A 57,671-nucleotide genomic window follows, 5' to 3' on the forward strand; every position below is an offset into this window, starting at 1 on the left:
GCCCTCTCAGGCCACCACGCCCACCACCCTCAAACCGTGATCAACGCCAGCCCTTAAGTTCCTGGCATTGACCCTGAAGGTAGGGAAGGAGGCCTTCACGGACTTACGGATCGCCACGTTCGCACCAGACGCACCAGCCGTACCACTCACGAGACCGAAGCGGCGCGTCAGCCAGTCGCGGGTGGCGACCAGGTCAACCGCGGGTCCGTCTGCACGAAACTCCCCAGCAGCTGATCGATCCGCGTCAGCGCGTCGAGGTCCAGCACCACTCCGGACGCCTTCGCGTTCTCGGTGACCTGGGCGGCGGTGCTCGCCCCGGTCACCACCGACGCGACGGTGTTGTGCTGCAACGTCCACGCGAGCGCCAGCTGGGCCATGGTCAGCCCGGCCTCGTCGGCGACACCGCGCAGCATCCCGACGCGTTCGAGGAGGTCCGGCAGGAGCAGCGGCCGGGCGTCGCCCGCCTTCGCGGCCCGCGAGTCCGGCGGGATCTCGCCCGGCCGGTACTTGCCGGTCAGGACGCCCTGTGCGAGGGGGACCGAGGCGAACTGGCCGATCCCGGCGCGTTCGCAGACCGGCATCACCTGGGCCTCGGCGACCCGCCACAGCATCGAGTAGTGCGGCTGGTTCGCGACGAGCGGGACGCCGTGCCGGTCGGCGATCGGCCGGGCCTCCAGCAACTGCTCCGCCGTCCATTCCGCGGTCCCCGCGTAGAGGATCTTCCCCTGTCGTACCAGATCCGACAGCGCGAGGAACGTCTCCTCCAGCGGGGTGCGGTAGTCGAACCGCAGCAACTGGTAGACGTCGACGTAGTCGGTGCGCAGGCGCCGCAGCGATCCGTGCAGTGACGTGGTCAGGTGCTTGAGGCTGAGGCCGGCGTCGTTGACACCGGGGCCTTCGGGCCAGAACACGCCGGTGCACAGGACGAGATCGTCGCGGCGCGCGTGGCTCAGCGCCGCGGCGAGGTTCTCTTCGGCGGCGCCGCCGTCCCAGGCCGCGGCGGTGTGGAAGGTCGTGATGCCCGCGTCGAGCGCGGCCTGGACGCATTCCGCGCCGTCGGGGTGCGTGAGCCAGTTGCCGTAGGAGATCTCGCTGACGGACAGCCCGCTCGCGCCGAGCCTGCGATAGTCCATGCTCACCTCTTCCGCGCGCCGGTTTCGAGGATGGTGCGGTCGATCCATTCGTCGAGACCGGCGGCCTTGCGGGCGTAGGTCTCCCGCACCGATTCGTGCGGCAGGATCAGGAACTCCTCCGACGCCAGGCCGTGGATGACGGAGTCCGCGACGTCCTCCGGTTCCAGCAGGGGCGCCAGGGCCGCGATGGCGAGCGCGGCGGGATGGCCGGCGGCGATCCCCGGTTCCAGCAACGCGGTCCGCACGCCGAGCGGGCACAGCGCGCTGACCCGCACCCCGCGCGAGCGGTAGGTGATCGCCAGCCATTCGGCGAGCCCGACGGCCGCGTGTTTGGTCACCGAGTACGGCGCGTCGCCGGGAGTGCCCAGCAAGCCGGCTCCCGAGGCCGTGATCAGCAGATATCCGTTCCCCCGGCTCAACATCTCGGGGAGCGCGACCTGCGCGGCGTGCACATGCTGCATGACGTTGATCGACCACGACCGTGACCATTGTTCGTCGGCGGCGTGCACGCCCGTCCCGAACGCGGCACCGGCGTTGGAGCAGAACAGGTCCACCGGCCCGAACTCCGCGCGCGCCTCGGCCACGAGCATCTTCAAGTCCTCTTTGGACGACGCGTCGGCGTACCGCGCGATCGCGGCACCGCCCGAAGCCGTGATCCCGGCGACGACCTCCTCCGCACCCTCGAGATCGAGGTCGGACACCACCACTCCGGCGGCGCCCTCGGCGGCGAACCGCCGGGCCATGGCGGCGCCGATACCGTGTGCCGCGCCGGTCAGCACGACGACTCGTCCTGTCACTTCCACATGCGCTCCATGGTTATTCGTTCGGCTTTCGATGACAATTCTTCTGTTTTGTTACGCCGGTGAGCGGCGCTTTGTCGAAATCTGGAATGCGTATGATAAAAATGCAGGTCAGCGGCCTGCTCTGGCCGTGTCGACATATTTGTTTCCGGCGCCGGACTTTAGCATGCGTTCCCTTGTTTTCCGAGTTTTCGCGCAAGAGTATTGCGCTCTCTGCGGCAAGTAGGTTATTTCTTGGGAATCCCGCTGAAGATCGCCGAGCCCGGCGAGGTTCGACCAGCCCAGCCGACAGGAGGTCCGCCGGTGAGTCATGCGACGGCGCGCACGCGGGTACTCGGTGTCAACCCGCTCGGACGTCCGGATCCGGGGCTGGCGGCCGCCGTCGCCAGGGGCGGTGGCCTCGGCGTCCTGGACCTCGCGCCCACCGGGTCCATAGTGGACGGAGGATTCCCGTTCGGGATCCGGATCCCGGCGGGCCTCGACGTGCGGGCCGAAGAGGTGCGGGAAAGCGGTGCGGGGCTCGTCCTGCTGGCCGAAGGGGCAGTTTGGCGGGGCAGGGACGATCTCCCCGTGCTGGCCGAGGTGACCGGCGTCGAGCAGGCTGTCCGGATGCTCGACGCCGGTGCCTCCGGTCTGGTGGCGAAGGGCGCCGAGGCGGGCGGCTCCGACCTCACCACGTTCGTTCTGTTGCAGCGGCTGCTGGAGCGGTTCGGCGAGGACGTCCCGGTGTGGGCGTACGGAGGCGTCGGGCCGCGGACGGCGGTGGCCGCGCTCGCCGGGGGCGCGGCGGGCGTGGTGCTCGACGGACTCGGCCTGTTTCCCGAGGCCGACGTGCCCGAGGCGGCACGGAAAGAACTGCTCAGGGCCGACGACGGGCTCGCCGCGCTGCTCGCGAACCGCTTCGAGGACGCGGAAAGCGCTGTCCGATCCGTCGTGCGTTCCCTCGCCGCGCCGCGGTCGGCGAACCCCTCGGACCAAGGCGTACGGCTGTGCCGCACGTTGGGGACTCGCCTGCCGGTCGTGCAGGGGCCGATGACGCGGGTGAGCGACCAGCCCGGTTTCGCCGCCGCGGTCGCCGCGCACGACGGCTTCCCGTTCGTCGCGGTGGCGACCGCGAACGGAGCCAAGACCGCCGAACTGCTCGGCCGCACCGCCGAAGCGCTCGGCGAACGGCCTTGGGGTGCGGGCATCCTCGGCTTCGTCCCGGAGGACTTGCGTGCCGAGCAGCTCGCGGCCGTCCGGGCCGCCCGCCCGCGCTGTGTGCTCATCGCGGGCGGGAAACCCGCGCAGGCCAAGGCGCTGGAGGCCGACGGGATCGCGACCTTCCTGCATGTGCCGTCACCGATCCTCCTGCGGCAGTTCCTCGACGCCGGTGTCCGCCGGTTCGTCTTCGAGGGCGCCGAATGTGGCGGGCACATCGGCCCGCGGTCGAGTTTCGTGCTGTGGGAGCAGCAGCTGGACGTCCTGCGCGAGTACGGCGCCGAGGACGTCGAGGTGCTGTTCGCGGGCGGGATCCACGACGCCCGGTCCGCCGCGATGGTCTCGGCGATGGCGGAGCCGCTCACGGGAATCGGTGTCCTCATGGGCACCGCGTACCTGTTCACGGAGGAAGCCGTGGCCTGCGGCGCCATCACCGAGGTCTTTCAGGACCGGGTGCTCGGCGCCGGGTCCACGGTCACCTTGGAGACCGCGCCCGGACATCTCACCCGCTGCCTGCCCAGTCCGTACACCGACGAGTTCGCCGCGCTGAAGGCCGGGCTCCGCGCGGACGGGGTCCCGCCGCAGGAGAGCTGGCAGCGCCTGGAGGAGCTCAACACCGGACGGCTGCGGATCGCGAGCAAGGGCATCCGTCGCGAAGGTGACGCCCTCGTCGAGGTCGACACCCTCGGCCAGCTCGCCGAGGGGATGTACATGGCGGGTCAGGTGACGGTGCTGCGCGAGCGGCGCACCGACATCGCGGCCCTGCACCGGGAAGTCACCGACGGCGCGGCGGAACTGCTCGCCGCTCGCACGCTGCCCGAAGAGTCCGTTGTGGACGGTGAGGTCGCCATCGTCGGCATGGCGTGCGTGTTCCCCGGAGCGCCCGACCTCCCGGCGTTCTGGTCCAACGTCCTGCGCGGCGCGGACGCCGTCACCGAGGTGCCGGATCAGCGCTGGGACAAGGCGGTCTACGCGGACCAGTCGACGTCCAAATGGGGCGGCTTCCTGCCTCCGGTGGACTTCGACCCGCTCGCGTACGGCATCCCGCCGAAGTCGATGGGCAGTATCGACCCGGCCCAGCTCGTGTCGCTGCAGACGGCGCGACGCGCGCTGGAAGACGCGGGCTACGGCGATGGCGGCTTCGACCGCGAGCGCACCAGCGTCATCTTCGGCGCCGAAGCCGGGGGAGACCTGGCGAACGCCGGTGTCCTGCGGGCGCTGCTGCCCAGCTATCTCGAAGAGGTCCCGGAAGAGCTGCTCGCGCAGTTGCCGGAACTGACCGAAGACTCGTTCCCCGGCACGCTCGCCAACGTCATCTCCGGCCGGATCGCCAACCGGCTCGACCTCGGCGGCACGAACTACACGGTGGACGCCGCGTGCGGCTCCTCGCTGGCGGCACTGGACCTCGCGGTGAAGGAACTGCGGGCGGGCACGAGCTCGATGGTCCTGTGCGGCGCGGTCGACCTGCACAACGGCGTCAACGACTACCTCATGTTCACCTCCGCGGGTGCCCTGTCGCCGACCGGCCGGTGCCGGCCGTTCGACTCGGCGGCGGACGGGATCGCGCTCGGCGAGGGCGTCGCGTGTCTCGTGCTCAAGCGGCGGGCCGACGCCGAACGCGACGGCGACCGGGTCTACGCCGTGGTCAAGGGGGTCGGCGCCGCCAGTGACGGCAAGGCGCTCGGCCTCACCGCGCCGCGCCCCGAGGGGCAGCGGCGAGCGCTGGAGCGGGCCTACCGCGATGCGGGGGTGTCCCCGGCGGACGTCTCGCTGGTGGAGGCGCACGGCACCGGCACGGTCGTCGGCGACGCCACCGAACTGACCACGCTCACCGAGTTCTTCCTCGACGCGGGCGCCGACCCGGGGGCGTGCGCGCTGGGTTCGGTGAAGAGTCAGATCGGGCACACGAAATGCGCCGCGGGGCTGGCGGGCCTGATGAAGGCGGCGCTGGCGCTGTGGCACGAGGTCGTGCCGCCCACGCTGCACCTGAGCAGGCCGAACCCCGCCTGGGACGCCGAGAGCAGTCCCTTCACCTTCTCCACCGGCGCCCGGCCGACGCCGGTTCCGCGCGGACGCGAGTTCGCCGGCGTGAGCGCGTTCGGGTTCGGTGGGACCAACTTCCACGCGGTGCTGGCCGCACCGGGAGTCCCGCCAGGGCGGCGGCACGGGCCGCGCGACTGGGACGCGGAGCTGGTGCTGCTCCGCGGTCCCGATGTGGACGGCGCCCGCGCCGCGCTGCGTGACCTGCTGGCGGCGAACGAAGGCCGACCGCTGCGGGAGATCGCGGCCCTCGCCGCCGAACGGGGTGGGCCCGAGCCGGTGCGGCTCGCTGTCGTCGCGAGTGACCTCGCGGAACTGCGGGGCGCGGCCGAGGGCAGGAGCGGACTCACCGCGAAGGACACCGAAGCCGGTGCGGTCGCGTTCCTGTTCCCCGGTCAGGGCAGCCAGCGGACCGGGATGCTGGCGGAGTTGTTCGTGCACTTCCCCGAGCTGGCCGACGTCCTGCGGCTCGCCCCCGACGTCGCCGCGACCACGTTCCCGCCGCACGCCTTCGCCGAGGAAACGCGAGTGGCGCAGGACGAGGCGCTCAAGGACACGCGGGTCGCGCAGCCCGCGCTCGGGCTCGTCGAGTCGGCCGTGTGCCGGCTGCTCGCCGACCTCGGTGTCCGGCCGGATCTGCTGGCGGGGCACAGCTACGGCGAACTGTCCGCGCTGTCAGTCGCCGGCGCGTTCGACACCCCGACGCTGGTGGCGCTCAGCCGGGCAAGGGCCCGCTCGATCGCCGAAGTCGCGGGCGCAGACCCCGGCGCGATGGCCGCGGTGAAGGCGTCCCGCGAGGAACTGGCCGCCGCCCTCGACCGGCCGGACGTCGTGCCGGCCAACCACAACGCGCCGGGGCAGACCGTCCTTTCCGGACCGACGGCCGCCGTGGAGGAGGCCGTCCGGGCCCTGCGGGGCCAGGGGATCGGGGCCAAGCGGATCCCCGTCGCCTGCGCCTTCCACAGTCCGCTGGTGGCCGGGGCGAGCGACGTGTTCGCCGTCGATCTCGACAACGCCGAGGTCGGCGAACCCGGCCCGCCGGTGTGGTCGAACCGCACCGCCCGGCCGTACGAAACGGGGAAGGTGCGCGCCGAACTCGCCGCGCAGATCGGCTCGCCGGTGCGCTTCGTCGAGCTGATCGAGGACATGTACGCGGCGGGCGCGCGCACGTTCGTCGAGGTCGGCCCGGGACAGGTGCTTTCCCGGCTGGCCAAGGACATCCTCGGCGACCGGCCGTACACCGTGATCGCGTGCGACCCCGGCGGCCCCGGGCTGCGCGGGTTCCTCACGGCGCTCGCCCGCCTGGCGCTCACCGGCGTCGAGGTACGCACCGAACGGCTCTTCCGCGGCCGCGTCCACGTCGGCCCGCTTCCGAAGCCCGCCTGGACCGTGGACGGCCAGACCGTCCGCGCGCCCGGCGGCGAGGTCCCCGCCCATGGGCTCGTGCCCGCCCGACGAATCCCGAGGACGACCATGAACCAGCCCGCGCCCGGTCGTGACCAGGCCGTCGTCGAATTCCTCCGCACCAGCCGCGAACTGCTGGCGGCGCAACGGGACGTGATGCTCGGCTACCTCGGCACCACGCCGCTCGCCCAGGCCCCGGTGGTGCAGGCCCCGGTGGTGCCGGCGCTGTTGCCGCCGATCGAGGTACCTGTCGTACCAGCCGTCCAGCCGGAACCGGTCGCGGAGGCCGTCGTCACGGACGTCCTGGCCACCGTGATCGGCGCGATCAGCGAACGCACCGGCTATCCGGCCGAGATGATCGACGCCGATCTCGACCTCGAAGCGGATCTTTCCATCGACTCGATCAAGCGCACCGAGATCGCGGGCTCGCTGCTCGCGAAGCTCGGGCTTTCCGGGCGGGTGCACGACGACGCCCAGGATCAGCTCAGCCGGGACCGGACGGCGAGCGCGCTGGCCGCCCGGCTGCGGAAGTGGCTCGAACCGGCGGCTCCGGTCGCCGTGACACCGGCTCCCGCCGAGGTGGCGGTGGGGACCGCGCCCGGCCGCTACCTGATCGGCCGGGTGCCCGCGCCGCTCGGAACGCCCGACCTCGCCAGGGTGGGCGGCAAAACGGTCGCGGTGAGCTTCGAACCCGGCCAGGAGGAGCTGGCCGAGTCGGTCCGCGCGGTGTTCACCGAGGCGGGCGCCGTCCCGGGGGAACGGGACGACGCCGACATCGTCCTCGTGCTGAATCCGTTGTCGGACGCCGAAGAACCGGTCGCGGCTCAGGTGTTCGCCCTCATCAAGGCTGCCAAGGGCGCGGTGGTCGTGGTGGCGAAGCCGGGCTCCGGGCACGTCGCCGGGCTGCGCGGTCTCGTCCGCGCCGCGGCGCGGGAACGGAGCGAACCGACCAGGCTGGTCGAACTGGAGTCCACAGTGGACCTCGCGCGGATAGTACTGGAGGAAGTGATCGCCGACGGGCCCGCCGCCGTGCGGTACGACACCGCCGGTCGCGCGGCTTTCGAGCCGTCCGCGGGCTCTCTCGGCTCGATCGCCTACGCGGGCGCCGGCCCCGGCGGAGGTGAGGTCAAGGCGCTCGGTCTCGACGCGGATTCGGTGCTGCTGCTGATCGGCGGTGCTCGCGGGATCACCGCGCGGGCGGCGGTCGCGCTGGCGGCGAGCGGATGCCGGATCGAACTGGCCGGGCGCACCCCGTGGCCCGCCGAACCCGGCGACGAGGACCTTCCCGGCGACGCGCCGGGGATGCGTTCGGTCCTGGCCGCGCGGGGCGGCTCGCTGGTGGACATCGAACGCCGGGTGCGCACCGTGCTGGCCCAGCGCGAGATCGCCAGGACACTCGACCAGATCGGCGCGGCCGGTGGTACCGCGGCGTACCGGTCGCTCGACGTGCGCGACGGCGCCGCCGTCCGGCAGCTGGTCAAGGACCTGCACACCCGCTACGGCCGGATCGACGGCGTCGTCCACGCGGCCGGGGTGATCGACGACAAACTCATGGCGGACAAGGACGAGAACTCGTTCCGTCTGGTGTATGGGACCAAAGTGGACGGTGCGCGGGCGTTGCTCGACGCCCTGGAGCACTTCGGTGTGCGGCCGGGGTTCGTGACCTTCTTCGGCAGCATCGCCGCCGTACTCGGCAACCGCGGTCAGACCGACTACGCGGCGGCGAACGACGCGCTGGAAACCCTCGGCGAGCAGTGGGCCGACCGCACCGGCTGCCGGGCGCTGACCGTCCATTGGGGACCGTGGGCGCCCTCGGACGACCACGCCGGCATGGTGTCGCCGGAACTGGCGCGCGAGTACGAACGCCGCGAGGTCGCGCTGATCGATCCGGACGAAGGTACCGCCGCGCTCCTGCGTGAGCTGGCCTACGGTCCGGCCGACGTCCGCTCGGTGCTGTACACGGCCTCGCTGTGGTGAATCAGGAGCAGGTAGCCATCGTCGGCATGGGAGTGTTCCTGCCCGGCGCGTCCACTGTGGACGAGTATTGGCAGAACATCGTCTCCGGTACCGACGCGATCACCGAGATCCCGCCGCACCGCTGGGATCCGAGTTTCCACGACGGTGACGGCCGGACGCCCGACCGCACCTACGGGCGGCGCGGCGGGTTCGTCGCCGACAGCCTGGACTTCGACGCGACCGCGCTCGGCATCGCCCCGAGCACCATCGCCGGGATGGAGCCGGATCAGCTGGTCGCGCTGTCCGTGGCCGCCTCCGCCGTCGACGACGCCGGTGGCCTGCGACGGCTGGGCGACCTCGAACGCGTGGGCGTGATCCTCGGCAGGGGCGGCTACCTCTCGCCCGGACTCCAGCGGTTCGACCAGCGCGTCCGCTCGGTCCGCCAGATCACCGGCGCCATCCGGGAACTCCTCCCGTCGGCGCGTCCGGAGATGCTCGACAGGCTCCGGGACGCGTTGCTCGAACCGCTCGGCGAGTTCCGGCCCGACACCGCCATCGGGCTGGTGCCGAACCTCGCCGCGTCGCGCGTGGCCAACCGCCTTGACCTCGGTGGCCCCGCGTACACCGTGGACGCCGCCTGCGCGTCCTCGCTGCTCGCGGTGGACCAGGCGATCGGCGAACTCGCCCGTCGCCGCTGCGACGTCGTGCTGGCCGGCGGCGTGCACCACTGCCACGACGACACGCTCTGGTCGATGTTCACCCAGCTCGGCGCCCTGTCGCCGAGCCAGCGGATCAGCCCGTTCTCTCGGGACGCGGACGGTCTGCTGATCGGGGAGGGCACCGCGATCGTCGTACTGAAACGGTTCTACGACGCGCGCCGCGACGGCGACCGGGTCTACGCGGTGCTGCGCGGGTCCGGGACGTCGAGCGACGGCAAAGGCGCGAGTCTGCTCAGCCCGGCCGTGGCGGGCCAGACCCTGGCGCTGCGCCGCGCTTGGGCGTCGGCGGGCCTCGATCCCACCGCACCCGGCGCGCTCGGCCTGCTGGAGGCGCACGGGACCGCGACCCCGGCCGGGGACGCGGCGGAATTGGCCACCCTCGCCGAGGTGTTCGGCCCGCCGGACGGACCCCGCGCCGCGATCGGCGCGGTCAAGGCGATGATCGGGCACACCATGCCGACAGCCGGGGCCGCCGGGCTGGTCAAGGCGGCGCTCGCGCTGCACCACGCCGTCCTGCCGCCCGCCCTGAACTGCGCCGATCCGAACCCCCTGCTGGACAAGACCCGGTTCCGGACCTTGAGCCACGCCGAGCCGTGGGCGGCGGGCGACGTGCCGCGCCGGGCCGCGGTCAACGCGTTCGGTTTCGGCGGCGTCAACGCGCACGTGGTGCTGGAGGAAGCCGACCCGGCGCCCGCACGGCCGCGCCGGGCCAAGGTGACCGGGGAGCCCGAGCGGATCCTGCGGCTCGCGGCGTCCACTCCGGACGAACTACGCGTCTTGCTCGACCATCCGGACCCGGAGTCCGGAGGACACGGACCGTACCGGATCGGCATCGTCGGGCCGACCGGGAAGCGGCTGGAAGTCGCGCGGCGCGTGCTCGCCAAGGTCACGGCCGAGGGAAAGCCCTGGCATGGGCCCAACGACATCTGGTGCGGGACGGCGCCTCTGCTGGCGCAGGGTGGGTCGAAGACCGCGTTCATCTACCCGGGGCTGGAGGCCGACGCGGAACCGCGGTGCGCCGACGTCGCCCGGCATTTCGGCCTCGAACGGCCAGCGTGGTCGACGACGAGCGTGCTTTCGCGTGCGTCGAGCGTGTCCCAGGTCGGTTTGCTGCTCGACACCGCGCTGCGGCGGCTCGCCATCACGCCGGATCTGCTCGCCGGGCACAGCGTCGGCGAGTGGACCGCGATGCAGGCGGCCGGGATGTATCCTGGCCAGTCCACGGAGGACATGCTGGACCGGTACTGGCCGCAGGGATTCACCTTGCCGGACGCCGAATTCCTGGTGCTCGGCTGCTCCGCCGAGCGGGCGGAGGTGCTGCTCGCCGCCGAACCGGAACTGATGATCTCCCACGAGAACGCGCCGCGGCAGACGATCGTGTGCGGCGACCCGGCGGCCGCGGCCCGGCTCGCCAAGCTGTGCACGCAGCACGGTGTCGTCGCCAGGACACTGCCGTTCCGATCCGGGTTCCACACCCCGCTGATGCGCTCGCGGCTCGGCCCGTTCACGCGGCTCGCGGCGGAACTGGACCTGAAGGCGCCGCGGATCCCGGTCTGGTCGGCGACCACGGCGCGGCCGTATCCCGCGGATCCGGTGGAGGTCCGCGAGCTGTATCTGGCCCACCTGGTGCGCAAGGTCCGGTTCCGGGAACTCGTCGACGCGCTCTACGCCGACGGCGCCCGCGTCTTCGTGCAGGCGGGCGCCGGTCAGGTCGGTTCGTTCGTGGCGGACACGCTGGGGGACCGGCCGCATCTGGTCATCCCGGCGTCCTCCGGCACGAGGCCCGGCCTCGCCCAGCTGCGCCGGGTGGCCACCGCCGTCTGGGTGGAGGGCGGACGGCCCGCGTTCGACGCGCTGGAGCCGCGCCGGACCCGGATCGACACGGCGGGCACGTTGCTCTCGGTCGACGGCGACGTCAAGGGCATGTTCGACGGCGCCGCCGCGGTTCCCGAACTGGCGGACGGGGTGCCGGACGCGATCGTCGCGGAGTTCACCGCGCTGCTCGCCGAGACCCGGCAGGCGGCGGCGAGCGTGGCCGACGCGGCGGCTCGGCGCACCGAGAAGCCCACAGCGTCCACTGTGGACGTCTCACTCGCCACGATGCCCTATCTGGTGGATCACCGGTTCTTCCGGCAGCGCGATGGCTGGCCGGACGAGGCGGACTTCCGTCCCACCGTCCCCGCGACGACCCTGGTCGACCTGGCCTGCCGGGCGGCGGAACGGGCCTGGCCGGGCACGATCGCGACCGGGGTGAGCAACGCGGCGTTCTCCCGGTGGCTGATCGCCGCCCCGGCGGCGCGCGTGCCGCTTTCGATGACCCGCGAGGGTGACCGGATCAGTGTCCAAATCGGACCGCACGCCAGTATGGACGTCCACCTGGCACAGCGCTATCCCACGGCTCCCCGGCCGTCTCCGTCGCCGGGGCCGGAAACCGCGCCGCCGTTGAGCGCCGCCGAGATCTACTCACGCCGTGAGATGTTCCACGGTCCCGCCTACCAAGGGCTCGCCAGGCTCATCGGGCTCGGCGAACGGCATATCCGCGGCGACCTCGTCGTGCCGTCGGCGCCCGGCGCGCTGCTGGACAACGTCGGCCAGTTGCTGGGCTGCTGGCTGATGGCCACCAAGGCGGACGCGCTGCTGGCGTTCCCCACCTCGATGGGCCGGATCACCTGGTACGGCCCGGAACCGGCGCCGGGGACCGCGCTCCGGTGCGTGGTGCGGGTCCGGCTGCCGCGGCCGGACGTGCTGGAGATGGACGCCGAACTGGTGCGGGACGGCACCGTGCTGGCCCGGATCGAACAGTGGCGGGACATCCGGTTCCCGTGTGACCGGCCCGCCCACCGGGTCTACGCCTTCCCGGACGGCCACCGGCTTGCCGAGGATCACCCCAGTGGCTGGACGGTGGTCACCGACCGGTGGCCGAGCCCTGCCGCGCGGGACATCTACGCCGGTGTCTACCTCGGTTCGGAGGAACGCGCCGAGTTCGCCGCGTGCCCGCCCCGGCGGCAGCGCGGGTGGCTGCTGGAACGGATCGCGATCAAGGACGCGGTCCGCGCGCGGCTCGCCGAGGACGGCGTCGAAGGGATTTACCCGGCGGAGCTCCGCGTGAGCGCCGACGGCACCAGGGTGACCGGACTCCACGGCCGGACGGTGCCGCCGCTGGCGGTCGCCGTCGCGACGGCCGGAGAGGTCGCGGTCGCCCTCGTCCGGGACGAGACCGCGGTACCGCCCCGGATCGCGGTCCGTGCCGAAGGGGAGTCGGCGGGGCTGGGCGAAGAGATCGGCGCCGGGGTGGAGTTCGCGGGCATCGCCGGGTACGTGGTGGCCTGGAATCGCGGGTAGGAACAGGAGCAGAGCATGACGATCGAACAGCAGAGCCCGGCGTCGGTCTTCGGGACGGTGGCCGAATTGCTGAGAGAACTGGTCGGGGACGTCGATGTCCTCGGCATCGAGATCACCCCGCAGACCACCTTCCACGAGGATCTCGGGCTGGAGAGCATCGACCTGGTGACCTTCGCGAGCATTCTCGCCGAGTTCTTCGGCGCGGACGTCAACCTCGCGGAGTTCCTGGCGGAGAAGGATCTCGACGACGTGATCGGGCTCCGGGTCGGCGACATCGCGGACTACGTGGCCGCCCGCATCGGCGAACGGGGCTGAGGCGGTGCCGACGATGACCGTCAACGGGCTGCGCACGAACGTGCAGCTCGTGCCCGGCGGGGGCACGGAGACCGTGGTGTTCCTGCACGGGATGGGCACCGACAGCCTGGCGAGTTTCTACCTCACGCTGGCCCCGCCGGTCGCCGCCGCCGGGGTGGACGTGATCAGCTACGACCTGCGCGGGCACGGCAAGACCGAACGCCCCGAGCGCGGGTACACGATCGCGGACTTCGTCGCCGACCTCGACGACCTGCTGGACCAGCTCGACCTCGACCGGCCCGTTCACTTGGTGGGCAACAGTTTCGGCGGGACCCTCGCGTACAGCTACGCGGTGGCGAAACCGGAGCGGGTGCGCAGCATCGTGTGCATCGAGTCGGAGCCCGCGACCGAACTGTGGGCGGGCAAGATGGCGCAGATCCTCGAACACACCGTGCGCTTCTTGAAGGTCGAGGAGAGCTACGAGTGGATCGAGGCCAACTACAGCGCCCATCACCGGCGGCTCGCGAGAATGGCTGCCGAGCGGATCATGGCGACGTCGATGGCCGAGGAGGTCCCGCTCGGTCCGTTGCTGACCCTGGAGCAGGTGGCCGGGATCGACTGCCCCGTACTGTCCATTTTGGGCAGTCACGGCTATCAGGCCGACGATCTCGACGCGCTGACGTCCTTGCTGCCCCGCGGCGAGTTGCACGTGTTCGAGGGGCAGGGGCATTCGGTGCTCGTCGAACAGCATCGTGAGGTGCGGCAGCTGCTGCTGAACTGGATCTCCCGGCACGGGAGGCCACGCGGATGAGCAGGTTCCTGCTGGTCGTCCCGCCGCTCACCGGGCACGTGGCGCCGTTGCGCGCGGTGGCCGCCGAGCTGGTGGGGCGCGGTCACGACGTCGCCTGGTGCGGGCCGGAACCCACGACGTCGGAACTTACGCGGGCGGGCCGGGTGTACCCGGCGGGGGACGCGCTGGAGTTCGCCGTGGAGCGCCGCCCAGAGGGGCTGCGCGGGTTCGCGGCGCTGAAGTTCCTGTGGGAGCAGTACCTGATCCCGCTCGCGGACGCGATGGTCCCCGGGGTCGAGAAAGCGGTGGCCGCCTTCCGGCCCGACGTCGTGATCTCCGATCAGCAGGCCTTCGCGGGCGCCCTGGTGGCGAGCCGCCGGGGCCTGCCGTGGGTGACCTCGGCATCGACGTCGACCGAACTCGGCGATCCGCTGGCCGCCATGCCGAAGATCGCCGCCTGGGTCGGCAAACTGCAGGAGGACCTCCGTACCCGGCACAAGGTGTCCGGCGGCGACCTGCGGTTCTCGCCGGAGCTGGTGCTGGCCTTCACCACCGTTTCCCTGACGGGGCCGATCGCCGACGCCGGCGCGGTCCGGTTCGTCGGCCCGGCGCTGGCTCCCGCGCCCCCGGTCGGGTTCTCGTGGGACAGGCTCGACGGGCGCCCGCTCGTGCTCGCCACCCTCGGCACCGCCAACGCCGCCCTCGGCCGCCGCTTCCTGTCCGAATGCGTCGACGCCCTCGCCGGGATGCCCGGGGTCCAAGGCCTGGTCGTCGACCCCACCGGCGAACTCCTCAGCGACGAAGTGCTGATCGCCAAACGGATCCCGCAGGCGGAGGTGGTGCGGAAGGCGTCGGCGGTGATCTGCCACGGCGGGCACAACACCGTCAGCGAGACCCTCGCTTCCGGGCTGCCGCTGGTCATCGCGCCGATCCGGGACGACCAGTCGATGCTGGCCCGGCAGGTCGAGACGGCGGGCGCGGGGCTGCGGCTGCGCTTCGACCGCGTGAAGGCGCCGGACATCCGCGGCACCGTCACCGAAGTGCTCACCGAGCCCGCCTACGCCGCGGCGGCCGCGCGGGTGCGGGCCTCGTTCGCGGCGGCCGGGGGAGTCGTGGCCGCCGCGGACCACCTGGAGTCCCTGCCACGCTGAACCTCCACGTGTGACCCGGTGGGCGACACGCGTGACTGGGTGGGCGACACGCGTGACTGGGTGGGCGACACGCGTGATCAGATGGACGACACGGCCGTGACCTGAGTCGGCCGAGTGTCGTCCGTCTGATCACGAGTGTTCGCGGGTTTGGGCGCTCACCGTGACGGAGTCTCCCGGGGTGAGCGGAAGGTCCGAGCCGCGATCCACCCGCCGGCCAGCGCCGCCACGGCCGCGATCGCGAGCGACACGGGGATCGACCAGCCCGACGGCCGTCCCAACGCCAGAGCCCGAGTCGCGTCGATCGCGTAGGTCAGCGGGTTGAGCGCCGAAACCACCCGCAGCCAAGTCGGCATGGTCTCGAGCGGCATGTACGCGCTGGAGGAGAACATCAGCGGGAACATGACCACGAAGGACGCCATCTGCAGCGTCTCGGCTTTGCGCAGCCAGGTCGTGATCGCGACGAAGATCCAGCTCAGGCACCAGCCGACGACGAGCGTGAGCAGAAGTGCCGCGGTGACCCCGAAAACGCCACCGGTCGGCCGGAAACCGAGCAGCACCACGCTGGCGACCGTGGTCACCAGCAGTTGGACGCCGAGCCGGGCGGAGTCGGAGATGGTGCGGGCCACCAGGACGGCCGAAAGGCTGATGGGCATGCACCGGAGACGTCCGGTGAATCCACTGTAGATCTCCGCGAGCAGGCCGGCGCCCGAGCTCATCGCCGTGGTCATCGCGATGTTCACCAGCGTCGCCGGGACGAGGAAGTTCACGTACCCCTCGTAGGCCGCGACACCGGGCAGCGTGCTGACCCCGGTGAACACCTGGCTGAACAGCAGAAGCAGCACGATCGGCTGCAGCAGCCCGAAGAACACCAGCCGCCGGTCGCCGAACGCCGTCTTCAGCGATCGGACGGCGAGCACCCGGACCTGGGTGGTGAAGGTGCTCGACGGCCAGGTCGCCGGATCGGTCAGCACCGGGGCGGACGGCGCGCGGTGCCGTGCCTCGGTCATCCCCGCACCGCCGGATTCCGGTGCAGGGAAAGGTAGACGTCGTCGAGCGTCGGTTCCGCGACGGTGAGGTCCTTCATCGGCGCGCCCGCCGCGTCGAGCGCCCGGACCAGCACCGTGATGTCGGAGGGCCCGGACAGCGCGACGCCGATCACCAGCCCGGAGGCCGACGGCGTGCAGCTCATGCCGAGTCTGTGCACCGCGGCCAGTGCGCGGCGGGCGGCGAGGTCGGTGCCGAAGGTCAGGGTCGCGGTCCGTTCCCCGAGCCGGGCCTTCAGTTCCGACGGCCGTCCGGAAACCGTGACGTGCCCCAGCCCCAGCACGATGACGTGATCCGCCAGCCTGTCCGCCTCCTCGAGGTACTGCGTGGTGAGCACGACGGTGGTGCCGCGCGCGGCGAGCCGTTCGACGCCGTCCCAAAGGCCTGCGCGGCTCAGCGGGTCGAGGCCGGTCGTCGGTTCGTCGAGGAACAGGACGTCGGGGGAGCCGACGAGCCCAGCGGCGAGATCGAGCCGCCGACGCATCCCGCCGGAGTACGTGCGCGCGGGCCTGTCCGCCGCGTCGTCGAGCCCGAACATGGCGAGCAGTTCGGCCGCGCGGGCCCTGGCCTGGCCCCGGTTGGCGCCCAGCAACCGGGCGACGAGTTCGAGGTTGCCACGGCCGGAGAGCGCGTCGTCCACCGCCGCGAACTGGCCGGTGACCCCGATCCGCCGCCGGACGTGATGCCCGGCCCGGACGACGTCGAAACCGCAGACCTTGGCGCTACCGCCGCTTGGTTTGACGCGGGTGCTGAGGATGTCGATCAGCGTCGTCTTGCCCGCGCCGTTGTGTCCCAGCACCGCGAGCACGGTGCCGCGGCCGACACGAAGACTGACGCCGGCGAGTGCCGTCACGTCACCGTAGTGCTTGGCGAGGCCGGTCACCTCGATGGCAGCCTGCTCCATTCGCCGAACGTAGCGGGACTTTCGGCACGACCGCAATGAACACACGCGGACTCCGGACGCGCGTGACAGTTTCGCGCCCGCTGTTGTCGACGAGGGTGACAAAAGCGATTTCGCGCGGAGCGTTCGTGCCAGTTAATCAGTCACCCGATCCCACCGGCATGACAAACGGATTCGGTGTCCTTGCCGGTGTGGAGGGGCGCAGGTAATTTACCGCTTCTGTGTCCGCGCTGTTTCAGCCGTGTCACGCAATTTCTCCGATTCCCCGGGAGTGACCGTTGTGAAGTTCCCACTGAAGAAACTGAAGTCGAAAAGATCCGTGCAAGCCTTGGCCGCCGCGACGGTGGCCGCCGTCGCGGCCACCCTGGGCGTCGTCGGCGCGGGCTTGAGCGAAGCGGCACCCGCGTCGCTGACGCTGAAGTACACCTGTCCGTTCCCGCTGATCGGCGACCAGACCCTGGTCGTGAAGATCGACACCGTCCTGCCGGACGACGCCGTCGCCGGGAAGACCTCCACCCCGATCACGTTCGACGTCGACGTCACCGTCCCGGCCGACGCGACCTCGGGGCTTTCGCTCGTCGGCGCCACCACCGTCGAGGGCAGCGCCAAGGCGGGCGCGGTGCTGAAGTACCCGGTCGACAAGACGCTGAACCTCGGTCTGCCGCTGGCCATCCCGGTCACGCCGGTGCCGGAGTCGGGCGAGTTCCACGTCAAGACGAGCGGCAAGGCGCCTGCGGTCACGTTCCCCAGCCCGGGCACCGCTTCGGTGACTGTCGGGAACTTCAGCACCACCATGACGCCGAAGAACGCGCAGGGCCAGCCGACCGACCTCGGCACGTTCACTTCGGACTGCGTCGTCCAGCCGGGACAGAACCAGCAGCTGGGGACGTTCGAGGTCAAGCCCGCCGGCGGTGGCACGACGACGCCGACCACCCCGACGACGACGCCCACGACCCCCACGACGCCGACCACGGAGCCGACTCCCACGACGGAGCCGACCCCGACGACTGAGCCCACTCCGACGACTCAGCCGACTCCGACCACCGAGCCGACGCCGACGACTCAGCCGACCCCGACGACGGAACCGACTCCCACCACGGAGCCCACTCCGACCACGGAGCCGACGCCGACGACCGAGCCCACTCCGACCACCCAACCGACTCCGACCACGGAGCCGACGCCGACAACGCAGCCGACGCCGACCACTGAGCCGACCCCCACGACTCAGCCGACGCCGACCACGGAACCGACTCCCACGACCGAGCCGTCTCCGACGCCGACGACCCAGCCGACTCCCACCACGGAGCCGACGCCGACGACCCAGCCGACGACTCCGACGACCGCGCCGACCACCACGACGACGCAGCCGCCGGGCGACACCCAGATCACCTACGGGGTCAAGGGCAAGACCACCATCGCGGGGCTGAACGCGAGGCTCCCGCTCGGCCCTGGTGAGTTCACCGCGAAGCTGAACGCGCAGTCGGGCAAGTTCACCGGCCGGCTCTCGCTGCCGCCGTCGAACGTGCAGTTCCGCTTCCTGGGCTTCTTCCCGGCCTCGGCGACGGTGAAGATCAACCAGGTCGGCGACGTGACGGGCACCGTCAACGCCGGTGCGGTGAAGGCCGACACGAAGGCCGACGTCAAGCTTCTCGCGGTGCGGCTGTTCGGCTTCCCGATCGTGGCGAGTTCGACGTGCAAGACGGCTCAGCCCGCCGATATCCCGCTGGTTTCGTCGCACGGCTTCAACCCGTTGAAGGGTGGCAAGCTGACGGCCGAATACAGGCTGCCGCAGTTCCGCGGCTGTGGCCTGCTGACGCCGTTGATCAGCGCGATGGCCTCCGGGGACGGGAACAGCCTGGAGATCAACCTCACCAAAAAGTAGTCCCAGTCTGAAGTAGCGCAAGTCTCGTGAGTGGTAATGACGGTTGGAATCGTCATTACCACTCACGAGACACAACGCGAAACAGTTACGTCCATAACAACATTTCCGCGTCGCAGATCCTCCATTCCCGAGTTACTTGTCTCTCGGTACGTCCGCAAGTAGCGTGCTCACGAGTTGGCCGTTCGGCCGGAGAAGTCGAAGTGAGGAAGCCCGAATGTCAGTGATGACCGGGCGCGTTCCGCGCGCCTTCCTGCTCCCGGCGGTGCTGGGGCTGGGGGCGCTTTCCTTGGCTTCCGCCTCCGCCGAGCCCGCGCCCATGACCGCCTCCACACAGCAGGCCGAAGCCGAACCGGTGGCAGCCGCCGCGGCCGGTCTGCCGTTCGGTTTCTACGTCGGCGACGAGAAGCAGGCCACGACGAGCCATGTCGCCAAACTCGGCTCGGACATCACGTTCCCGCAGGGCCGGTTCGGCGGCTCGCTCCTCGGCCTGTCGGGCAAGGTGCCGATCACCGGCAAGCTCGTCATCCCGTCGACGTCGAGCTACTTCGTGTCCTTCCGGTTCATGCCCGCCACCGGCACGGTCGAGCTGATCCCGGACGGCGACGCCACCGGGACGGTCGAGGTGAAGACCGGCGCCACCACCAACTGCAAGGCCGTCGGCACCAACCTGTGCGGCGATTCCGACGTCACCAACAAGGTGTTCATCAAGCTCTCGAACGTCAAAGTGGACGGCAAGGTCCTCGACGTCGGCCCGAACTGCCGGACGGCGCAGTCGGTCGCGGTGAACATCAAAGCGTTGATGCCGCTCGGATTCCCCGCCCCGTCGGTCAAGGCGACCAGCACCTTCTCGACACCGGGCTTCACCGGATGCGGTGTCCGTGAGGACCTGAGCCCGCTGCTCACGGGCCTGGTTTCCGGCCCTGGCAACACCTTGGTCACCAACCTCAAGCTGCGGTGCGTCGGCTCGGGCCCGCCCCCCAACGGATGCGGAGCCTGACGATGACCAATCCCGTCGCCCTGCTCGCCCGCGCGCCGGAGAAGGCCGCCGCGGGGCTGCGCGAATTCGGCCGCATGTGCGCCATGGGGCTCGACGTCATCCTCGCGATGTTCCGCCGTCCGGTGCAGGTCCGGGAGTTCGTCCAGCAGTTCTGGTTCATCGCCAGCGTTTCGATCACGCCGGCGATCCTCGTGTCGATCCCGTTCGGCGCGGTCATCTCGCTGCAACTCGGTTCGCTCACGAGCCAGATCGGCGCGCAGCAGTTCAACGGCGCCGCGAGCGTCCTGGCGGTCGTGCAGCAGGCCAGCCCGATCGTGACGACGCTGATCATCGCGGGCGCGGGCGGTTCGGCGATCTGCGCGGACCTCGGCGCCCGCTCCATCCGCGAGGAGATCGACGCGATGGAGGTACTCGGCGTCTCGCCGATCCACCGGCTGATCGTCCCCCGGGTGCAGGCCGCCATCGGGGTTTCGTTACTGCTCAACGGTTTGGTCAGCGTCGTCGGCGTGCTGGGCGGCTACTTCTTCAACGTCATCGTGCAGGGCGGCACGCCGGGCGCGTACCTCGCGAGCTTCAACGCCCTGGCCCAGCTGCCCGACCTCGTCGTCAGCTCGATCAAGGCGTTCATCTTCGGTTTCCTCGCCGGTGTCGTCGCGGCCTACCGCGGCCTGAACCCCAGAGGTGGCCCCAAAGGCGTCGGCGACGTCGTCAACCAGTCGGTGGTGATCACGTTCCTGCTCCTGTTCTTCGTCAACACGATCCTGACCGCGCTGTATCTGCAGCTCGTCCCCGCGAAGGGAACCTGATCCCGTGACCAGCGTCCCCGAACGGGCCCGCGAGGCGTTCAAACGCCCCGGCAACAGTCTTTTCGAGCTGGGCGACCAGTTGCTGTTCTACGTCCGCGCGCTCGCGGCGATCCCGATGACCGTCACCCGCTACTTCCGCGAAGTGGTGCGCCTGCTCGCCGAGGTGACCTTCGGCAGCGGGGCGCTCGCGGTGATCGGCGGCACCGTCGGCGTGATGGTCGGCCTGTGCGTGTTCACCGGGATCACGGTGGGGTTGCAGGGTTTCAGCGCGCTGAACCAGATCAACATCTCCGCGATGACCGGTTTCCTCACCGCGTACTTCAACACCCGGGAGATCGCGCCGCTCTCGGCGGGGCTCGCGTTGTCCGCGACGGTCGGCGCCGGCTTCACCGCGCAGCTGGGTGCCATGCGGATCTCCGAGGAGATCGACGCGCTCGAAGTGATGGCCGTGCGCAGCATGCCGTACCTCGTCACCACCCGGATCGTGGCCGGGTTCATCGCGATCATCCCGCTCTACGTGATCGGCCTGCTGATCTCCTACCTCGGTTCGCGGGTGACCACGGTCGTCTTCTTCGGGCAGTCCGGCGGAACCTACGACCACTACTTCTCGCTGTTCTTGCCTCCGGAAGACGTTCTGTGGTCGTTCGGCAAGGTGCTCGTGTTCAGCGTCGGCGTCATCCTCACGCACTGCTTCTACGGCTACCGCGCGGCAGGCGGCCCGGCGGGCGTCGGGGTCGCGGTCGGCCGCGCCGTGCGGACGTCGATCGTGCTGATCAGCGTGCTCGATCTGTTCCTCAGCCTGGCGATCTGGGGCGCCACCACGACGGTGAAGGTCTCCGGATGACCGCGCGGGCGCGGACGCAGGCCGCCGGGGTGATCTTCCTCGTCATCCTGGTGCTGCTCGGCTGGGTCGCCGTCGCCATCTTCAACAAGGACTTCGACCGCGCGGAACTGGTCACGCTCAAGGCCGACCGGGTCGGCAACCAACTGGCCCCGCCCGCCGAGGTCAAGGTCCGAGGCGTCCCGTTCGGCGAGGTCCGGGCGGTCCGGGGCAGCGCGGACGGCGCGGAGATCGACCTCGCGATCGACCCGGCGAAGATCGATCAGCTGCCGCGCAACGTCTCGGCCCGGCTCCTGCCGAAGACCGTGTTCGGCGAGCGCTACGTCAACCTCGTGCTCCCCGACCGGCCCGCCGGCGGCTCGCTTCGGGACGGTGACGTCATCGGCCAGGACCGGTCGGCCAACGCGATCGAACTGGAACGCGTCCTCGGCGATCTGCTGCCCCTGCTGCGGGCGGTGCAGCCGCAGAAGCTCAACAGTTCGCTCGGCGCGATCTCGCTCGCGCTCGACAATCGCGGGAAATCCCTGGGGGACAGCATCGTTCAGCTCAACGACCTCCTCGGCCAGGTGAATCCGCTGATGCCGCAGTTCAAGGCGGACATCAGCGGTCTCGCCGACGTGGCCGATCTCTACACCGGCGCGGCACCGGACATCCTCAAGGCCCTCTCGGATCTCTCCACGACGGCGAAGACCATTGTGGACACTCGCGCGGACCTCGACAAGCTGTACGCCGGCGTCACCACCGCGAGCGGTGATCTGAACAAGTTCCTGGTGCAGAACAAGGACAACATCATCGGCGTAAGCGTGAAGAGCAGGCCGACGCTGGAACTGCTTTCGCGCTATTCGCCCGAGTTCCCGTGCCTGTTCGACGCGGTGAACCGGCTCAAGCCGGTGATGGAGAAGGCTTTGGGCAAGGGCACCGGCGAGCCGGGGCTGCACGTGACGTTGTCCGTCCACGACCCGCGCGACAAGTACGTGCCGGGCCGGGACGACCCGCGGTTCGACCAGAAAGGCGGTCCGCGGTGCTACGGCGGGGGTAACACTTCGGCGGCGGTCTCCTTCGCCGCCGATGGGGACCTCGGCCCGGCCAATTCGAAGGGGGAGCGAGGGCTGGTCGCCGAACTGCTGGCGCCGTCGCTCGGGATGAAACCGGCCGAGGTCCCGGACTGGAGCAGCGTGCTCGTGGGCCCGGCCTTGCGCGGAACGGAGGTGACCGTCCGATGAGGAGTGTGCTGGGCCCGGCGATCAAGGGCCTGATCTTCTTCGTGATCACCGCGGTGGCGACCGGGATCCTCGCGATCACCATCGCCAACTCCGGGGTGGGCACGACGGTCGGCTACACCGCCAGATTCACCGACGCGACCTCGGTCAACCCCGGGGACGAGGTCCGGATGTCCGGTGTCCGGATCGGCCAGGTGGACTCCATCGGCGTGGTCGAGCGGCGCCTGGCGGACGTGCGGTTCTCGATCGAGAACAAGCGCCGTCTCACTTCCGGGGCCACGGTCACCATCAGGTACCGCAACCTCGTCGGCCAGCGGTACCTCTCCATCGACCCCGGTCCCGACGGCCCGGCGGCCCTGACCGAGGGTGCGCTGATCCCGCCGGAGCGCACGACTCCGGCACTGGATCTCACCGCCTTGTTCAACGGGTTCAAACCGCTGTTCCAGGCGCTGTCGCCGAACGACGTCAACCAGCTGTCGTTCGAGATCGTCCAGGTGCTGCAAGGGGAGGGGAGCACCATCGACAGCTTGCTGGAGCACACCGCGTCGCTCACGAACACCTTGGCGGGCAAGGACGAGGTGATCGGCCAGGTGGTCGGGAACCTCAACACGGTGCTCGACACGCTGAACTCCCAGGGCGACCAGTTCGACAAGCTCGTCGATGTCACCGCGCAGCTGGTCTCCGGGCTCGCCGGCGACGCGAAGCCCATCGGGCAGGCGATCGGCGGGCTCGGCGAGCTCACCACGTCCACCGCGGACCTGCTCCAGGACGGCCGCGCGCCGTTGAAGGCGAGCATCAACACCCTCGGCGACCTGTCGAAGAACCTCGCCGACAACACCCCGGTGTTCGAACAGTTCCTCACGAACCTCCCCAAGAAGCTGGACCGTATGGGCGCGATGGTCTCCTACGGTTCCTGGTTCAACTTCTACCTGTGCTCGGTCAAATCCGACGCGCCGCCCGCTCCGGGCGGGCCGCCGGTCGGCATCCCGCTGACCCAGGGACGGTGCCGGTGAAAGCGCCCAGGATCAAACCCTTCCGCAGCCGCAACCCGATCGTGGTGGGCACCATCACGGCCGTGCTGATGGCGGCGGCCGGCTCGGCGGTGTTCTTCTCCGACGATCTCCCGCTGGTCGGCGGCGGGACCACCTACGCGGCGGAGTTCACCGAGGCCGCCGGGCTGAAACGCAACGACGAGGTCCGGGTCGCCGGGGTGAAGGTCGGCGAGGTCTCCGACGTCCTGCTGGACGGCGCCCGCGTCAAGGTCCTGTTCCGGGTCAAGGACACCTGGATCGGCAACCGCACCACCGCCGCGATCAAGATCAAGACCCTGCTGGGGCAGAAGAACCTGGTCATCGACCCGGTCGGCAACGCCGAACTGGATCCGGACCAGCCGATCCCGGTGGAACGCACGAGCTCGCCCTACGACGTCACCGCGGTGTTCAACGACCTCGCGAACACGGTGGGGGCGATCGACACCGATCAGCTGGCGAAGGCGTTCGGAACGATGTCCGAAACGCTCGGTGCCTCCACACCCCAGGACGTCCGGACCGCCTTCGACGGCATCACCGCGCTGTCCAAGACGCTCGCCTCACGCGACGAGGAACTGGTGAAGCTCTTCCAGAACACGAACAAGGTGTCCCAGACGCTCGGTGACCGGTCGCAGCAGATCGAGGCGCTGATCCGCGACGGCAACACCCTCCTCACCGAGCTGAACGCGCGCAAGGACGCCATCGCGAAGCTGTTCAGCGGCGTGAAGAACCTGTCGGTGCAGCTCAAGGGACTCGTCGCGGACAACCAGAAGACGCTCGGCCCCGCGCTCGACCAGCTCGATCGCGTCGCCACCGTGCTGCAGCGCAACCAGGACAAGCTCAACGAGAGCCTGCGGCTGGCCGGGCCCTTCTACCGGCTGCTCGGCAACGCCGTCGGCAACGGCCGCTGGATCGACACCTACATCTGCGGGCTCGTCCCGACCGGCGGCACGCCGGGCAGCTGCATGCCGTCGAGGAACGGGGGACGCTGATGGGGCGCCACTTCACGCTGTCCGATCTCGGGGCCACCGCACGGCGGCGGGCCTGGATACGGCGGCTCGCGCTCGCCGTCGTCGCGGGACTGCTCGTGACGGCGGCCTGGCCGCTGGTGACCAAGCAGGCCGACCGCGTCCTGACCGGGTATTTCACCGCGACCGTCGGGGTGTACCCGAACACCGAGGTCCGCGTGCTCGGGGTCCCGATCGGCTCGGTGACCAAGGTCGAGCCGAAGGCCACGAACGTCGAGGTGACCATGTCGGTGCGGCCGGACGTCAAACTGCCCGCCGACGTCGGCGCCGTCGTGATCACCCCGAGCCTGGTCGCCGACCGGTACGTGCAGCTCACCCCGGTGTACCTCGGCGGGCCGGAACTGGGCGGCGACGCCCGGATCCCGCCCGAGCGCACCGTCACCCCCGTCGAGGTCGACGAACTCCTCGGCAGCCTCAACCAGCTGATGACCGCGCTGGGGCCGAAGGGCGCCAACCGGGACGGCGCTGTCAGCGACGTCCTGACCAAGGCCGCGGCCTACCTCGACGGCAACGGCGGCAAACTCGGCGACGCGATCAAGAACCTCGGCGAGTTCGCCAGGACGGCGAGCGATTCCAAGGACGACCTGTTCAACTCGGTCGACAACATCAGCAAGTTCACCGCGATGCTCGCCTCGAACGACGGCAAGGTGAAGGAGGCGATCCAGCAGATCTCCTCGATCAGCAAGATCCTGGCCGATCAGCGGGACCAGTTCTCCGGCGCGATGACCGAACTCACCGAGGCGCTCAGCGTGGTCCAGGGCTTCATCAAGGACAACCGGGGCAAGGTGAAGTCCGATGTGGACAAACTCGCCGAGATCACCAAGACGCTCAGCCAGCAGAAGGCGTCGCTGGGCGAGGCACTGGACTCCGCGCCGAACGCGCTGGCGAACGTCCTCGGCGCGTACAACCAGGGTGCCGGAACGCTGGACGGCCGAGGGAACCTCACCGAATTCTCGGGGGCGAAATGAAGTCCCGGCTCAACTGCGCGGCCGTCCTGGCCCTCACGCTGGCCGTGACCGGCTGCAGCAACGGTGTCGACGTCTACGACATCCCGCTGCCCGGCGGCGCTGCGCTCGGTGAACGCCCGATCCACGTCACGGCGAGTTTCAGCAACGTGCTGGATCTCGTGCCGCAGTCCGGGGTGAAGGTCAACGACGTCCCGGTCGGCCAGGTGCGGACGGTCGAACTGGCGCCGGACGGCCGCAGCGCGGTGGTCGGGCTGCTGATCAACGGGGACGTGAACCTGCCGGCCAACGCGATCGCGCGGCTGCGGCAGGCGAGCATCCTCGGCGAGAAGTTCGTCGAGCTCGCGCCGCCCGCCGACGGGACCCCGAGCGGGCGGTTGGCCGACGGTGCGGTGATCCCACTGGCCGGTTCGTCGCTGACCCCGGAGATCGAGGAGGTCTTCGGCGCGCTTTCCTTGCTGCTCAATGGTGGAGGCGTCGCGCAGGTGCAGAACATCACCCGCGAACTCAACGACGCGCTCGGCGGCAAGGAAAGCGCGGCCCGCAGCCTGCTGTCCAATTTGGACACGTTCGTACGCGGGCTCGACGAGCACAAGGCGGAGATCACCCGCGCCATCGAGAGCGTCAACAAGCTCGCGGCGACGCTGAACGCGAACACCGAGGAGATCAAGGCGACGCTGAACGGCCTCACCCCCGGGATCGAGGTGCTGAACGACCAGCGTCAGGCGCTGGTCGGGATGCTGAAGTCGCTGGACGGGCTCACCTCGGTCGCGGTCGACACGGTGAACCGCAGCAAGGACGACCTCGTCGCCGATCTCAAGGCGCTCGAACCGTTGCTGCGGCGGCTGGCCGACTCCGGGGACAGACTGCCGAAGGCGATGGAGATGATCTTCACCTTCCCGTTCCCCGACGCCGCGCTCGAGGCCATCCGCGGTGACTACCTGAACACGTTCCTGACCTTCAAGAACAGTGGTGGCCGCTGATGCTGACCAAGTTCGTCCGTGTCCAGCTGGTGGTCTTCGTGGTCATCGCCGTCCTCGGCACCGCGTACGTCGGCGCGACGTACGCGGGGCTGGACAAGCTGGTACTCGATCGCGGGTACACCGTCAAAGTGCGGCTCGCGACCGGTGGTGGCATCTTCAGCAACGCCGAGGTCACCTACCGGGGCGTGCCGATCGGCCGCGTCGGCGAGCTGCGGCTGACCGCCTCCGGGATGGAGGTGGACCTCGACATCGACCCGGGCGGCCCGGAGGTGCCCGTGGACACCGAAGCCGTCGTGGCCAACCGATCCGCCGTCGGCGAGCAGTACGTCGACCTGCGGCCGCGTCGCGGCGACGGCGCCATGTTGCGGGACGGTTCGGTGATCAGCGAGGCGGACACGAAGATCCCGCTGCCGGTGGACGTCGTCCTGTCCAGTGTGGACTCTTTCGCCAACTCGGTGCCGAAGCCCGCCCTGCGGACCGTCGTCGACGAGCTGTACAACGCGACCTCCGACGCCGGCCCGGCGCTGGACCAGCTCGTCGGACGAGGGATCGAGTTCGTGCGGGAGGCGAGCGCGCACGTCGGCCCGCTGACCAGGTTCGTGACCGACGCGCAGACCGTGCTCGACACGCAGGTTTCGCAGGCGGACGCGATCCGCTCGTTCGGCGCCAACGCGAAACTGCTCGCCGCGACGCTGAAGAGCTCCGACGGCGACCTGCGCCGGCTGATCCCGGCCGTCCCGGCGGCCGCGAACGAGGTCAGCACGCTCCTGCGGGAGACCGGCCCGAGCCTCGGCATCCTGCTGGCGAACCTGCTGACCACCGCGGACGTCATGGAATCGAGGCAGGACGGCATCGAGCAGCTGCTGGTCACCGCGCCGAAGGCGGTCGCGGCGGGCCACGCGATCATGGGGCCGGACGGCGCGCACGTCGGCCTCTCGCTGACGTTCTTCGATCCGCCGCCGTGCGTCACCGGCTACGGCACCGGCTATCGCGACGGACTCGACACGTCGGCGCGTCCGCTGAACACCTCAGCGCGCTGTGCCCTGCCCAAGGGCAATCCCACCAACGTGCGCGGCTCACAGAACGTACCGAAGAGGTGAAGACGATGACTCGACTCGCGGTCCTGCTCGCGGTGGTGGCCACCGCGTTCGCGGCCTGGTTCGGCTACTCGTGGTGGGACGCGAGCCGGGACGACGGCGTCGCGCGGGCCACGGTCCGCGAGGAGGCGTTGCAGGCGGGAAGACAGTCCGTGGCCGCATTGACCACTTTGGACTATCGGCAGGCCGAGCAGGGCTACCAGAGCTGGCTGAACCTGTCCGGCGGCGCGCTGCACGACGAGCTCGCGCGGGACCGGGAAGGCGGGCTCGGCCGGATCGGCCAGGCGAAGACCGTCACCACCGGCCGGGTCGTCGACGCCGCGGTGACCGCGGTGGACAGTGGCGGCGGGACCGCCGAGGTGATCGCTTCGGTCGAACTCGAAGTCCGGCCCGACGGCGGGGAAGCCGTGACCAAGCACAACCGTTTCCGCGCCGGCCTGAACCGGACACCGGACGGGTGGCGCGTCACGTCGCTCGGCCAGGTGCCGGTGACCGACACCGGAAAGCCTTGAGGTGAGGACGGGATGACCACGAAACGGAAACCGGTGCGGCGCACCGTGAAAGTGGCCGGGAAGATGGGCGGGAGCACCCGGGTCCTCGATGCGCCCGAAGAGGTCTCTGAAGACTTGGAGGACTCGTCGGCTCCGGAAGTCTCGGTCGTCGCTCCTGTCCGGCGTCGGGGCGCCGTGGTGTTCGGCGCGGTCGCGGTGGTGATGGCGGGCCTCGCGGGGTGGTTCGCGATCGAAGCGCGGGACGCCACGGCGGTCCTGGCGCACAACACGGCGTTGACCGACGTCGCCACCACCGCGGAGGTGAGCGACCAGATCGGCAAGGCGCTCGGCACGGTCTTCTCCTACCGCTACGACGACCCGGCCAAGAGCGAAAAGGCCGCGAAAGAAGTCCTGACCGGGCCCGCGCTCGGGCAGTACGACCAGCTGTTCGCGCAGGTCCGGGGGCTGGCGGCGGAACAGAAGCTGGTCGTGACGTCGACTCCGGTGGTCTCGGGCGTCAAGCTCCTCGACGGGGATCGGGCGTCGCTGCTGGTGTTCCTGGACCAGACCGGCGTACGCGGGGACGGGCAGCGCAGCTCCGGTGTGGCTCAACTGAGCGTCACCGCCGAACGTTCCGACGGTCACTGGCGCGTGACCGCCCTCGCCGCCGCCTGACCTCCTCCGCATTTCGTCCTCTGAATGCGGGGCGGGGCACCGAACTCGCGTGATCAGACCCGGATCTCGCGTGCTTGGAGGGGAAACTCGCGTGATCAGACGCCGCACACCGAGATCGGCGTCCAGACACGTGAGTTTCCCCTCCAAGCACGCGAGTTCGCCGTCTGATCACGCGAGTTCGCCGTCAGGAGGGGGCGGCCCGGAGGGCCAGGATCATCTCGAACCGCCGCTCGGGATCCCGCAGCCCGTCCGCGAACAGCGCCTCCAGCTCCTGGGCGCGAGAACGCACCGTCTGTGGGTGCACGGCGAGCCGTTCCGCCACCTCGCGGACGTTCCCGCAGGTCTCCAGCCACGCCAGCAGCGTCCCGGCCAGTCGCGAGTGCTGCTTCCCGGTCAACCCGGCCAGCGGACCGAGCCGTTCCCGGACCAGCTCGGCGGCCAGGAACGGTTCCTTGAGCAGCCACAGGCGCGAAAGATGGTCGACGCACCACGTCACGGGCTCGTCGGCGAGCGCGCCGGAATCGACGAGCCGGAGGGCCTCTCGCGCCGCTCGCAGGGAACGGGCCGCGAAAGCGGGTGGGACGGCGGGGCCGATCGCGACCCGCCGGCCTGCCAGTTCTTCGGCGAACTGCGCCCGTTCCTCCGGTAGCGGAGCGGGGAGCAGCAGACAGGGGGACGGGCTTTCGAAGTCGGCCAGCGCGGTCGGAGCGGCCGCCGGAGCCTCGTCCGACGGCGTGTCGAGGGCGACCGCGACGAGCAGGTCCGGCAGCTGCCAGCGCGCCAGTTCGGCGGCGTTTTTGACGACCTCGGGCGGTGACGGCGGTTCGGCGAGCAGGAGCTCCATCAGCCGGTGACGCCGTCGCTCCAGCGCGCCGGCGGCCTTTTCGCGCGCTTCCGCGTGCCCCTCGACCGACAGGGCCGACAGCTCGTCGATGTAGGCGAAGATCGCTTCCGCGAGCAGGCACAGCGTCGCCGAGGGCACACCCGCGCGGCGCCCCGCCTCGGCCACCCGGCGCCAGGTCACCCTGGCGCCGACCCGGTACGCCGCCTGCAGGACATCGACGTTGCGGCCCTGGTGGAACTCCTGGACACCCAGGCTCAGGAACACGGTCCGGCGGTCTTCCGACGGCGCCTCCGGATTCCCGATCCGCTCCACGAACTGCAGGAACGCCATCTGGACGCCGGTCTTGAGCGCTTTCCCGAACGCGCCGTTCAACGGCCGCGCGTAGTCGGGGATGGTCCGCTGGATCTCGCGGACCACCTCCCCGGCCACGTCGGCCAGCACCGGCCGGAACACGGTCGCCAGCTCTCTCGGCAGCAGCGCCCAGAGCTGCACGGGACGCCCGCTCGCCCCGCCCGGCCGAGCGGGCGTGAGGAGCGGGCCGTAAGTCGCCTCGACCCCGCTGCGACCATCCTGCGGTCGGGTCACCTCGTCACCTCGTTGTGAGTGGGAAACGCTGGTCAGTCCTCGGCGAGCAGGGCCTCCGCACGCAGGGCGATCTCCATGTCGAGCCGGTCGTCGGCGTTGTTCAGCCGGTCGCCGAAGAGATCGATGAGCTGGTGCATGCGGTACCGGACGGTCTGCGGGTGGACCTTGAGCTTCTTCGCGATCTCCGGAGCGCTGCCCCTCGACTGCAGCCAGATCAGCAGCGTCTCCCCGAGCCGCGCCCGCTGTTTGGGGGTGAGGTCTTCGAACGGGGCGAGGCTGCGTGTGCACAGCTCACGGACCAGGAACTCGTCGGCGAGCAGCCACAGGGTGGACAGGTGATCGCTGTACCGCGTGACCCGGCTGTCCGGCAGGATCCCGCGCTGGACCAGCCGCAGCGTGCGCCGCGCCCACAGCAGGGAGCGCGGCGCCTCGGTGAGCCGCACGGCGGGGCCGATCACCGCACGCCAGCCGGGCAGCCGTTCGGCGAGGTCCTTCAGGTGCTTGTCAGGGTCTCCGGTGACCAGGCAGGGCTTGGGGCCCTCGAAGTCGACCAGGACGTCGGCGTCCAGGTCTGCGCTGTCGGGGTCCGACGGGCCGAGCCGCCGCTCCAGCGCGACGATCGTGACCTCGGCGGGCAGCGCCCACTGGGCGTTGGCGGCGTGGGACGCGATCGACTGCGGTGAGGACGGCGGATCGGAGAGCATCAGTTCGAGCAGCCTGCGCCTGCGTCTCGCCCTCGTGCCCGCGGCCCGTTCCTGCGCGGCCGTGTAGCCCTCGATGGACAGTGCGGAGATCTCGTCCACGTAAGCGAAGATCGCCTCGGCCGCGGTGCACAGGAGATCGGCGTCCGCTCCGATCGCCTGCCCGAATTCCGAAACGTGCCGCCACGCGACGCGACCGCCGACGCGGTACGCCGTCTGCAGGCAGTCGAGACTGCGGCCCTCGTTGAACTCGACCTTCCCGAGGTTGCGGAACACCGCGGACCACTTGTCGAGCGGGGCTGTCCCCTGACCGACGGTATCGAGGCAGTGCAGGATCGCCTGTCGGATACCCTGCGTGATGATCTGTCCGAACGCGCCTTCCAGTGGCTGCGCGTACTCGGGAACGGCTCGTTGTACCTCCTGCAGGATGGCTCGTGCCAAGGGGTCGGCCCGCGGCCGGAACCGCTCGCCCAGGTCTCTGGGCAGTGACGCCCACAGTCCGTTCGCACCGGTGCTGCGCACAGGTCGGTTCTCCACTGGGGTTCTCGGTGCCGGCGTGAAGGCGCGCGGTCGCTGGACCGGACCCGGTGGCTGGCGGTGCGGGGTGGCGGGATGGCGCACGTCAGGGTCAGGCCGTGCGGTCCGCAGATCGTGCCGCGAGAACCCGGTATCCAAGTCGGTCATAGTTTTTTTATCCTTGCTGGCAACAAAATCAGCCTCTTCAACGGTGAAGCCGATCCAGATTTTGTGGCTCACGCAACATAAAATCCGGCCGAGAGGACTGTCAACGGCTGACGGGGCCTTGATCGGCCACCTGTATGGACTACACCCGAACGGGTGGTCCGATCCGGTGGCGAGTGACACTTAGGCCGGCCTCAGATGGCGCTCGGGTGACAACTTTTCCGGGGCCTTCTCGAGCGCCTCCGCCGCCTCGCTGGCGCGGATGAGCACTTCGACGACCTCGTCCAGGGTCAACCTGGCGGGCGCGGTCTCGGCGAGGAAGCGTTCGAGCTCGCCGCCGAACCGGGCCGGGTCGGCCACATGTGGAAAGTGTTTCGCATTTTCGAACACCGTCAAGCGGCTGTCCGGCAGCAGTTCGGCCGTCTTCCGGCCGTGCGCGACCGGGATGAGCGGGTCGTGCGCGCCCCAGACGACGAGCGTCGGCACCTCCCTGGCGAGGTAGAGCTTGTCGACAGCGCTCGCGCGCTGGCCCCGGAGGTCGATCAGGCTGCGCGCGATGAACAGGAACGCCCGCCGCCTGCCCGGATCGGCCAGTGACGAAAAGTGCCGGGTCAGCTCCCGGGTTTCGGGGGAGAGCGTCCCGCCGAGGGAGCGTCCCGCCGCGGCGAGCCCGCGGGCGATCGCGACGGTGACCGGGTTGACCGCGAGGGAGAGTGTCACGGCGGCCCCCGGCAGCGCCGTCGCGCGCAGCACCGGGGTCACCTGCGGGCCGAGTCCGGCGCTGCCCACGAGCACCAGCCGGGCGCACATCTCGGGGAACTGGTAGGCGAACTGCATCGCGATCCCGCCGCCGAGGGAGTGCCCGGCGATGGTCGCGTGCCGGTTCCCGGTGAGCGCGAGGACGTCGCGGACCACGCTGGCCATCGCGCCGAGGCCGTAGTCGGCCCGGGGCGCTCCCGACTCGCCGTGGCCGGGAAGATCGGGGACGAGGACGCGGCGGCCGAACCCGGTCCGCTCGAAATGGTCCAGCAACGGGGCCCAGGTCTCGCCGCTGCCCGAGATCCCGTGCAGCAGCACGAGCGGCTCACCCGCGACGTCCTTTGTGGACGGATGGTATTCCCGTAGCCGGATTTCCCGCCCGTGCAGGGTTAGTGTGCGCGCTTCGAGGGCCATGTCCCGCCTTTCCGTTGTCAGGCGTCAAAATAACGTGGAGAACGCCGGGTTCGTCAGCGTGTCGCCGGACACGTCCGTCAATTGCGGCTCCGGGTGACAAGAATTCCGGGGCGGACCCCGATTCGGATGCTAAAGCCGCGACGGCCGGGCAATTCCGCATCGACATTTTCCCACTGTCCCGGTATTCAGGAAAGCGTCGGTAAACACCTGTCACCACGGGGAGGAAAGCGATGGCCTGCCGGGCGGACTTCCACGTTGACCAGCCGAGGGCGAAGCGCGCCCGGCGCGGTCTCCGCTGGGTGCTTCCCACCGTACGGCCGCCGGAGCGACGGGTCCGGCGCGTCAGCTCCCTGGCGGCTCTTCGTCGCGGCGGTGGGCGCGCATAAGCCGCTGCGCGCGCAGCGCGAGTTGCATGCCCAGCCGGTCGTCGGCGTCCCTGAGGCGGTCGCCGAACAGCTCTTCCAGCTGCCGGAGGCGGTTCCGCACGGTCTGGGGGTGCACTCCCAGTCGTTGCGCGATCTCGGGTGCGCCGCCGCGGGTTTCCAGCCAGGCCAGCAGGGTTTCGCTGAGCCTCTCCTGTTGTTTCTCGCTCAGCGAGGTGAACGGGTCGAGGCTCCGCTTGGCCATCTCGGCGCCGAGGAAATCCTCGGCCAGCAGCCACAGCGTGGCGAGGTGGTCCTGGCACCAGATGATCGGGCCGGGTGCGTCCTCGCTGGTCAGCAGTAGTGCGCGGCGGGCGGTGCGGAGGGCGGCCGGGGCGTCGGTGAGCGGCACGACGGGGGAGACGGCCATGCGCCAGCCGTCCAGCGCGTCCTTCAGCGGCGCGAGATCGGTGTCGGGATCCGCGGTGAGCAGGTACGGCTCGGCGGTGTCGAGATCGGCCAGCACGGTGTCGTCCAGGAGCTGGGCGGGGAAAGCGGGCGCTCCCGGAGCGCGCTGGAGGGCGACCATGGCGGCGGTCCCCGGGACTCGCCAGCCGGCGCCGTCGGCCAGGCTGGAGATACTGCAGGCGGACCCTTCCGGCGCCTGGGCGATCAGTTCGAGCAGGCGGCGGCGCCGGAGCGGGATCGCGCCCGCCGCCTTGGCCTCCGCCTCCTGATACCCCTCGATCGCCGTGGCGCACAGTTCGTCGACGTAGACGAAGACGGACTCCGCCGCGTGCGCGATCACGCCGGGTCCGACGCCGAGCCCGCGCACGATGGGCCGCATCGCCCGCCACGCCGTCCGCGCGCCGATGGTCGCGCTGTCGTGCAAGGGTTCCAGGCTTCGGCCCTCGGTGAACTCGATCCGGCCGCGCATGCGGTAGAAGTCGATCCAGCGGTCGTGGAGCACGTTCGGATCGCCGATGCAGTCGACGTAGTGCCGCACGGCCCGCTCGCAGGAGACGACCAGGACGCGGCCGAAGACCCCGCGCAGTGGCTGCGAGTACGCGGCGACCGACCGCTGCACCTGCTTGATCATGGCGGCCGCGGCGTGCCCGGTATACGGACGCAGTTCTTCGCCGAGCGAACGCGGCAGCGTCGCCAGCATGCCGAAACTGCGGTACTGGACCACGAAGACCACCTTTGATTTTCTTCGAAGCGGGACGGGAAACATGAATCCCTTTGCGCAACCGCGTCGGATCGACGGAACGGGTGCCGGAGTGTTTCTACTCGATCGGCCGACGGTGCGTACCGCGAATGTGACGTTGAATTGGCGACGGAAAGTCGCGATACCCGGCGCCGGCGACACGGACGGGCGTTTCGGTGTGGCGGCTTTTGACACGGATGTGGCGCCGGTTCTACGCTCCGTGCATTCGAGTGCGCCGGTGGCGCGCGGACGAAAGGGAATTGGTGCCCGTAATCGTCGGCCTACTTCACAGCGGGGGAACGCACACGTGAGCTGGCAGCCCGTCGGCGTGTTGTGGGCACGCCTGCCGAGGGAACTCGGTGACGCCGTCCGGCCGCGGATCCCGGTGATCGCCCGGCACTGCGTCGAAGGCGTGGTGTCCGAAATCGCCGAATGTGCCGACGTGTTCGGTGACGGCGAGGCCCGTGCCGCGGCCGTCGAACTGACCAGGCGCAGCATCGAACGCGCCATCGACAGGGTCGGCGTCCCCGAACTGCTGCAGAACGATCTGCTGGCGGACTTCCGCGCTCAGGGCCGGACGGCGTTCCATCAAGGACTCAGCCGTGAGGCAGCGCAGGCCGCGTTCCGGGTCTCGAGCCGGGTGCTGTGGCGTTCGATCGCCGCGGCGGGCCGTCAGCTCCAGCTGTCGGGCGACGTCCTCTACGGCGCGGCGGAGTGCCTGTTCGGCGACGTCGTCGAGGTGACGATGGCACTGACCGACGGATACAACGCCGCGCAGGCCGAGTCGACGGGACCGGCGGAACAGCGGGCCCGGTTGTTCCGGCTGCTGGCAGGCGGCGCCGGGTACACCCAGGCCGACGTCGGCGCGCTCGCCGTCGCCATCGGCTGGCGGATCCCGCAGCGCGTCACCGCCGTCGTCTTCACCTCGGAACCCGGCGCGCCCGCGTTCCCGTCGGGACTGTTGCCCTCGGCGGTGCCCGCGGATCTCGTCTCCGACGCGCCAGGCGCGCTGGTGGCCTGTCCCGAAGCCGACCTCGACGGCCTGCGGGAGCTGCCTTCCGGCTGGTCGGCGACGGTCGGGGTGGCCGTCCCGACGGAGCAGGCCGCCGAGTCCTTCCGGATCGCGCGCCGCGCGTCCGAGCTGGCCAGACGCGGGATGATCACCACGGTCGGACCGGTGCTCTGGTGCGAGGAGCACCTCACCACGCTGCTGTTGCTCGCCGACGAGTTCCTGCTGGACCAGCTGGCCGGAGAGGCGCTGGAACCGTTGTCCGGGCTGGCGCCGCGGCAGCACGACGAGCTGTCGGCGACCCTGCTCACGCAGGTGCAGACGCGGGGGAGCGCGCCCGAGATCGCCCGGCACCTCGCCGTGCACCCGCAGACCGTGCGGGCTCGCCTGCGGCGGCTCACGGAGTTGTTCGGCGAGCGGCTGGACGATCCGGATCAGCGGCTGCGGATCGAGCTGGCGCTGCGCGCGGAACGGCTGCGCCCCGCGGACGCCTGACGGGCTCCGGCGACGGGGAACACCCAGCGCCGGTAGCCCCACCAGCGGAACGCCGAACCGGCCGCGGTGCCCAGCAGCATCCCGCTGACGAAGTCGGCGACCTCCTGTGCCAGGAAGCTGACCTCGGGGACGTCGAGCCGCAGGACGTAGCGCGAGATCAGCGGCGGGCACAGGTTGATCGTCACGGCGATCGCGTTGACGGCGAAGAAGAGCGTCGCCTCGTGGAGACGGCGCCTGCCGCCGCGGGTGTGGAACGCCCAGCGCCGGGAAAGCAGGTACGAGAAGGCTGTCGCCACGACGGTCGCGATGGCCAGCGCCGTGACCGGTTTCTCCTGCAGGACGGTGAGTTTCAGCCCGTAGTTGGTCCCGAGGGTGAGGCCGAACGCGGCGAGGCCGACGGTGGCGAACCGGAGCAGCTCACGCCGCTTCCCGGTCCGCGCACCGCCGGGTGCCGCTTCGTCCACAAAGGACGCGGGGGCGGTTCTGAGCACCGCGGGCTCAGCAGTTCGACGTCGCCGGGGCGCCCGCGACCCGGTCCTTGAGGAAGGCCAGGACGTCGGCGTTGCCGGTGTAGACCGCCGTGATGTGGTCCGTGTCGAAGGTCTTCCAGGTGGTCTTGACCCCGGCGGCGCAGTAGGCCTTGTGCAGCGCGTCGGCCTGGGCGAACTGCACGAGCTGGTCCTGAGTGGCGTGGTAGAGGAACACCGGGACCTTGGGGGGTGTGCCGCCGAGCTTGTTCTCGTTGAGCCGCTTCACCCATTCCGGCCGGACATATCCGGCGCTGGTCGTGTAGTCGGCGATCTTCTGGTTCGCGTAGGTGGTGAGCAGTTCGAACGTGCACGCGCTCTTCTGCATCTCCGCCAGTTTCACGCGGCCGTTGTCGCTGAGGAACGAGTCCAGCTTCAGCTCGGGGTAGGCGTTGTCCAGGCCGACGAGGGCGTAGGCGAAAACGCCGAAACCCGCTTTCCCGTCGAGTTGCAGGGTGACCTGGACGAGGTCGGCGGGCACACCGCCGGCGGCGACGCCGACGAGGTTCAGCTCCGGCGCGTAGGTGGGCTGCAGTTCGCCTGCCCAGGCGGCGGCCCCGCCACCCTGGGAGTAGCCGCGGAAGGCCACCTTGGCGTCGGCGGACAGTTTCGCCTCCGGCAGGCGTTGCGCGGCGCGGACCGCGTCGATCACCGCGGGGCCTTCCGAACGCCCGACCACGTACGTCGTCTTCGGATCCTGGCGGTAGCCCTCGTAGTCGGTAAGCGCGACGGCGTATCCGGCGTCGAGCGCGTCGTCGAGACCGGACTGCTCGTAGAACGCGCCGATGTCGATCATCTTCGACGGCGTGCATTCGAACGCCGGGCCGTGCGTGCCCGCCGCGAACGAGACGATGGGCGCCTTCGCCGGATCGGCGTTCTTCGGCACCAGCACGGTCCCGGTCACCGCGTCCGGCCGACCGAGGGCGTCGGTCGACAGGTACATCACCTGCCACGCGTTGACGGAATCCTTACGCGGCCCGGCTTTCGAGACCCGCGAACGGATGATGTCGCCCGGCTTGCCCGCCGGGAGCGGGGACGGCGGGGTGTAGAACGACTCGTCGGAAGCCGGGGTGGCGGAGTTCGCCGGGCTTCCGCTCAGCGCGGTCAGCAGACCGGCGGACAGGACGACGGCCACCGCCGCGGCGAGCAGCCGGCGGGACGGTCGGGGGAACGAGATCGGCACGGCCGGGCCTCCAGAGAGCGGGATGTGGGGTCGGGAATCAAAGCGGCGGCCGGACGGGAAGGCGAAGGTGTCGCGCCCCGAGCGCCACGCCCGGGACACTCACCGTCTCGGACGTGGCGCTCGCGACGTCTCCCCGGCCGCCGCTCGGCGAACGGCGCCGAGTCAGGCGTTGCCGCCGTAGACCTGACGGCAGGTCGTGGATTCGGCGAACGCGAGGTTCAGTTCCGGGTTGGCGCGCAGGTGCTTGATCGGGCCTTCCGGCTCGCTCAACCCGCTCATCGTGCTGTCGGCGTCGGCGACCACCTTCTGCAGGCTCGCCTGGTCGGTGACCTTCGAGTCCTTCATCTTCGTCAGGGTGGCGGACACCTTCGACTTGGTCTCGCCGAGCGTGGTGGTGGCCTTGTCCACAGCGGACTGTCCATCCGGGACCGGTGGCACCCCGGCGTTCCGGATCCCGCCCGCCATGTCGTCGAGCGCGGCGGTGAGCGAATTCAGGAAGCCCACCATGGCGGTCTTCGTCCCCTGGGGGTTGGCGGGGTCGAACGCGGGCGGCTGGGACAGCTTCGCCGAGCCTGTCGCGACACCGGAGCACACCTTGTCCACCCAGGCGAGCGCGGCCGGGTCGGCGTGCCGTCCGGTGTCGGCGGGCTTGTCGGACCCGCAGGCGCCCAGCAGGACCGCGGCGGCGGTCGCGGAGACGGTGGCGAACGCGATTCGCGCTGCCGTGCGGCGCATTCTTTTCATGGTTTCCCCGTCGAATTCGGCGAAAGAGGGCCGGCCGTGGCACGAGGAACGGGATTCCGCGGTGGTCGGCGGTGACCGGCTTGCTGAACCGCGAGGTTACTCGCGAAAGATTCCGGCAGGCAAGGCGGGCATGGGCCGGAAAAAGGCGATTGGCATGCGCGAGATAGTTTCGCGCACGGCGATTGTCACCCGCGTCAGCGGTTCCGCCGGCGGCCTCAAGTGGCTCTGTGCTGGGGAAACCCATGTGTCGCTACTAGTAACAGGGTGGACGTACCGTGCCAGGGTGACAATTTACCGGGGCCGCGTCAACTTTTCCGGGTAAGCACTTGATAGCGGTACGGAAGCGTCGTTAGTTTACTGTTCGGTTGCGATCCGTCAGACATCGTCGCTACCCGGAGAATTCTCTCGGGCCGATATTCATTGCTCTGGGGAATTGTACGCCGTTTCGTATCATCGTTGATACCACGGAAGGACGATCGTGAGTCACCGTAGAGGAACCAAGAAGGCGGTCGCCGCCGCCGCTGCCGGTGCCGTGGGGCTTGCCACCGCGGTACTCGTGGTCGGGGCACAGAACAGTGTCGCCGATCCGATTTCACTCTCGCTCAACTATCACTGCAACCTCCCGCTCGTGGGGTCGCAGTCGCTGAAGGTGGTGATCAACACCGATCTTCCGCTGTCGGTCAAGACCGGTCAGCCGACCGGGACGTTCGACATCAAGGCCATCTCCACGATCAACGCGGACACGGTCAGCGGGCTCAACCTGATCGGTGCGACCACGCTGGAAGGCCAGGCCATCGCGGCGGCGACCGTGGCGGCACCGGGGCTCAACCTCCCGGTCAAGGTCCCCAACGACATCGCCAAGCAGAACATCCCCACCTCGGGCGAGATGACGGTCAACGCGGCGGGCAAGACCCCTTCGCTGACCTTCAACCAGCCCGGCGAGGCGAAGATCACCGTGGGTGACCTGCAGCTGAAGGTCACCCCGCGCAAGGCCGACGGTTCGGTCACCGGCATCACGCCGGACGGCACGATCGACGCGCCGTGCACGCAGGATCCGGGCCAGAGCAACACCCTGGCCACGATCAAGATCGGTGACGGCGGGGGCGGCACCACCACGCCGACCACGCCCACCACCCCGACCACGCCGACGACCCCCACGACACCGACCACGCCGACGACCCCGCCCACCACCACCCCCGGTGGTGGCGGGATCAAGTACGCGTTCGGTATCAAGGGTCAGACCGCGCTGAAGTCGCTCGGCAGCACCGCGGCGATCAACGGTGGCTTCGACGCGGACGTCGACCTGGCGTCCAAGACGTTCACCGGCGACCTGAAGCTCGACCCGTCGTCCACCCAGTTCAAGCTGTTCGGGTTCGTCGACGGTCGTTCGGAGATCAAGGTCGAACAGGTCGGCAAGCAGACCGGTGAGCTCGTCGGCACCGGTTTCAAGGCGCACATCAAGTTCAACGTGTTCCTGCCGAGCGTGCAGGTCTTCGGGATCCCGATCAGCAGTGACCCGAAGTGCGGCACGGTCAGCCCGTCCACCAGCGAGATGACCACCGGTCCGGACTTCGACCTGCTCAAGGGCGGGAAGCTGTCGGGTACCTACTCGCTGTCGGCGCTGCAGAACTGCGGTCAGCTGAACGACTTCATCAGTGCGTTCGCCAAGAGCGACGGCAACACGCTCGATCTGGACCTCACCAAGAAGTAGTCGGCAAGCCGGTCCCCGTCGCAAGCTCGCGGCGGGGACCGGTGCCGTTTCAGTGCCGACCAGGAAGGCGACCATGCCCCTTCGCATCAACGTCCGGATGCTGCTCGCGGCGGGCCTCATCGTCCTGCTCACCGCCGGCAGCCTGCTGTTCGTCGCCGTCCGCAGCGCGGCGGCGGGGACCCCCGTGGACAAGAAACTGTCGTTCACCTGCCCGTTTCCCCTGATCGGGTTGCAGAAGCTCGACGTGAACATCAAGGCCGACTTCGAGGTCCCGACCGCGCCCGGTGGCACGCTCAGCACCTCAGGGCTGACGATCACGGTGACCGTGCCGGACAAGGCGGCGCGCGGCCTCAACCTCGTCGGCGCCAGTACCATCGAAGGCACCGCGGCGGCGGGCGTGACGCTGGTCAACGGTGACGCGAAGCCCTTCCCGGTGCGCATCCCGCTGGACGTCGCCAAAACCGATCTTCCGCCGTCCGGCCCGTTCAGCACGGTGGCCAAGGGTGCCGTGCCGACGGTGACGCTGGCGAAGCCGGGCAAGACCACCCTGACCGTCGGCGACTTCACCACCCGGCTGACCCCGAAGAAGGCCGACGGCTCGTTCACGGGGATCGGCTCGTTCACCTCGGACTGCACGCTCGACCCCGGTCAAGACGCGGTCCTGCTCTCCTTCGACCTCGGTGACAAGCCGACGGGACACCGGTACACCGTCGCCGGGAAGACCGGTGTCAAGGCGCTCGGCGCCACCGCGCCGCTGACCGGCGCTTTCGACCTGAGTCCCACCGCGGCCACGGTATTCAGCGGTGGCCCGGTGTTCGACAAGGCGCACGCCGAGTTCCGGCTGTTCGGCTTCGTGCCGGGTGCGGCCGATCTGGAGTTCGTCGCCGACGGACCGCAGGGCGGCGACCTCGCCGGGACGGGTTTCGTCGCGCGGCCCCGGTTCACCACCGTCCTCCCGCTCGTCACGCTCGTCGGCATGCCCGTCAGCAGCGGGCCGGGCTGCAAGACCTCGGCCCCGTCGACGGCGGAACTGCGCACCGGCGACGGCTTCACGATGGCGGCCGGCGGCGCGGTCACCGGCACCTACGCGCTGGCACCGTTGACCGGCTGCGGCGCCTTCACGCCGTATCTGAGCACTTTCGTGCAGGGCGACGGCAACACCTTCGATCTCACCCTGACGCCACGCTAGTGCTCCGACTCGTCACTCACGTGATTGAACTCCGCACACGCGTGATCAGAGAGGTCACTCGCGTGTGCGCCGTCTGATCACGCGAGTGACCTCTCTGATCACGCGTGTGCCGTGTTTGATCACGCTTCCGGACACCTGTTCTCACCACCGAAGCAGTAGTCGGGCCGCCGAAGGGTTCGGTTCCCGGCGGCGGTAATCTGCCTCGCGACACCACTCGGGACACCTGTTCCACCACCAAGGAACCACTGGTGAATCCTGGGAGTGCCACGAAATGACGATTTCCGCGCCGGAGGCCGCCGTCCGCACGGTGGAACTGACCGTGTCGGGGATGACCTGCGCCGCTTGTTCGGCGCGGGTGGAACGCACACTGAACAAGCTGGACGGTGTCCGCGCGTCGGTGAACTACGCGACCGAGCGTGCCACCGTGCAGGTGCCCGAAGCGCTGGCCGACGGCGTGCTCATCGAGCGGGTCCGCAAATCCGGTTACACGGCGGAGATCCGCGGGGAAGAGGATCCGGACACCGGTTTCGAGCGGGTCCGCGATCTCCGACGGCGGCTGGTGGTCGCCGCTCTGCTGGCGATCCCGTTGGGGAACCTCTCGATCACCCTCGCCCTGGTGCCGCGGCTGCGGTTCCCCGGCTGGGAACTGCTGTGCCTGGTCTTGGCCGTTCCGGTGGTCTTCTGGTCGGCGCTGCCGTTCCATCGGGCCACGCTGCGGAACATCCGACACCGATCGTCCAGTATGGACACACTGGTGTCGCTGGGAGTGCTCTCGTCCTTCGCGTGGTCGGCGTGGTCCGCCTTCGCGGGCGGCGCCGAACCCGGGTACTGGATCGGCTTCGGTCCGACAGCGGCCGGAGCGGACGCGATCTACCTCGACGTCGCCGCCGGGGTGACCACCTTCCTGCTGGCGGGCCGGTACTTCGAAAGCCGGTCCCGGCGCAGCGCCGCCGGACTCTTGGCGGCGCTGGACGCTTTGGCCGCCAAGGACGTCCGGGTGCTGCGGGACGGAACCGAGCGGATGGTCCCGATCGGTGAGCTCGCCGTCGGCGACCTGTTCGTGGTGAAGCCGGGAGAGTCGATCGCCGCGGACGGGATCGTCGACAGTGGACTATCCACTGTGGATGTCAGCGCGGTGACCGGTGAGCCGGTGCCCTCGGAAGCCGGTGCGGGAGACCGGGTCATCGGTGCCTCGGTGAACCGCGACGGCAGGCTGGTCGTCCGCGCGACAGCGGTCGGCGCGCATACGCAGCTGGCCCAGATGACCGCGCTGGCCGAACGCGCGCAGGCTCGCAAGGCCGCCGTGCAACGGCTGGTCGACCGGATCTGCGCGGTGTTCGTCCCCGTCGTCCTCGGCGTGGCCGTGCTGACGCTCGCGGTGTGGCTGCTCGGCGGGGCACCCGCCCGCGAGGGTTTCGCGGCGGCGGTCGCCGTGCTCATCATCGCCTGTCCGTGCGCGCTCGGGCTGGCGACGCCGACCGCGCTCATGGCCGGGGTCGGCCGCGGCGCTCAGCTGGGCATCCTCATCAAGGGGCCCGACGCGCTCGAGGCGAGCCGCACGGTGGACACCGTGGTGCTGGACAAGACCGGCACCGTCACCACCGGGAAGATGACCGTCACCGCGTGCCGTCCCGCCGACGGGTTCACCGTGCCGGAGGTGCTGCGGTTCGCCGGAGCCGTGGAGGCCGGTTCGGAACACGCCATCGCGGCCGCCGTCGTGACCGCGGCACGGGCCGAGCTGCCGGACCTCCCCCCGGTCGAAGGGTTCGGCGCGCTGCCGGGGCTCGGCGCCAAGGGCGCGATCGAGGGGCACGACGTCCTGGTCGGCAACGCGCGTTTGTTCGCCGATCGCGAGATCGAGATCCCCGACGACTTCGCGGCCGCGGAACTGGACGGAGCGACGGCGATCCTCGTCGCGGTGGACGGCCGGGTCGCCGGGCATCTGGTGATCCGGGACGTCGTGAAGCCGTCGGCACGGGCCGCCGTCGACGCCCTGCACGCGCTCGGCCTGCGGACCGTGCTGCTGACCGGCGACAACGAGGCCGCCGCCAGGGCTGTCGCGGACGAGATCGGCGTCTCCGACGTGCGCGCGGGCGTGCTTCCCGCGGAGAAAGCCCAGGTCATCGAGGAACTGCGGGCCGGGGGAGCGCGGGTCGCGATGGTCGGCGACGGGATCAACGACGGTCCGGCGCTGGCCACCGCGGATCTCGGCATGGCGATGGCCCAGGGCAGCGACATCGCGCTGCGCTCGGCCGACATCGTGCTGGTCCGCGAAGACCTGCGCGTGGTCCCCGACGCCATCCGGCTGGCCGATCGCACCCTGCGGATCATCCGGGGGAACCTGGCCTGGGCGTTCGGCTACAACGTCGCCGCGATCCCGCTGGCCGCGCTCGGTCTGCTGAACCCGTTGATCGCCGGGGCCGCGATGTCGCTGTCCTCCGTGCTCGTCGTGTCCAACAGCCTCCGCCTGAAGGACTTCGGCCGGTCGGACCGACGCGCTGCGTGACACTTCCGGGTGGTTTTGTACCATCGGCCCCGGACAAGGGGGCCTTTCGTGAAGCCGTTGAACACCGGCGAACCCACCGGCGTGGGGCGCTATCGGGTGTTCGCCGCGCTCGGCGAGGGCGGGATGGGCCGCGTGTTGCTCGGGATCTCGTCCGACGGGCGCCTGGTCGCGATCAAGCAGGTCCACCCCGGTTTCGCGCACGACCCCGGCTTCCGTGAGCGGTTCCGCCGCGAGGTCGAGACGTCACGCCTGGTGTCCGGCGCCTACACCGCGCCGGTCATGGACGCCGATCCGAACGCGCCGACACCGTGGCTGGCCTCGGTGTTCGTGCCGGGACCGGCGCTGTCCGAGGCGGTCTCGGCGGGCGGGCCACTGCCTCCGCAGGCGGTCTGGCATCTCGCCGCGGGGCTCGCGCTGGCGCTGGGCGACATCCACCGTGCCGGGCTGATCCACCGGGACCTGAAGCCGAGCAACGTCATCCTCGCCGGTGACGGCCCCCGCGTGATCGACTTCGGGATCGCCCGAGCCGTCGAAGGCGACTCCGAACTCACGCACACCGGCGCTGTGATCGGCTCGCCCGGGTTCATGTCGCCGGAGCAGGCCGAGGGTAAGCCGCTGACCCCGGCGAGCGACATGTTCTCGTTCGGCGCGCTGCTGGTGATGGCCGCGACCGGGTCGAATCCCTTCACCGGGACGTCCACTCCGCACACCCTCTACAACGTCGTGCACGTCCAGCCCGACCTGCGGCATCTGGCACCGGAACTCCGGCGGATCGTCGAGCCCTGCCTGGCGAAGAAACCGGCGGACCGGCCGTCCCCGGCCTGGGTGCTGGAGCGGCTGGGCCCGATCCCGCCGACGACCAGTCCATGGCCGCCGGTGGTTTCGCACCTCATCGAGACGCAGCAGGCCGAGGTCGGACGACTGCTGAACCCGCCCCCGCCGAAGCGATCCCGTCGTGGCCTGTACGCGGGACTCGCCGCGGCCGCCGTGGCGCTGCTCGCCGGTGGTGTCGTCGCCGCGGTGTCGCTGACCGGGGACGACCCGCCTCCGGCTGTCGCCGCGCCAAGCGCGCCGGCGGCACCGGACGTGCCGGTGACCACACCGGTCAACCCGGATCCGCTCGGTCCGGACAGCCTGCGCAAGGTCGACCTGTGCAAGGTGCTCGAAGGGCGTGACGTCCCCGGCTTCGGCAAGCTGAGCACGGAGATCGACATGCATTTCGATTCGTGCACGTACTCCTCGCCCGCGGGCAAATGGCTGGAGCTGGAGGTCGGTGGCGACCTGGTCGAAGGTGAAGCGGGCGGTGAGCTGGAAGGGCTTCCGCTGCGGATCAAGGGCTCCGGCGACTCGTGCGCGGTCGCCGTACCGGTCACCGGCCTGCCGAGTACGAAACTCAGCGCCGACGTGAACTCGATGTCCACAAAGGACGAGGCGTGCTCGGTGGTGAAGGCGGCGCTCGCCGACGCCGTCAAGCGGATCCGGGCCGGTGGCCACGATCGCGAGCTTCCGGCGGGCACCCTGGCCCCGCTGGACCCGTGCGCGCTGGTCGGCCCCGCGACCGCGGACCGGCTGATCGGCCCGGTCGTCGAAACGATCCGCGAACATCTGCACCAATGCCGGTACGACGCGGCGGGCAGTGTCCGGCTGAGTCTCGTGCGGGCCTACCCGCCGGTCCAGTCGAAGGACTCGTACTACACGGGGACAGCCACCCTGGAACTCGGCGGGGCCAAGGTGTACCTGGCGAAGAAGGACGACGGCGTCGCCCGCTCCAGCTGCTCGCTGACCTGGCAGCACCGGTCCGCCGGCGACCGTGACGGGGAGAACGTCGAGCTGACCATCGGCACCAGTGGTACGAAGATGACCGCCGACGAAGCCTGCGAGAAGGCGAAGGGCTTCGCCGGGGAACTGCTGCAGAAACTTCCGAAACCCTAGGGCTGATCAGTGAAACCGTTGCACCCCGGCGAACCCCGGCAGGTCGGCCCGTACCGGATCATCGCCGAAATCGGTGAAGGCGGCATGGGCCGGGTCGTGCTCGGCCTCGCCCCGGACGGCAGGCTCGTCGCGGTCAAGCAGCTGCACGCCCAGTTCGCCCACGACCCACGCTTCCGCGAGCGGTTCCGCCGCGAGGTCTCCACCTCGCGGCTGGTCTCCGGCGCCTACACCGCGGCTGTCATGGACGCCGACGCGGAAGCGGAAGCCCCGTGGCTCGCCTCGGTCTTCGTCACCGGACCGTCCCTGAAGGAGGCGGTGGACGGCGCCGGGCCGCTGCCCGTCGAGTCGGTGCGCCTGCTGGCTTCCGGGCTCGCCGCCGCGCTGACCGAGATCCATCGTGCCGGGCTGATCCACCGGGATCTCAAGCCCAGCAACATCATCCTGACGAGTGACGGACCCAGGGTGATCGACTTCGGCATCGCGCGGGTGGCGGAGGAGGCGCAGGAACTCACCGGCACGGGCGCGATCATCGGTTCGCCCGCGTTCATGTCCCCGGAACAGGCGGGCAGCGGGCAGGTCACCGGTGCGAGTGACGTGTTCTCCCTCGGCGCGATCCTGGTCATGGCGGCGACCGGCCGCGGCCCGTTCACCGGGCCCACCGCACCCCAGACGCTGTATAACGTCGTGCACGCCGCCGCGGACGTGAGCGACGTCCCGGACGAAATCCGGCGACTCGCCGAACCCTGCCTGGCCAAGGACCCCGCGCGAAGGCCGACCCCGGAACAGATCCTGGACTTCCTCGGACCGGTGCCGCCGGGCGTGGCGCCCTGGCCGCCCGCCGTGCACGCCCGGATCCAGCGGCAGGACGCCGAGGTGCGCTCGGTGCTGGCCCTGCCGTTGCCGATCTGGCGGCCGCCGCCGAAGAAGATGGCGCCGCGGACGAAGAAGATTCTGTTCGGCTCGCTCGCCGCCGTCGTCCTGCTCGTGGTCTCGGGGATCGTCACGCTCGGCCTCTCCATCGCCGACTACGCCAAACCCGAGAGCCCCGGAACGACGTCGCTGGCGGCGACCGAGGCGCTCAGCCCGGAACGCCTGCGCCTGGTGGACCCGTGCAAGGTGCTCGCCGGCCGGTTCGTGCAGGAGTTCGGCACCCTGAAGGCGGACACGGATTCGAGCTACCCGGCCCGCTGCAAGTACACCGGCCTCGAGGGCGTCACCTTCGAACTCCGGCTCGGCGAAGGCGTGACAGCCAGCAGCCTCGAACGGACCGACCGCACCGCCGAAGGACTTCCGTTGCTGCGCAGCACGATCAGCGGCGGATGCGACTCGGTCGCCCAGTTGCCGACGGACCGGCGGCTCGGCGTCGTCGTCTCCCACCCCGGCAAGAAGGGTGATCCCTGCAAAGCCGCCGACGACATGCTGACCGCCGCCCTCGCCCGGCTGCGTACCCACGAGGTCGACCGTCCCGGCGAGCCGGTGAGCATCCTCCCGCTCGACCCGTGCGCCGTCGCCGATCCGGCCGTGCTCACCAAGAACATGCCCAACACGCAACCCGCGCCGCGGACGTTGCGGATCTGCGAGTGGGTGGGCGGCGGGGACACGCTGACCGTCGAACTGCAGCGTGGCGCGTTCGTGCCCGAGGGTTCGCCGGTCGACATCGGGAGCGGCGTCGACGGCGAGGTCCGGGAGTTCGGCGACTCGAACTGCGCCGTGACCTGGCAGCACCGCGTGCTCTCGGACCGCGAGGCCGAACACGTCGCCGTCCGGTTGCTCGCGCGTGAGGGAAGCGGAAGCCCGTGCGACCGGGCGAAGGAGATCGCCGGCTCGATCGCCTCGCGGCTGCCGAAACCCTGAGTCACGCGGATAGGCAACCCCTGTGACGGCCAGGAAACGGGGTCCGCTAAGGTATCTCTCGTACGAACAACTACATCACGCGCGTTTAGCTCAGCGGGAGAGCGCTTCCCTGACACGGAAGAGGTCACTGGTTCAATCCCAGTATCGCGCACCAGGTTCGCTTCCCCAGGTGAACCGGAGTTCGTACAGCGGGCGATTAGCTCAGGGGGAGAGCGCTTCGTTCACACCGAAGAGGTCACTGGTTCGATCCCAGTATCGCCCACCGCAGGCAAGGCCCCACCCGGCAAGGGTGGGGCCTTTTCTCGTGCGTGGTGAGGACGGTTAGTCAGGGGTAAGGCGGACGTGTCTTGTTCGCGGGTGGTCGTGAGTGGCGTTTCGTGTTCTAACCCGAAACGCCACTCACGACCCCCGGACCGACGCCTCGCCGACACGCAGGCCAGCGACCACCCCGACACCTTTGCCCACCTCTCAATAACCGTTCTTGCCACTCGCGAGGGCCGCCACCAGGAACAGTCCACAAGCGACGGCCGCCGACACCTGAAGTCCGGCGGTGCAAGCGGCCCGAGCGGCATCGAGCACTTCGCCGGCTAAACGCGGCGAAAGCCCCGCAGCAGCCGCTTCCGCTTGAGCGGGGCCCGACAGAGCGAGCCGCCGAGCCGCCTCGGGTACTCCGGCCGGGACGGCGAGGTGACCCGCGTACACGGCGGCGGCCAGGGAACCGAACACCGTCGTCCCGAAACCGGCGCCCAGTTCGTAGCCGGTCTTCTCCACCGCCGCGGCGCCGCCCGCCTGGTCGGCCGACGTCGCCGAAAGCAGGGTGTCGGTGCTCGACGTGAGCGCGAGGGCCATCCCCAGCCCCAGTCCTGTCAGACCTGCGCCGAGGAGCACCGGCGACGTCAGCGTGGCCGACCCGGCGGCCGGGACCAGCAACGACACCGCCGCCACCGCGAACCCGGCCGTGCGGACCCGCGCGTTGCCGAAGCGCCCCAGCAGCGAAGGGGTCGCCACGCTGCCGACGGCCGACGCGCCCAGCACCAGGAGCAGCCGGGCAGCCGCCGCTGTCGGGGAGAGTCCGAGCACCACTTGCAGGTACTGGGCGAACAGCAGGCCGAGCCCGACCAGCGTGCTCATCACCAGCAGCACCCCGCCCACCGCGGCCCGCACGCCGGGCAGCCGGAACAGCGTGAGGTCCAGCAGCGGCGGATCGGTCCGGCGCTGGCGGCGCAGGAACAGTCCGATGAGGACACTCCCGATCACGCCCGAAGCGACGGCAGACAGCCAGGACCCCGGGTGCCCGATGGCGAAGGCGATCCCGAGGACACCGCCCGCCGCGAGGGCGGCGCTGAGCGCGTCCCACGGCCGCCGCCCCGGCGGGCTCCGGGGGAGCCAGCGCAGGGCCAGCGCGACCGCCGCGAGGATCACCGGCGGGTTCAGCAGGAACGTCGCCCGCCAGCCCCACGTCTCGACGAGCACGCCGCCGAGGATCGGCCCGAACACCGAGCCGGTCCCCGCGATCCCGCTGCACACCGCGATCGCCGTGCGGCGATGCCGCTGCTCGGGGAAGAGTTCCCGGAGCAGCGACATCGTCACCGGCATGATCATCGCGCCACCGCAGCCGAGCAGCGCGCGGAAACCCAGCAGTATCGGCACGTTCGGAGCGAACGCGCAGCCGAGCGACGCGACCCCGAACACGACGTACCCGCCGACCAGCACGCGTCGCCGTCCGTACCGGTCGCCGAGGGTGCCGAACGGCAGCAGCAGCGGCGCGGCGGTCAGCGGGTAGATCGCCACGATCCACACCTGGGCCGCCGCGCCCGGCCGCAATTGCCGGACGAGGTCGGGCAACGCGACGTGCAGCACGGTCGCGTCCACCGCGACGAGGAAGAGCCCGGCGCCGAGTACTACCAGGAGCGGCCAGGCGCGGTCGACCGCTCGCTCGGCCCGGGCCGTGGTCACAGGAGCCCGGCCAGATGCCTCGCCACGACATCGACGTGCGGCGGGTCGACGACCGACAGGTGATGCGCCTCGACCGGCACGATCTCCAGCTCCGGGCACAACTCCGCCCAGCCCGCCGCGAGATCCGTGCGCGAGTACCGCGGTTCCATCGCCAGTCCGGCCGCGTACTGCTCGACAGCCCGGTACAGCACGACCCGGCCGTCGTAGCGGCGGGGCGTGGCGCGTTCGGCCGCCAGTGTGTCCAAAAAGGACTGACGCTGATGCCGGAGCACGCCGGGGCTGAGCAGGCCCGCATCGGCGACCCGTCGCATGGTCAGCTCGATCTGTTCCTCCTCGGGCAGTGGCGTCAGTTCCTCGTGGCCGAGCCGGACTTCGCGGCCGTAGGTCCCTTCGACGTAGCCGGTGAACCGGAGGAATCGCCTGGCGGACGACGCGCGCGGATCGAGGTCCGGCTCGGGGAGCGGGAGCATGGTGTCGATCAGCGCGACGAACTCGACCTCTTCGCCTTCCTCGGCGAGCCGTGCGGCGACGCCGTAGGCCAGCGCCCCGCCGAAAGACCAGCCCGCCAGCCGATATGGCCGGTCGCGGCGTTGCGCCCGCACCAACGGCAAGAGGTGTTCGACGCGTTCCTCGATGCTGACACCGGGAACGCGTTCGAACCCGACGCACGGCACCGCGGTGGGCAGCCGGTCCAGCAGCGGCCGGTACACGGTGCAGGTGCTGCCGCCCGGGTGGAACAGCAGCAGCGGCGCGACCCCTGTCTCACCTGGGGCGAGGACGTGCACCGGGCCCTTTTCCTCCCGCGTGTCGAGGACGGCGCGGGCGACGTCGGCGATGGCCGCGAGGGAGTCGTGCCGTCGGAGTTCGGCGGCGTCGACAGGCGTGTCGAGTTCGGTGCTGAGCCCTTCGGCGAGCAGTTCGGCCAGCCGGTCCGGTGTGGCGGTCTCGGTCAGCCGGACGTGCGTGCCGCCCGCGTCGGCGCCGGTGTGCTCCTGCCACAGGCGCAGCACCAGCCGGTCGGCCGCGTCCCAAGCCCTGCCGCGTGAGGGGCGCGGATCCTCGTTCTCACGCGGCGCGAGGTCGCGGTTCAGATCGGCGAGGGTGGCGCCCCGGAGCACGCCGGCGGCGTCGGGTTCGATGCCGAACTCCCGGCGGACGGCCTCCCGGATCCGGTTCGCCATCAAGGAATCCAGCCCGAGGTCCACCAGCGGGACGTCGATGTCGATGCGGTCGGGACGCAGTCCCATGACGGCGGCGACGATCTCGGTCAGCCGGTCACCGCCACTGCTCTTCGCCGGTTCGGGCTCTTGGGTGCGCGCGGCGAACGAAGGAGGCTCCTCGGCGGTGGTGTACCAGTGTCGTTCATGCCGCCATGGCATCGGCGGGACGTCGACCAGCCGGGCGCCGTCGTCCGGAGCGGCGGTGGTGATCCGCGTACCCGCGCAGTACAGCTCGGCCGCGGCGGCGCCCAGCGCGCGGACCTCGTCCTGACCCCGGCGCAGCGTCCCGGTGACGACGGCGTCGTGGATCCCCTCGGCCGCGAGCGTCCGCGCGACCGAACCCCGCAGGATCGGATGCGGTGACACCTCGAGGAAGACGCGGTGCCCGTCCGCGGCGGCGGCCGCCACGGCCTGCCGGAACCGCACCGGACGGCGCAGGTGCGTGGCCCAGTACCCGGCGTCGAAGTCCGGCAGCTCCCGCGGATCGGCGAGAACCGTGTCGTACCAAGGCACCGCCGGGCGGCGGCCGCCCAGTTCGACGAGCGCCTCCCGGAGCGCGGGCAGCACCGGGTCGACGCGGGCGGAGTGCCCGGCGACCTCGACAGGCAGCCGCCGCGCGGTCAGCCCGGCCGCCTCGAGTTCCGCGACGAGCAGGTCGAGGACGGTCGCGTCCCCGGCGACGGTCAGCTGACCCGGCGCGGATTCGACGGCGAGTTCGATGTCCGGGTACAGCTCCAGTTCCTCCGGCGCCAGCTCCACCGCCGCCATCGCACCGCCCGGCCCGATGGTGCCCAGGAGCCGGGCCCGGGTCGCGACCAGGTGGACGGCTTCGTCCGGGGTGAGCACGCCGCTCACCACGGCGGCCGCCGCGGAGCCGAGGGAGTGCCCGACGACGGCCGCGGGCCGGACACCGAGCGCCTCCCACTGGGCGGCCAGCGCGATCTGCGTCCCGAAGATCGCAGTCTGGGTTTCGGGCAGGGACAAGGGATCCTCGGTGGTGAGCAAGGCGCGCAGCGAGCGGCCGGTGTGCTCGGTGAACAGGTCGTGGAGCTTGTCGACCTGGGCGGCGAAGGCGGGTTCGGCGGCCAGCAGTCCCCGGCCCATCCCCGGCCACTGGGAACCGTGGCCGGAGAAGACGAACACCGGGCCGTCGGTGCCCAGCGCGCTACCGGTGACAGCGCCCGCGGGCAGCGGATCGGCACCGGCGCCGACGGCTCGCAGCAGGATCGCCAGCTCGGCGGTGTCCCCGGCGACGACGGCGGCGCGGTGCGGTCCGCCGTTGTCGCGCCGGAACAGGGTGTGGGTGACGTCGGCGAGGGAAGGTGACGGCGTGGATTCCAGCCAGCTCGCCAGTTGCGTCGCGCGTTCGGTGAGCCTGTCGCGGGTGCGGGCGGACAGCAGCCCGATCCGGACGTCCGCGCGCTCCGGTGCCGGGTCCGCCGACGGGGCCTGTTCGAGGACGACGTGCGCGTTGGTCCCGCCGAACCCGAACGCGGACACTCCCGCCGTCGCGCGGCCGGACCGGCGTGGCCAGGGCGTCGGTTCGGTCACCACTTTCAACCGCAGGTCGTCGAAGGGGATGTGCGGGTTGGGTGCGGCGAAGTGCAGCTGGGGCGGCAATTCGTCACGGGTCATCGCGAGCACGACCTTGATCAGCCCGGCGATCCCCGCGGCCGCCTCCGCGTGCGCGATGTTCGTCTTCACCGAGCCGATCAGCAGCGGGGCGTCGGCCGGGCGGCCCTTGCCGAGAACCGCGCCGAGCGAGCGAGCCTCGATCGGGTCGCCCAGCAACGTGCCTGTCCCGTGCGCCTCGATGTAGTCCACAGTGGACGGGTCGAGCCGGGCGCCGTGGTACGCCGTGCGCAGCATGTCCTGCTGGGCGACGGGGTTCGGTGCCGCCATGCCCTGTGACCGGCCGTCGGAGTTGACCGCGGTGGAGCGGATCACCGCCAGCACCCGGTCGCCGTCGTACTCGGCGTCCGCCAGTCGTTTGAGCACGACGACGCCGCAGCCTTCGGCACGCGCGATGCCGTCGGCGTCGGCGGCGAACGTCTTGCACCGGCCGTCCCCGGCGAGCAGGCCCGCCGCGGCGAACGCGGCCGTCGGCCCGGGCAGCAGCATGAGGTTCACCCCGCCCGCCAAGGCGAGATCCGCCTCGCCGTCGCGCAGCGCGCGGACCGCGTGGTGCACCGCGACCAGCGAAGACGAGCACGCGGTGTCCACCGCCATGCTCGGTCCGCGCAGGTCGTAGACGTAGGACAGCCGGTTGGCCGAGATGCTCCCGGCCGCGCCGGTGGCGGTCCACAGATCCACGCCGCCGCCGGACATCGTGAGGTGCCCGTAGTCGTGGGTGGAGATGCCGGTGAACACGCCGGTCCGGCTGCCGCGCAAGGAGACAGGGGCGATCCCGGCGTGCTCCAGGGCCGCCCAGGCGACCTCCAGCAGCATCCGCTGCTGCGGGTCCATTGTGGACGCCTCGCGCGGGGTGATGCCGAAGTGTTCGGCGTCGAAACCGGCCACGTCGTCGAGGAAGCCGCCGACGATCGGCGCCGCGTCGGCGTTCCACCGGCCCGGTGGCGCGGTCCGGACGGCGTCCCGTCCGCCGCGCAGCAGGTCCCAGAACTCGTCGAGGCCGTTCGCCCCCGGCCAGCGGCAGCCGAGGCCGACGACGGCGACCGGATCGGTCTGGCGGCGGTCCGTGCCCGCCGGTTCCGGCTCCGGTTCGGCGCCGCCGGTGAGGGACCGGGCGAGGTGGTCGATGGTCGGGCTCTCCCACAACAGGGTGGCCGGGAGCGGGGTGCCGAGCAGGTCTTCGAGATCGGCGGCGATACCGACGGCTTGACGGGAGGACAGGCCGTAGTCGCTGAGCGGGCGATCGGCTTCGAGCCGGGTCGCTTCCACGCCGGTGTGCTCGGCGACCGTGTCGAGCAGCCAGCGGCGGATCGCGGGGGTGTCGAACGACGGGTTTCTCATCGCGCCAAGGCCTTTCCGTAGTCGCCGGCGAGGTAACGGTCGCGGCAGGCGCTACGCGCGATCTTGCCGCTGGAGGTCCGCGGGACCAGGCCCGCCGGGACGAGGACGACGTCGCACAGCGCGAGGCCGTGCGCGTCGGAAACCAGCCGCCGGATCGACACGGCGAGGGCGCGTTCGTCCTCTGTGGTCAGTGCGGTGTGACCGCGGTGTTCGGCGACGACGACTGCGGCTTCGGTGTCGGAGCCTTCGATGGCGAACGCGGCGACACTGCCCGGACGGATGTCGCGGTCGGCCGCGGCCGCCGTCGCTTCGACGTCCTGCGGATAGTGGTTGCGGCCGTCGACGATCAGCAGGTCCTTGATCCGGCCCGCGATGTAGACCTCGCCGTCGTACCGGACGCCGAGGTCCCCGGTGCGCAACCAAGGCCCTGCCGGGAGCCCGTCGTGGTCGCCGGTCAGCCGGGCGCCGAAGGTCTCGGTGCTCTCCAAGGGTTTCTGCCAGTAGCCGGTGCCGACGTTGGGGCCGTGGACCCAGATCTCGCCGACCGAGCCGTCTGCCAGCGCGACGCCGGTTTCCGGGTCGACCAGCGCGACCTGCTGACCCACCGGGACACCGCAGGCGACCAGCCGGAGCCCGTCGTCGGCCTGTCGCGCCGTCCCCGCTCCCAGCGCGGCACGGTCGAACGTGGTGACGCGCGGCGGTACACCGGTGCCGGTGGTGACGAAGACCGTCGCCTCGGCCAGCCCGTACGAGGGTCGCGTCTTCTCCGGCAGGTAGCCGGAATCGGCGAAGGCGGCGTGGAAGCGGTCGAGGACGTCGGGATTGATCGGCTCCGCGCCGTTGACGATCGCGGCGACGCGGTCGAGGCGGAGCTTGGCGCGGTCTTCCTCGCGCACCCGGCTCGCGGCGTAGTGGAACGCGAAGTTCGGGGCGGCGCTCCAGCTTCCGTTGAAGTCGCCGAGCAGTTCCAGCCAGCGCACCGGGCGCTCGATGAACGCCAGCGGATCCATCAGCGCCGACCGCATGCCCATCGCCAGCGGGGTGATGAGGCCGAGCACGAGACCCATGTCGTGGAACAGCGGCAGCCACGAGACCGTGGTGCCCGTCGCCGGGTCGATGCCGAGTCCGTGCACCGCCTGGCGGACGTTGGCCAGCACGTTCGCGTGGGTCAGCACCACTCCTGCCGGGCTGCGGGTCGAACCGGAGGTGTACTGCAGATACGCCACGTCGTCCGGCACCGGATCCGGGGCGGGCCACGCGCGGGTCGGCCCCTCGGCGGGCTTGTCGGCCGCGACGACGGCGACGCGGTCACCGCCGGGCAGACCGGCCAGGAACTCGCGGACCGCGTCCTCGGCTGCGGCGGTGGTGACGACCGCGGTGGGGGAGCAGTCGGTCAGCACCGCGGCGAGTCGTCCGGCGTGGCCGGGCAGTCCGGGATCGAACAGCGGCACGGCGATCGCCCCGGCGGTGATCGCGCCGAGGAAGGCGACCACGTAGTCGGCGCTCTGCGGGCACAGCACGGCCACCCGGTCACCGGGCCGGACGGGCAGCGCCCCCGCGACGGCGTCGACGCGCTCCCGGAGCTGCTTCCAGGTCAGGGTCCGCCGTCGCCCGGCGCGATCGGCCGAGAAGTCGGCGAAGGTCAGCGCGGGCCGGTCGCCGTCGGTGTCCGCCCAATGCCGGAGGCAGGCGGGGAGGGTGGGGCCGGCCGTGGCGGGCAGGTTTTCGGGGGCCAGGGACATGGCGTCTCCTCGGGTGTTCAGGGCGGGGGTCGTACGGGGATCAGCGGCCGAGCGGTCCGGCGGCGTGCTGCCAGGCGGCGACGGCCAGAGCGTCGAGGTCGAGGCCGGTCGTCCCGGCGTCACGAAGCACGACCAAGACGTCGTCGGCGGCGATGGCGACGGTGCGCAGACGCAGTCCGGGCAGCTCGGGGGGCTGTCCGGGCAGCGTCAGGAGTTGTTCGTACGAAAGGGTTTTCGCGCCCGGAACGACGGGTGCGGGGTGGACGGTGACGGTCGACAGCGCGGTACCGGCCGCGTCGTCGACCGTCACCTTCGAGCACCGCCCTGCCTGCGCGGCCCACGCCGCCAGATCGGGCGGGTTCGTCATACGGGCGACCAGTTCGGACACCTGGCCGCCGGGCACGGCGGACTGGAAACCCTGGCCGGCGGCGTTGTCGCCGACCAGCCTGCCGTGGACGACGTCCCCGCAGCCGCCGACGTCGACCCGGCTCTCCTTACGGTCTGAGGTGGACAGTGCCGAAGTCAGGTCGAAACCGTCGCGCGCGGACGCGTGCGGGACTGTCTCCTCAGGTAAGAGAGCAGCGGTCGGAACAGTGGGGGAAGGCGGTGCCGCGGCCGCCTGAATCGATTCTCCAGGCATGCCGGAAATGGTGGCCACCGCGGCGGCGGAGACGACGAGCGCACGAATTCGGGCAGTCATGAATAGCCCTTTCGGAAGGGTCCTGAGGGGGTCACGGTCCCTTCGGTGGGACGTAAGCGCCGGGGTCGCTTCAGGGGACGCCGAACCCGGGCGGCACGACGAAGGCTACGGCGGGAAATCGAATACCGGAAGGCGTCAAGAGAACGTAAATGTCCTTCGTGTACTGGGTGTGACCTGCTGCTTCGGGACTTTTCGCAGGTGCGCGACACAGTCTGGTACTGCCGTGCCAATGTCGTTCACTGTCCGTGAGCGATGGGTCACCCTGATGGGGGAGGTGGAAGGTTTTCTTGTTTCCCTGGCATTCACATTGTCCTCCCGGATTGTGGACAGGACAATTGCTTGGAGAGGGCTCTTCCGCTTAACGTGGTGGCACCTCCGGATTTCTTTCGCGAGTAATCGCCGTCACATTTTCGAATTCTGTCGAACGACCGGGACAAAGGATCACGTATGCGCAATACTTCGAGGCGGCCGCGGGTCGTCGCGGTGCTGGCGGCCGTGGCGTGCTTGCTGCCGAGCGTCGCCGTCGCCCCGGCGCGGGCCGAGGGCGGTGTCCCGGACGCCCGCGCGGACGACGGCTCGCACGTCGTCGCACAGACCACTGTGGACGGTGACCCGCGAATGCTGGATCTCACCGTGCGCTCGGTCGGCGTCGGGAGCTACGCGATGGTCCGGCTGATCCTGCCGTCGCGGTGGGCCGCCGAACCGGACCGGAAGTGGCCGGCGGTGTACCTGCTCGCCGGGGAGACGCGGCTGCAGGACTATCGCGGCTGGACCACCAACACCGACATCCGGAAACTCGCCGACGACTCCGGCGCTTTGGTGGTCATGCCGGGTTCCGGTTCCGCGGGGTTCTTTTCCGACTGGTGGAATTACGGCAAGAACGTCGTCCTGAATCAATGGGAGACCTTCACCGCCGTCGAGATCCCGCAGCTGATCGATCGCGGCTATCGCGGCGACGGGCGGCGGGTCGCGGCCGGGCTCTCGCTCGGTGGATACGGCGCGGTGGAACTGGCCGCTCGAAGGCCGGGAGTGTTCCGGTTCGCCGGTTCGTTCAGCGGCAATCTCAACCCCACCGGACCGTACGGCGAGCTGCTGACCAGCGCGATCGTCGCCTCGGCCCGGCAGGATCCCGAGGCGCTCTGGGGCGACCGGCGGCGCGAGGCGTCCCGCTGGGACGCGCACGATCCGCTGGTGAACGCCGACCGCCTGCGCGGCACCGAGCTGTACCTGTCGACGGGCAACGGCCTGCCCGGGCCGTTCGACGGGAAGCTCCCGATCGACGTGCTGCCCGGCGCGATGCTGCTCGAATTCCTGTGCTCGGGCCAGACCGCCGCGATGGCGGACCGGCTGAACCGGCTCGGCGTCCCGGTCATGACGGACTTCTACGGACCCGGCACGCATCACTGGGCGTACTGGCAGGACCAGCTGCACAAGACCTGGCCGCGGATGCTGCGCGCCCTCTCGGCGCCGGTGAAGGCGGGGGAGATGTCGTGACACGTCCATCCTTTGTGGTCACCGGGGCTTCGAGCGGGATCGGACGGGCCTGCGTGACCGAACTCGTCCGGCGGGGCGCCCACGTGTGGGCCAGTG

Annotated in this window: 40 protein-coding genes and 2 tRNA genes (1 of these 42 running past the window's edge); 27 read left to right on the plus strand and 15 right to left on the minus strand. The window is 70.5% G+C overall.

Annotation, left to right across the window (positions count from 1 at the left end):
- Positions 1-167: 167 nt before the first annotated feature.
- Both ACFOSH_RS25105 and ACFOSH_RS25110 read right to left on the minus strand, forming a co-directional pair.
- Positions 168-1,133, minus strand: coding sequence for an aldo/keto reductase (locus tag ACFOSH_RS25105; protein WP_378241506.1), 966 nt, complete (start codon positions 1,131-1,133; stop codon positions 168-170).
- Positions 1,134-1,135: 2 nt separating this feature from the next.
- A complete protein-coding gene (locus tag ACFOSH_RS25110; RefSeq protein ID WP_378241507.1) occupies positions 1,136-1,936 on the minus strand; it encodes an SDR family oxidoreductase in 801 nt (266 codons plus the stop codon).
- 300 nt (positions 1,937-2,236) lie between these two features.
- On the opposite strand from ACFOSH_RS25110, the gene ACFOSH_RS25115 reads away from it, so the two are divergent.
- From ACFOSH_RS25115 to ACFOSH_RS25135, 5 genes are read left to right on the plus strand one after another with little or no spacing between them, the layout of a single operon-like run.
- Positions 2,237-8,554: an SDR family NAD(P)-dependent oxidoreductase gene (locus tag ACFOSH_RS25115; protein ID WP_378241508.1), complete on the plus strand. Its 6,318-nt coding sequence runs from the start codon at positions 2,237-2,239 to the stop codon at positions 8,552-8,554.
- Complete coding sequence (locus ACFOSH_RS25120) at positions 8,548-12,594, plus strand: beta-ketoacyl synthase N-terminal-like domain-containing protein (RefSeq protein WP_378241509.1); 4,047 nt, start codon at positions 8,548-8,550, stop codon at positions 12,592-12,594. The genes ACFOSH_RS25115 and ACFOSH_RS25120 overlap by 7 nt, the downstream gene beginning before the upstream one ends.
- A 15-nt stretch (positions 12,595-12,609) precedes the next feature.
- Complete coding sequence (locus ACFOSH_RS25125) at positions 12,610-12,909, plus strand: acyl carrier protein (RefSeq protein ID WP_378241510.1); 300 nt, start codon at positions 12,610-12,612, stop codon at positions 12,907-12,909.
- 4 nt (positions 12,910-12,913) lie between these two features.
- On the plus strand, positions 12,914-13,699 hold the full coding sequence (locus ACFOSH_RS25130; RefSeq protein WP_378241511.1) for an alpha/beta fold hydrolase: 786 nt from the start codon (positions 12,914-12,916) through the stop codon (positions 13,697-13,699).
- Positions 13,696-14,829: a glycosyltransferase gene (locus ACFOSH_RS25135; RefSeq protein WP_378241512.1), complete on the plus strand. Its 1,134-nt coding sequence runs from the start codon at positions 13,696-13,698 to the stop codon at positions 14,827-14,829. The genes ACFOSH_RS25130 and ACFOSH_RS25135 overlap by 4 nt, the downstream gene beginning before the upstream one ends.
- Before the next feature lie 155 nt (positions 14,830-14,984).
- On the opposite strand, the gene ACFOSH_RS25140 is transcribed toward ACFOSH_RS25135, so the two are convergent.
- Together ACFOSH_RS25140 and ACFOSH_RS25145 are read right to left on the minus strand one after the other, a co-directional pair.
- Positions 14,985-15,836, minus strand: coding sequence for an ABC transporter permease (locus tag ACFOSH_RS25140; protein WP_378241513.1), 852 nt, complete (start codon positions 15,834-15,836; stop codon positions 14,985-14,987).
- Positions 15,833-16,777 carry an ATP-binding cassette domain-containing protein gene (locus tag ACFOSH_RS25145; protein WP_378241514.1) on the minus strand — a complete coding sequence of 315 codons (945 nt, stop codon included), beginning with the start codon at positions 16,775-16,777 and terminating at the stop codon, positions 15,833-15,835. Before ACFOSH_RS25145 ends, ACFOSH_RS25140 begins: the two co-directional genes overlap by 4 nt.
- 277 nt (positions 16,778-17,054) lie before the next feature.
- Here ACFOSH_RS25145 and ACFOSH_RS25150 point away from each other — a divergent pair, with 277 nt between their 5' ends.
- From ACFOSH_RS25150 to ACFOSH_RS25205, 12 genes are all read left to right on the plus strand, one after another.
- Positions 17,055-18,656: a DUF6801 domain-containing protein gene (locus ACFOSH_RS25150; RefSeq protein ID WP_378241515.1), complete on the plus strand. Its 1,602-nt coding sequence runs from the start codon at positions 17,055-17,057 to the stop codon at positions 18,654-18,656.
- A 214-nt stretch (positions 18,657-18,870) separates the two neighbouring features.
- Positions 18,871-19,653: a hypothetical protein gene (locus tag ACFOSH_RS25155; RefSeq protein ID WP_378241516.1), complete on the plus strand. Its 783-nt coding sequence runs from the start codon at positions 18,871-18,873 to the stop codon at positions 19,651-19,653.
- A gap of 2 nt (positions 19,654-19,655) precedes the next feature.
- Complete coding sequence (locus ACFOSH_RS25160) at positions 19,656-20,459, plus strand: MlaE family ABC transporter permease (protein ID WP_378241517.1); 804 nt, start codon at positions 19,656-19,658, stop codon at positions 20,457-20,459.
- Positions 20,460-20,463: 4 nt separating this feature from the next.
- Positions 20,464-21,303, plus strand: a complete 840-nt coding sequence (locus ACFOSH_RS25165; protein ID WP_378241518.1) for an MlaE family ABC transporter permease — start codon at positions 20,464-20,466, stop codon at positions 21,301-21,303.
- Positions 21,300-22,523 carry an MCE family protein gene (locus ACFOSH_RS25170; protein ID WP_378241519.1) on the plus strand — a complete coding sequence of 408 codons (1,224 nt, stop codon included), beginning with the start codon at positions 21,300-21,302 and terminating at the stop codon, positions 22,521-22,523. The genes ACFOSH_RS25165 and ACFOSH_RS25170 overlap by 4 nt, the downstream gene beginning before the upstream one ends.
- Positions 22,520-23,533, plus strand: coding sequence for an MCE family protein (locus ACFOSH_RS25175; protein ID WP_378241520.1), 1,014 nt, complete (start codon positions 22,520-22,522; stop codon positions 23,531-23,533). The genes ACFOSH_RS25170 and ACFOSH_RS25175 overlap by 4 nt, the downstream gene beginning before the upstream one ends.
- Positions 23,524-24,540: an MCE family protein gene (locus ACFOSH_RS25180; RefSeq protein ID WP_378241521.1), complete on the plus strand. Its 1,017-nt coding sequence runs from the start codon at positions 23,524-23,526 to the stop codon at positions 24,538-24,540. Before ACFOSH_RS25175 ends, ACFOSH_RS25180 begins: the two co-directional genes overlap by 10 nt.
- Positions 24,540-25,544, plus strand: coding sequence for an MCE family protein (locus ACFOSH_RS25185; protein ID WP_378241522.1), 1,005 nt, complete (start codon positions 24,540-24,542; stop codon positions 25,542-25,544). Before ACFOSH_RS25180 ends, ACFOSH_RS25185 begins: the two co-directional genes overlap by 1 nt.
- Positions 25,541-26,524 carry an MCE family protein gene (locus ACFOSH_RS25190; protein WP_378241523.1) on the plus strand — a complete coding sequence of 328 codons (984 nt, stop codon included), beginning with the start codon at positions 25,541-25,543 and terminating at the stop codon, positions 26,522-26,524. The genes ACFOSH_RS25185 and ACFOSH_RS25190 overlap by 4 nt, the downstream gene beginning before the upstream one ends.
- Positions 26,524-27,624 (plus strand): MCE family protein, encoded by a 1,101-nt coding sequence (locus ACFOSH_RS25195; RefSeq protein WP_378241524.1) that lies wholly within the window; start codon positions 26,524-26,526, stop codon positions 27,622-27,624. The genes ACFOSH_RS25190 and ACFOSH_RS25195 overlap by 1 nt, the downstream gene beginning before the upstream one ends.
- 5 nt (positions 27,625-27,629) lie before the next feature.
- On the plus strand, positions 27,630-28,133 hold the full coding sequence (locus ACFOSH_RS25200; protein WP_378241525.1) for a hypothetical protein: 504 nt from the start codon (positions 27,630-27,632) through the stop codon (positions 28,131-28,133).
- Between the two features lie 12 nt (positions 28,134-28,145).
- On the plus strand, positions 28,146-28,787 hold the full coding sequence (locus ACFOSH_RS25205; RefSeq protein ID WP_378241526.1) for a hypothetical protein: 642 nt from the start codon (positions 28,146-28,148) through the stop codon (positions 28,785-28,787).
- Between the two features lie 184 nt (positions 28,788-28,971).
- Here ACFOSH_RS25205 and ACFOSH_RS25210 read toward each other — a convergent pair whose 3' ends face one another.
- The 4 genes from ACFOSH_RS25210 to ACFOSH_RS25225 form a co-directional block, all read right to left on the minus strand.
- On the minus strand, positions 28,972-30,216 hold the full coding sequence (locus ACFOSH_RS25210) for a PucR family transcriptional regulator (RefSeq protein ID WP_378241527.1): 1,245 nt from the start codon (positions 30,214-30,216) through the stop codon (positions 28,972-28,974).
- Between the two features lie 32 nt (positions 30,217-30,248).
- Entirely contained in the window at positions 30,249-31,439 is a 1,191-nt protein-coding gene (locus tag ACFOSH_RS25215) for a helix-turn-helix domain-containing protein (protein WP_378241528.1), read from the minus strand.
- Between the two features lie 342 nt (positions 31,440-31,781).
- The gene (locus tag ACFOSH_RS25220) at positions 31,782-32,771 is read right to left on the minus strand and encodes an alpha/beta fold hydrolase (RefSeq protein WP_378241529.1); all 990 of its coding nucleotides are present in this window, start codon (positions 32,769-32,771) and stop codon (positions 31,782-31,784) included.
- Positions 32,772-33,113: 342 nt separating this feature from the next.
- Positions 33,114-34,334 (minus strand): helix-turn-helix domain-containing protein, encoded by a 1,221-nt coding sequence (locus ACFOSH_RS25225; protein ID WP_378241530.1) that lies wholly within the window; start codon positions 34,332-34,334, stop codon positions 33,114-33,116.
- Positions 34,335-34,647: 313 nt separating this feature from the next.
- On the opposite strand from ACFOSH_RS25225, the gene ACFOSH_RS25230 reads away from it, so the two are divergent.
- Positions 34,648-35,844 carry a helix-turn-helix domain-containing protein gene (locus ACFOSH_RS25230; RefSeq protein WP_378241531.1) on the plus strand — a complete coding sequence of 399 codons (1,197 nt, stop codon included), beginning with the start codon at positions 34,648-34,650 and terminating at the stop codon, positions 35,842-35,844.
- Here the strand turns inward: ACFOSH_RS25230 and ACFOSH_RS25235 are convergent.
- The 3 genes from ACFOSH_RS25235 to ACFOSH_RS25245 all read right to left on the minus strand — a co-directional run bounded on the left by ACFOSH_RS25235 (position 35,784) and on the right by ACFOSH_RS25245 (position 38,289).
- A complete protein-coding gene (locus ACFOSH_RS25235) occupies positions 35,784-36,335 on the minus strand; it encodes a GtrA family protein (protein ID WP_378241532.1) in 552 nt (183 codons plus the stop codon). The genes ACFOSH_RS25230 and ACFOSH_RS25235 overlap by 61 nt on opposite strands.
- 7 nt (positions 36,336-36,342) lie before the next feature.
- Complete coding sequence (locus ACFOSH_RS25240) at positions 36,343-37,554, minus strand: lipase family protein (protein WP_378241533.1); 1,212 nt, start codon at positions 37,552-37,554, stop codon at positions 36,343-36,345.
- Between the two features lie 162 nt (positions 37,555-37,716).
- Entirely contained in the window at positions 37,717-38,289 is a 573-nt protein-coding gene (locus tag ACFOSH_RS25245) for a hypothetical protein (RefSeq protein ID WP_378241534.1), read from the minus strand.
- Positions 38,290-38,776: 487 nt separating this feature from the next.
- Between ACFOSH_RS25245 and ACFOSH_RS25250 the strand changes: the two genes are divergently transcribed.
- The 7 genes from ACFOSH_RS25250 (at position 38,777) to ACFOSH_RS25280 (ending at position 47,752) form a co-directional block, all read left to right on the plus strand.
- A complete protein-coding gene (locus tag ACFOSH_RS25250; protein WP_378241535.1) occupies positions 38,777-40,009 on the plus strand; it encodes a DUF6801 domain-containing protein in 1,233 nt (410 codons plus the stop codon).
- 73 nt (positions 40,010-40,082) lie between these two features.
- Positions 40,083-41,198 (plus strand): DUF6801 domain-containing protein, encoded by a 1,116-nt coding sequence (locus ACFOSH_RS25255; RefSeq protein WP_378241536.1) that lies wholly within the window; start codon positions 40,083-40,085, stop codon positions 41,196-41,198.
- A gap of 271 nt (positions 41,199-41,469) precedes the next feature.
- Positions 41,470-43,704: a heavy metal translocating P-type ATPase gene (locus tag ACFOSH_RS25260; protein ID WP_378241537.1), complete on the plus strand. Its 2,235-nt coding sequence runs from the start codon at positions 41,470-41,472 to the stop codon at positions 43,702-43,704.
- Between the two features lie 48 nt (positions 43,705-43,752).
- Positions 43,753-45,636, plus strand: coding sequence for a serine/threonine-protein kinase (locus ACFOSH_RS25265; protein ID WP_378241538.1), 1,884 nt, complete (start codon positions 43,753-43,755; stop codon positions 45,634-45,636).
- 9 nt (positions 45,637-45,645) lie between these two features.
- Positions 45,646-47,490, plus strand: a complete 1,845-nt coding sequence (locus ACFOSH_RS25270) for a serine/threonine-protein kinase (protein WP_378241539.1) — start codon at positions 45,646-45,648, stop codon at positions 47,488-47,490.
- Between the two features lie 79 nt (positions 47,491-47,569).
- A tRNA-Val gene (locus tag ACFOSH_RS25275) sits at positions 47,570-47,644 on the plus strand.
- A 36-nt stretch (positions 47,645-47,680) separates the two neighbouring features.
- Positions 47,681-47,752 (plus strand) — tRNA-Val (locus ACFOSH_RS25280).
- A gap of 206 nt (positions 47,753-47,958) precedes the next feature.
- On the opposite strand, the gene ACFOSH_RS25285 is transcribed toward ACFOSH_RS25280, so the two are convergent.
- The 4 genes from ACFOSH_RS25285 to ACFOSH_RS25300 are packed head-to-tail and all read right to left on the minus strand — an operon-like array spanning position 47,959 to position 56,081.
- Complete coding sequence (locus ACFOSH_RS25285; RefSeq protein WP_378241540.1) at positions 47,959-49,446, minus strand: MFS transporter; 1,488 nt, start codon at positions 49,444-49,446, stop codon at positions 47,959-47,961.
- Positions 49,443-53,639, minus strand: a complete 4,197-nt coding sequence (locus tag ACFOSH_RS25290) for a beta-ketoacyl synthase N-terminal-like domain-containing protein (protein ID WP_378241541.1) — start codon at positions 53,637-53,639, stop codon at positions 49,443-49,445. The genes ACFOSH_RS25285 and ACFOSH_RS25290 overlap by 4 nt, the downstream gene beginning before the upstream one ends.
- Positions 53,636-55,381, minus strand: a complete 1,746-nt coding sequence (locus ACFOSH_RS25295) for a fatty acyl-AMP ligase (RefSeq protein ID WP_378241542.1) — start codon at positions 55,379-55,381, stop codon at positions 53,636-53,638. Before ACFOSH_RS25295 ends, ACFOSH_RS25290 begins: the two co-directional genes overlap by 4 nt.
- A gap of 40 nt (positions 55,382-55,421) precedes the next feature.
- The gene (locus ACFOSH_RS25300; protein WP_378241543.1) at positions 55,422-56,081 is read right to left on the minus strand and encodes a hypothetical protein; all 660 of its coding nucleotides are present in this window, start codon (positions 56,079-56,081) and stop codon (positions 55,422-55,424) included.
- 447 nt (positions 56,082-56,528) lie between these two features.
- Here ACFOSH_RS25300 and ACFOSH_RS25305 point away from each other — a divergent pair, with 447 nt between their 5' ends.
- Positions 56,529-57,575: an alpha/beta hydrolase gene (locus ACFOSH_RS25305; protein WP_378241544.1), complete on the plus strand. Its 1,047-nt coding sequence runs from the start codon at positions 56,529-56,531 to the stop codon at positions 57,573-57,575.
- A protein-coding gene (locus ACFOSH_RS25310) for an SDR family NAD(P)-dependent oxidoreductase (protein WP_378241545.1) crosses the window boundary here: on the plus strand, positions 57,572-57,671 show its start. It continues 734 nt past the right edge of the window; 100 of the gene's 834 nt are visible here — the first part of the coding sequence; the start codon lies at positions 57,572-57,574; its stop codon lies off the right edge, out of view. Before ACFOSH_RS25305 ends, ACFOSH_RS25310 begins: the two co-directional genes overlap by 4 nt.

Source organism: Amycolatopsis speibonae (assembly GCF_042647925.1).
GTDB classification, from domain to species: domain Bacteria; phylum Actinomycetota; class Actinomycetes; order Mycobacteriales; family Pseudonocardiaceae; genus Amycolatopsis; species Amycolatopsis speibonae.

Coding starts and splice junctions, on each gene's coding strand:
- ACFOSH_RS25195 (WP_378241524.1), top strand. CDS start 26,524: ATGCTGACCAAGTTCGTCCGTGTCCAGCTGGTGGTCTTCGTGGTCATC.
- ACFOSH_RS25160 (WP_378241517.1), top strand. CDS start 19,656: ATGACCAATCCCGTCGCCCTGCTCGCCCGCGCGCCGGAGAAGGCCGCC.
- ACFOSH_RS25295 (WP_378241542.1), bottom strand. CDS start 55,381: ATGTCCCTGGCCCCCGAAAACCTGCCCGCCACGGCCGGCCCCACCCTC.
- ACFOSH_RS25220 (WP_378241529.1), bottom strand. CDS start 32,771: ATGGCCCTCGAAGCGCGCACACTAACCCTGCACGGGCGGGAAATCCGG.
- ACFOSH_RS25260 (WP_378241537.1), top strand. CDS start 41,470: ATGACGATTTCCGCGCCGGAGGCCGCCGTCCGCACGGTGGAACTGACC.
- ACFOSH_RS25155 (WP_378241516.1), top strand. CDS start 18,871: ATGTCAGTGATGACCGGGCGCGTTCCGCGCGCCTTCCTGCTCCCGGCG.
- ACFOSH_RS25255 (WP_378241536.1), top strand. CDS start 40,083: ATGCCCCTTCGCATCAACGTCCGGATGCTGCTCGCGGCGGGCCTCATC.
- ACFOSH_RS25300 (WP_378241543.1), bottom strand. CDS start 56,081: ATGACTGCCCGAATTCGTGCGCTCGTCGTCTCCGCCGCCGCGGTGGCC.
- ACFOSH_RS25245 (WP_378241534.1), bottom strand. CDS start 38,289: ATGCGCCGCACGGCAGCGCGAATCGCGTTCGCCACCGTCTCCGCGACC.
- ACFOSH_RS25145 (WP_378241514.1), bottom strand. CDS start 16,777: ATGGAGCAGGCTGCCATCGAGGTGACCGGCCTCGCCAAGCACTACGGT.
- ACFOSH_RS25175 (WP_378241520.1), top strand. CDS start 22,520: ATGAGGAGTGTGCTGGGCCCGGCGATCAAGGGCCTGATCTTCTTCGTG.
- ACFOSH_RS25105 (WP_378241506.1), bottom strand. CDS start 1,133: ATGGACTATCGCAGGCTCGGCGCGAGCGGGCTGTCCGTCAGCGAGATC.
- ACFOSH_RS25205 (WP_378241526.1), top strand. CDS start 28,146: ATGACCACGAAACGGAAACCGGTGCGGCGCACCGTGAAAGTGGCCGGG.
- ACFOSH_RS25185 (WP_378241522.1), top strand. CDS start 24,540: ATGGGGCGCCACTTCACGCTGTCCGATCTCGGGGCCACCGCACGGCGG.
- ACFOSH_RS25305 (WP_378241544.1), top strand. CDS start 56,529: ATGCGCAATACTTCGAGGCGGCCGCGGGTCGTCGCGGTGCTGGCGGCC.
- ACFOSH_RS25190 (WP_378241523.1), top strand. CDS start 25,541: ATGAAGTCCCGGCTCAACTGCGCGGCCGTCCTGGCCCTCACGCTGGCC.
- ACFOSH_RS25170 (WP_378241519.1), top strand. CDS start 21,300: ATGACCGCGCGGGCGCGGACGCAGGCCGCCGGGGTGATCTTCCTCGTC.
- ACFOSH_RS25290 (WP_378241541.1), bottom strand. CDS start 53,639: ATGAGAAACCCGTCGTTCGACACCCCCGCGATCCGCCGCTGGCTGCTC.
- ACFOSH_RS25135 (WP_378241512.1), top strand. CDS start 13,696: ATGAGCAGGTTCCTGCTGGTCGTCCCGCCGCTCACCGGGCACGTGGCG.
- ACFOSH_RS25140 (WP_378241513.1), bottom strand. CDS start 15,836: ATGACCGAGGCACGGCACCGCGCGCCGTCCGCCCCGGTGCTGACCGAT.
- ACFOSH_RS25200 (WP_378241525.1), top strand. CDS start 27,630: ATGACTCGACTCGCGGTCCTGCTCGCGGTGGTGGCCACCGCGTTCGCG.
- ACFOSH_RS25125 (WP_378241510.1), top strand. CDS start 12,610: ATGACGATCGAACAGCAGAGCCCGGCGTCGGTCTTCGGGACGGTGGCC.